Origin of the sequence: Herbaspirillum sp. WGmk3 (assembly GCF_023952535.1) — a bacterium.
Classification (GTDB): Bacteria; Pseudomonadota; Gammaproteobacteria; order Burkholderiales; family Burkholderiaceae_D; genus Herbaspirillum; species Herbaspirillum huttiense.
Genome location: NZ_JAKYWT010000001.1, coordinates 229,758 through 287,428, shown reverse-complemented (window position 1 = coordinate 287,428; position 57,671 = coordinate 229,758). Strand labels below are relative to the sequence as shown.

Below are 57,671 nucleotides of genomic sequence, written 5' to 3'. Positions count from 1 at the left end.
GTTTTCGATCTTGGCTTCCTTCAGGACGTTGCCCGAAGTGTTGCCCTTGACCGCCGGTTCCGAGTAGGCAACCTTGCGCACGATGGTGGTCGGCATTTCGACCGAGATGGCCTTGCCGTCGTAGAAGACAGCTTCGCACTGCATGCCGTCCTTCAGGTAGCCGATGGCGTCGCCCATGTTTTCGCCTTCGATTTCGTACTGGTTGTACTCTTCGTCCATGAAGACGAACAGCGGGTCAGCGAAGTACGAATAGGTCACCGGCTTCTTGTCCAGCACCACGACGTCGAACTTGTCGTCGCCACGGAAGACGCTTTCTTGCGGGCTGTTGGTCAGCAGGTTCTTCATCTTCCACTTGTAGGTGAAGCCGGTACGGGAAGAACCGTTGACGTCCGAGCGCAGGACGATCATGGGCTTGCTGTCGACCATAATGATGTTGCCGACGCGGATTTCTTTTGCAAATTTCATAGCGATGTGTCGTGAAAAGTAGGTTTTTTCAAACTGTCAGTAGCCCACTGGTAAAACTTCTAAAACTTCACCGCAAGCCCACGTACGATTGAATTCCAAACTGCGTTAAAACGGTAGCCCGCTATTTTAACCCATTTTCCGTGCTCTTCCACTCTTCCAAGGCGAGCCGGCGGGCGAAGCCGAGCAAATTGTCCATCCAGTCGCCATTTGCCAACAGCTTCTGGACCCATTGTTCAGCCTGGCCCGACAATGCCGGCAGCTCTGCCTGCAGCGTCTGCCAGCTTGCCTGCCAGTCAAGCTCGCCCGGATAAGCGCCGTTCCAGGCCCGGTTGAGGTCGATGACGGCGGGCGTGGCCGGGTCGTAAATCTTCAGGAAAGCGTTGAGCTTGGTGTGGTGCAGGTTCTTGTCCTGGTGATAGATGTTCCAGACGAAGGGGCGGCCGGCCCATTGGGCGCGTGCGAAGGAATCTTCACCTCGCACGAAATTGAGGTCGCAGCTCCACAGCAAGCGGTCGTAATCGGTCTGTGCCACGAAGGGCAGCACACGTACCGTCAGTGCGCCCTGCGTGGCCACCGTACCGGCGCGCATCGGTGCGTTCAGGAAAGCCTCGACCGCCGCGCGGCCTACGCCTTCCGGCACGAGGCAGGTGACCGCGAGGGGCGAGGCTTGCCAGGCTGCAAACAATTCGGCAATCGGGGCGTAGTCGTAGCAGAACAGAGAGACCTTGCAGGCTTGCGCTTCGGCCGCAGTCACGCCCAATCCGCCTAGGAAAGCCGGGCCTTCATTGTTGGCCAGGAAGGCCTGTCGCCTGGCTTGCAGGTCGGCTTCGAAGCTGAGCCCGCCGGTTCGTTCATTGAAGCCGGGGAAGAAGAAATACTTGGTCAGTTTCAGCGAGCGATGCGGCGAGGGCAGGGTGTGGCAGCCCTCGACCCAGGCTTCGGCGGACAAGCCTTCCAGGTTGAACCAGACGGGCTTGGGCGAGCGCTGCGCCATGGCTTCCACGTAGCCGGGCGGGATCTCGCAGCCGAAGAATTCAATGACGATATCGGCCACATCGTCCGGCGTGAACAGGCCGTCCTGGCCGCGCCAGTGCTGCACCGTCACGCCGCTGACCTCTTGCGTCCCGGCCAGCGTGTCCACCGTCGGCCAGATGCGCCGGAAGCTCACCAGGTCATCCACCCACAGCCGCACCGCGAGCCCTTGCTCATGCGCCAGCTGCCGCGCCAGCCGCCAGCAGATGCCGATATCGCCATAGTTGTCGACGACCTTGCAGAACAGGTCCAGGGAGCGCAGGGGATTGGGGTGGGAATTCATCGATATGCAGGAAAATGCGGATGCAGGCCGCATGATACCGGCTTGGCGCAGGGACCGACGAAGCGAAATGAACAACAACGACAAATTTTTTCAAATTAAATAGCTTGCAATTCAATTTTGAGCAGTTTAATATGCAGCACATGGACAAGACGCACACCACGAATCTCCCGGACGCACTGATCGACGAAGCCCTGCTTCTCGACAACCAGCTGTGTTTTGCGATGTATTCGGCGTCGCTGGCCATGACCAAGGCTTACAAGAAGATCCTGGCCCCGCTGGAGATCACCTATCCGCAATACCTGGTGATGCTGGTGCTGTGGGAAAAGGATGGCGTCACGGTCTCGGAACTGGGCACGCGCCTGTTCCTGGATTCTGGTACGCTGACCCCGCTGCTCAAGCGCATGGAAAGCATGGGTTTGCTTCACCGCAACCGCGATGCCGGCGATGAGCGCCGGGTGGTCGTAAGCCTGAGCGATGGCGGCCGCGCATTGCGTGAGAAGGCCAAGGCCGTACCGCAGCAGATGAGTTGCATGCTGCCGGCGCTGGACCAGATCAAGGCCCTGGTGGTGGAGCTGAAGCAGGTCCGCAAGGGCCTGATCGATGCCGAAGATGAATGAAAATGTAACAAGCTTTGTGTTTTATGTTGTGCGCAATAATATAGTTAATTATTTATATCGTTGATGCAGCCGAACTGAATAGCGCAACCTCAGCAACACCAGAAACATCAGCAAGACCGCAAGTGAAGCAGCAAGAGATTGGCAAGCCAGTGATGACCAAAAGTGAATCTTTAGGCATCACACCCCTCGAACGAAACCCGTCAAGGGTGACGACAACCTGAACTTTGAAAGGAAATACCATGCCTTCGAACAAGATTGAAAAAGCCCTGTACACCGCCACCGCTACCGCCACTGGCGGCCGTGAAGGTTCGGCCAAGTCCTCCGACGGCGTGCTGGACGTCAAGCTGTCGACCCCCAAGGAACTGGGCGGCGCCGGTGGTAACGGCACCAACCCGGAACAGCTGTTCGCGGCCGGTTACTCGGCTTGCTTCCTGGGCGCGCTGAAGTTCGTCGCCGGCCAGGCCAAGGTGGCCCTGCCCGCGGATGCCAGCATCACCGGCAAGGTCGGCATCGGCCAGATCCCGGGCGGTTTCGGCATCGAAGCTGAACTGAACATTTCGCTGCCGGGCATCGACCAGGCCGTGGCGCAAGATCTGGTGAACAAGGCCCACCAGGTGTGCCCGTACTCCAACGCCACCCGTGACAACATCAACGTCACCCTGAACCTGGTGTAATGCCAGCAGGCCGGGCGGGAGCCGATGTGCTTCCTGCCTGCGCCGGTCAGCATGAAGGAAAACGCCGCTGCGTCCATCCGGTCGCAGCGGCGTTTTCTTTCATGGAACGCGGATCAGAGCGCCGAACGCTCCTCCCGCAGTACCCCCAGCAGCAAACTGCGCGCGATGCAGCGATGGAAGGGCATGATCGCCGCCAGATAGGCCTTGCCCAGCAGGCGTTTGGTTCGGACCACGGTGGTCACGGTGAGCCACTGGTCTTCATCTGCCGCCTGGCCGGTCGCGGCCGGCGACTTTTCGACGCACAGCCGGAAATCCAGGTGGCGGTCGTCCATTCCCATCACGACCCTGGCCGGTTCGGCCAGCAGCAGGGGAAACCCGGCCGGCCCGCCGCCGTGGTCGCCGGCCTGCTTGAGTCCCAGCGGCGCCATCAGGCGATCACGCAAGCGTATCAATGCGCTGACCCAGGCAGGCTGGGTCGCCATCATGCGGGCTGCGATCTCGGTCGAATTCAATTTCGCCAGTTGCGGCGTAAGGCGGATGCGGTAACTGTCGGCGAAACCGGCACCTGGCAGCAAGGCCCAGTGGCGCGGCGCGGGCGCGACTTCTTCGGTGTGCGAGGCAGGGGAGGCAGGCATGATGGTCTCCAGGCAAGTTGAAAAAAAGGCCGGCAGCGACGCTGCCGGCCTTGCTCCTGCGATCACTCGATCATGTGATCACGTGAGGATCCGATCCCCGAGCCTACCTGCCGTTGCGCCGCTGCCTTTCCGCCGCACGGGCGCTGGCGAAGCGCTCGTGGGTTTCCTCGGCCTTGCGGCGGCCGAAGGCATAGTTGGCTTCCAGCCACATGACGTTGATGATGCCGAAGGCCAGGGCCAGGCCGATACCGAGTATCCAGGCGAAATACCACATGATGTTCTCCTCGTTGCAGTTTGCGATTGCGCGTAATCAATACGCCGTGTGTTCGTTCTCGTGGATGTCGCGGGCGGTGACCTTGCCCTTGACCACGCGATAGACCCAGCCGGTATAGACGATGATGAGTGGCAGGAAGATCAGCACCATCCAGAACATCAGGCCCAGGGTCTTGTGGCTGGAGACCGAATCCCACAGGGTCAGGCTGCTCTTGGCGTCCAGCGAAGAGGGCATGACGAAGGGGAACAGCGACATGCCGGCGGTGAGGATGATGCCCGTCACCGACAGCCCGCTGGCGATGAAGGCCAGGCGCGCACTGCGCACCAGCGCCAGCAATGCCGCCAGCACCGCACCGGCCACGCCCAGCGCCGGGAACAGCTTGGTCACGGGCCACTTGGCATAGTTGTCGAACCAGGCACCGGCGACCACTTCCACGGTCTTGGCCAGGGGTGTGAAGGCACTGTTGGCATCCGGCATGGAGGTGATGCGATAACCAGGCATCTGGGCCACCCAGAAGCCACCAGCCACGAACAGCAGCACCGTCACCAGCGCCGCACCGATGACGGTCTTGCGCGAACGCTCGCCCACGGCGGCCTCGGTCTTGACGAAGGCGAAGGCCGCACCGTGCATCAGCAGCATGGTTACCGACAGCAGGCCCGCCAGCAGGCCGAAGGGATTCAACAGTGCGAAGAAGCTGCCGGTGTATTCCACGCGCATGGTGTCGTCATAGTGGAAGGGCACACCCAGCAGCAGGTTGCCGAAAGCCACGCCGCAGATCAGAGGCGGCACGAAGCCACCGATGAACAGTCCCCAGTCCCAGGCATTGCGCCAGCGCGGATCGGCCACCTTGCTGCGATAGTCGAAGCCCACCGGACGGAAGAACAGCGAAAACAGCAAGATCATCAGGGCGATGTAGAAGCCCGAGAACGCCGTCGCATACACCAGCGGCCAGGCCGCGAAGGTGGCACCGCCGGCGGTGATGAACCAGGTCTGGTTGCCTTCCCAGGTGGGGCCGATGGAATTGATCAGGATGCGGCGCTCGGTGTCGTTCTTGCCGGCGAAGGGTAGCATCATGCCCACGCCGAAGTCGAAGCCGTCGGTCAGGGCGAAGCCGATGATGAGTACGCCCACGAAGGCCCACCAGATCAGCTTGAGTGTTTCGTAATCGAAGATCATTCTGCTTTCCTCATTTCTTCTGATGGCTTAGTGGCTGCCGGCATTGGCCGACGGATTCAGGGGCGGCGGCAGGACATCGCCGGGGCTCTTTTCATGACCCTTGGTTTCCCAGTGGTATTGGCCGGTATGCAGGCTGCTCGGACCCAGGCGTGCGTACTTCACCATCAGGATCATCTCCACCACCAGCAGGAAGGTATAGAACAGGATGAAGCCGGCCAGGCTGAAGTAGAGGCTGCCCGGCTGCAGCGAGGAGGCCGACAGGTGGGTCGGCAGGATGCCGGCAATGGTCCAGGGCTGGCGGCCATATTCGGCCACGATCCAGCCGAGCTCGGCGGCGATCCACGGCAGCGGGATCGAGATCACGGCAAGGCGCAGCAGCCAGCGTTGCGGGGCCAGTTGCTTCTTGGCCAGGAACCAGAACGACGCCGAGAAGATGAACAGGAACAGGAAGCCCAGCGCCACCATGCCGCGGAAGGACCAGAACAGCGGTGCGACCTTGGGGATGGTGTCGTTCACCGCCAGGCTGATCTGTTCAGGCGTGGCATCGACGACGTTGTTGGTGTACTTCTTCAGCAGCAGGCCGTAGCCCAGGTCCTTCTTGAGCTTGTCGAATTCGGCGCGGGCTTCGGGGGACTTGTCGCCCGCCTTCAGCTTGGCCAGCGCCGCATAGGCCAGCATGCCGTTGCGGATGCGTGCTTCGTGTTCCTTCTTCAGGTCCTTGATGCCCAGCACCTGGGTATCGGCCGAACGGGTGGCGATCAGGCCCAGCGCATAGGGGATCTTGACGGCGTAATCGGTGCGCTCTTCCTTGTCATTGGGCAGGCCGAACAAGGTCAGGCCGGCCGGGGCAGGGTGGGTGTCCCACTCGGCTTCGATGGCGGCCAGCTTGACCTTGTTGACTTCACCGGCGGTATAGCCCGACTCGTCGCCCAGCACGATCACCGACAAGGTCGAGGCCAGGCCGAAACCGGCCGCCACCGCGAAGGAGCGCAGCGCGAAGGCGGTATCGCGGGCCTTCAGCAGATACCAGGCCGACACGCCCAGCACGAACATGGAAGCCGTCACGTAGCCGGCGGCCACGGTGTGCACGAACTTCACCTGCGCCACCGGATTGAAGATCACGTCTGTCATGCTGACCAGTTCCATGCGCATGGTCTCGAAGTTGAACTCGGCGCCCACCGGATTGTTCATCCAGCCATTGGCGATCAGGATCCACAGCGCCGACAGGTTCGAGCCCAGCGCCACCAGCACGGTGACGATCAGGTGCTGCTTGCGCGAGAGCTTGTCCCAGCCGAAGAAGAACAGGCCGACGAAGGTCGATTCCATGAAGAAGGCCATCAGGCCTTCGATGGCCAGCGGGGTCCCGAAGATGTCGCCCACGTAGTGCGAGTAATAGGACCAGTTGGTGCCGAACTGGAATTCCAGGGTGATGCCGGTGGCCACGCCCATGGCGAAGTTGATGCCGAAGAGCTTGCCCCAGAAGCGGGTCATGTCCTTGTAGATCTGGTTGCCGGTCATGACATAGACCGACTCCATGATGACCAGGATCCAGGACAAGCCCAGGGTGAGGGGGACGAACAGGAAGTGATAGAGCGCCGTAACGGCAAACTGCAGCCGTGACAGCGAGACGACTTCATCGATGGGAACCATGTTGTGTTACTCCGTTTGTTGTTTGGCGGACAGGTCTTGGGACGGGTACTGCTGTGCGGTGGCTGGCTGCGGCGTGGTGAAAGACAGCATGCGCTGCTCCACGCGCTGTACCGGCATCTGCATGTGCTTGGCTTCGGGATGGGCGAAGAAAGTCTTGGCCAGCACCGTAATGAGGGCAATCTTGACCACCAGCAGCAGGGTGATCTCCACCCCCAGCGGCAGCTGGGTCAGGCGTGGCCAGCGCCACGGGCGCTTGCGCAAGGATGAGGCGAGTTGCATGCGGATTACTCCTTTTCGTTGCTGCTGCCGCCGACGCGGAACTTGTCGCGCACGTCCAGCAGCTTCTTGACCTTGGAACCCATCTTCATCAAGGACACCAGCGTCTCCGGCGAGAGGCGCTGCACATCGTCGAACCAGGAACTGGAAAGTTCGATCAGTTCATACATCTCGCGCATGCGCTTTTGCACTTCCTTGTCGTCCTTGCTGCCGGGCGCTTCCAGCAGGGCGTCGCGCAGCATGGAGAGGGTCGGCTCGATTTCGCGGCGGCGGCGTTCTTCCAGCAGCACCTTGAAGATGTCCCAGATGTCGCCGGGCGGTTCGAAATATTCACGGCGGTCACCGGGTTTGTGCAGCAGCTTCACCAGCCGCCAGGACTGCAATTCCTTCAATCCCATGCTCACGTTGGAGCGCGAAAAACTGAGGTACTCGGCGATCTCGTCGGCATTGAGCGCACGCCCGCAGATATAGAGCAGGGCATAGATCTGGCCTACGGTGCGATTGATACCCCAGCGGCTGCCCATCTCGCCGAAATGGCCGATGAAACGCTGCATGAGCGGGCTGAGTACGTTGTTTTCCATGTCGAAGTCTTTCGAAATTTCAGTAATGTCTGAAATTTAAAGCAATTGCTTGACCCATCGCAATGTCATGCACCTGTGTATTTGCTGATAACAGTTATCACGGATGAGAATGACGGGCGCCCGGCGCGGAGGCGCGGGCGAGGGCCGTCGGCAGGCTCAGGGGCTGGCAGGGGCGAAGGCGCTTATTAACGTCTCTTCATGACGACATCGCGTCTTGTGAACTTCCCGGTTTCACAAGGACGCAGCCCTGTTCAGCATCATGTTGCGCTGCATGAACGTATTTTCACGCTTTCCTACAAAGCCAGAAGGATTTGGCTGATAGGAAACCTGATGCGGATCAAATAAGGTGCATTTGCAGCTCAGCCGTAGCGTGGCACGCGGTCGGGAAACGACATCTCGGCCACGCCACAGGTGAAGTACTGAGTGCAACTGAGTACAACTGAGTGCAAGCGTCCACCGGGTTTCTTCACCTCGGTGGAGAGGGGCTGGCGGGCTGGGGTTGCCCGTGGCGCACGCATGCTGCGTCCTCTTTTTCCAAGGATGAATATTTATGCTGGGTTTTGATTTCCGCGTGGCCAGGATCGTCTGGACCGTCTTCCTGGTGGCATTGCTGCTCTATGTCACCTATACCATTTCAGCCACTGTGCTGGTGCTGGTGTTTGCCGTCTTCTTCAGTTATCTGGTCTATCCGCTGGTGGAGCAGGTCGAGCGCGTGCGCCCGGCCAAGGTGCCGCGGGCCGTCTCCATTGCGGTGGTGTTCGTGCTGGCCATCGGCATCGTGGCAGCGGTGGCGACCATCTTCGGCGCGCGCATCCAGGAGGAAGCCGTGCGCCTGTCCGAGCAACTGCCGGCGCTGCTGCGCTCCAATGATGCGGTGTCCAAGATTCCGCTGCCGGGCTTCGCCGAACCGCTGCGCGCACGCATCCTCGGCTTCATCCGCGACCAGCTCGCCAACGGCACCGACCAGGCCATGCCGCTGGCCAAGCAGTTCGGGGTAGGCGTGATGCATGCGGCCAGCAACCTGATCTACCTGGTGCTGGTGCCGGTGATCAGCTTCCTGCTCATCAAGGAAGCGCCGGCCATGCGCGATGAAATCCTGTCCTGGATGAACCGTTCCAACCGCAAGCTGTGGGATGGCATCATCAAGGATCTCGACGTGCTGCTCTCGCGCTATGTGCGCGCGCTGCTTTTTCTCTCCATTGCCACCTTCGTGGCCTACAGCATCGCCTTCTCGCTCATGGGCGTGCCCTACGCCATGCTGCTGGCGGGCCTGGCGGCGGTGCTGGAATTCATTCCCTTCGCCGGTCCGCTGGCGGCCAGTGCGGCCGCCCTGGTGGTGGCCGGCTTCAGCGGCTATGACCACCTGCTGTGGCTGGTGGGTTTCATCGTGGCGTATCGGGTGTTCCAGGATTACGTACTGAATCCTTACCTGATGAGCGAGGGCGTGGAAGTGAGCCCGCTCATGGTGATCCTGGGCCTGCTGGCCGGTGACCAACTGGGCGGGGTGGCGGGCATCTTCCTGTCGGTGCCGGTGATGGCAGCCTTGAAGATCATCTTCACGCGCGCCTCGGCGGCCCAGAAGGCAAGACGTGCGGCCGAAGCGCGCGAGGCTGAACTGGCGGCCCAGGCCGCGCAGGAAGCGCTCAGGTCGGCAGAGGCGGCGGAGCCTGCAAGTGTGCCGCCTGCGTTGCCGCCGACGGGAAGAACAAGCTGAAGCGGATCCAGCCCGGCTGCGGGCATTCAACCGCCGCCGTGCCCCGGTGCAAGGCCATGATGGCCTTGACGATGGCCAATCCCAGGCCATTGGATTCGGTGAAGGCGCTGCGGGAACGGTCGCCGCGATAGAAGCGGTCGAACATGCGCGCCATCGCATGGGGCGTGACGCCTTCGCAGCGGTTGTCCACCAGGATGCGGCTGCCGCTGGCGTCGTTCTCGGTCTGGATGCGGATGACGCTGTCGGCCTCGCCATAGCGCACCGCATTGATGACCAGGTTGTTCACTGCCCGCCGCCACATGTCGCGGTTGGCGTGGCAGGTGCCCTGGGCCTCCAGTTCGAAGCGCAGGCCGCGTTCGTCGGCGATGCCTTCGAAGTACTCGGTCACCTTGCCCAATTCTTCATGCAGGTCCAGCGCGCTGCATTCCACGGCCAGCGTCGCATGGTCGGCTTGCGCCAGGAACAGGATGTTCTCGACGATGCGCGAGAGCCGCTGCAATTCCTCCACATTCGATTCGAGCAATTGTTCATATTCTTCCAGGCTGCGCCGTTGGCCCAGTGCAACCTGGCTCTGGCCCATGAGCACGTTGATGGGCGTGCGGATCTCGTGGGCCAGGTCGCCGGAGAATTGCGCCAGGTGGTCGTAGCCAGCCTCCAGCCGGTCCAGCATGGCATTGAAGGAGAGCGCCACGCGCCGCAGTTCGGACGGCATGCCGTCCTGCTCCAGGCGGGTGGAAAGGCGGTCGGGCGTGATCTGGGCGGCGCGCTGGCTCATCGCTTCCAGCGGCTGCAGCCCGCGTCGCAGCAGCAGGAATCCCAGCAGCGACGTCAGCAAGATGGCAGCGCCCGCTGCACCGGCAATGCGCCAGCGGTAGCTGTGCATCATGCGGCTTTCCTGCACCATCACATAGGCGGCCACGATCTCCACGCGGTCGCCGCCGGCGCCACCCTTGCCCACATCGGCCAGTGCCGAGACCCAGCGTACCTTCACGCCATCGGGGCGGAAGCTGGTCTGCAGGCTGGCCGAACTGACCGGACGGCCCACCGGAAGCGGGGTCATCTCAGGCGGCTGCAGGTGATCGGGATTGCTTTGGATGAAGGGCGCTTCACCCTGACGGCGGAAGATGCGCACATCCTGCTCATTGCCCATCATGCTTTCGAAGAGGGCAGGGCGCTGCTCCATCTGCTCGACGTTGTAGAGGTCGTGCATCAGGTTGCGGAAGTGTTCCACGCGCCCGATCAGGGCCTGGTCGGCGCGCTGCGAGAGGGCGACCCCGGCCGCCCGATCCAGGTAGAAGCCCAGGCCGGTGACCACCAGCGCAGTCATCAGCGCGAACAGGGCGGTGACGCGGGAAGTGAGGGTCCAGCTGCGCACGGGTGTGGCAACGGTGTTCATGGGTTCTCAGAGAACATGTAGCCGACACTGCGCACGGTGTGGATCAGTTTCTTCTCGAAGGGCGCGTCGATCTTGGCGCGCAGGCGCTTGATGGCGACGTCGACCACATTGGTGTCGCTGTCAAAGTTCATATCCCAGATCTGCGAGGCGATCACGGACCGTGACAGTGCCTCGTCCCGGCGCTTGATGAGCAGGTGCAGCAGCATGAATTCCTTGTTGGTCAGGGCGATATGAATACCCTGGCGCGTGACCTTGTGGCGCACGTGGTCCAGCTGCAGGTCGGCGATCTCATAGACCTCGGCCTCGCGCGTGACGCCCCGGCGCAGCAGGGTGCGGATGCGCAATACCAGTTCAGTGAAGGAAAAGGGTTTTACCAGGTAGTCGTCGGCCCCCAGCTGCAGGCCACGGATGCGGTCTTCCACCTGGTCCTTGGCGGTCAGGAACAGCACCGGCAGGTCGCGCTTGCTGCGCAGTGCGCTCATGACCTGCCAGCCATCCAGGCCGGGCAGCATCACGTCCAGCACCACCAGGTCGTAGTCCTGTTCCAGTGCCATGTGCAGGCCGTCACTGCCGGTGCGGGCGAGGTCGACGGCATAGCCGGATTCGCGCAAGCCTTTGCGCAGGTAGTCACCGGTCTTGGGGTCGTCTTCGATTACCAGGATGGCCATGCTGTGGGAAACCGTGTGAGGTGGAATGGACGGAAAGTGCCGCTGCAAAGGCGGCCCGGATCGGAGAGAATGAACCGGAAAATGCACTTGATTCTAGCAATGGAGGGATTTTTCTTCATGACAAAATTGTCATCAAAATGCCACCCGGGCGTCACCGCGCCGCTTTTACCATGGCATCTCATCGGCGAGGTCTTGACCTTGCCTCCGCTTTGCATTCACTTCCTTTTTTGCCGGAGCGCACCATGCTGATCAAGATTCGTCCCGACCAGATTGACATCCCGACCGCCTCCGAGATCACCCCGCGTGATCTCTACCTGTCGCGCCGCAGCTTCATGGCGCGCGTGGCGGCCGGTGCCGCGCTGGCCGGCGGCATGGGCGCGCTGCCGCAAGCCTTCGCCCAGCAGGGCAAGAAGCTGCCGGCCCAGCTCAATAACGCCTTCGCGGTCATGGACAAGCAGACCGCCTACAAAGACGCCACCAGCTACAACAATTACTACGAGTTCGGTACCGACAAGGCCGATCCGGCCAAGAATGCCGGCAGCCTGAAAACCAGCCCGTGGACCATCGACATCGAAGGCGAGGTCAAGAAGCCCATGACCCTGGACCTCGATGCCCTGACCAAGCTGGCCCCGCTGGAAGAGCGCATCTACCGCATGCGCTGTGTGGAAGGCTGGTCGATGGTGATCCCGTGGATCGGCTATTCGCTCTCGGCCCTCATAAAGAAGGCCGAACCCACGGGCAATGCCAAGTATGTCGAATTCGTCACCCTGGCCGACAAGAAGCAGATGCCGGGCTTGTCCACCCCCATCCTGAACTGGCCCTATCGTGAAGGTTTGCGCCTGGACGAAGCCAATCACCCGCTCACCCTGCTGACCCTGGGCATGTACGGCGAAGTGCTGCCCAACCAGAACGGCGCACCGGTGCGCATCATCGTGCCTTGGAAGTATGGCTTCAAGTCGGCCAAGTCCATCGTCAAGATCCGCTTCGTCAAGGACGAACCCAAGACCGCCTGGAATCTCTACGCCCCGCAGGAATACGGCTTCTACTCCAACGTCAACCCCAACGTGGACCATCCGCGCTGGTCGCAGGCCACTGAGCGTCGCATCGGCGAGGACGGCTTCTTCGCGCCCAAGCGCAAGACGCTGATGTTCAACGGATACAACGACGTGGCCAGCCTGTACACCGGCATGGACCTGCGCAAGTTCTTCTGAGGATCGGATCAGGCATGCAGCTCGCTCCGGCCGCCTTGCGCAATCTCAAACCACGCGCCGTGACGGGGCTGTGGTGGCTGTTCCTGGCCCTGGCCTTCGTTCCGCTGGTGCGGCTGGTGGTGCTGGGCTTCACCGGCGGCCTCGGAGCCAATCCGCTGGAATTCATCACCCACAGCACCGGCGACTGGACCTTGTACCTGTTCTGCATCACCCTGGCGGTGACGCCCCTGCGCAAGATCACCGGGCTGAACTGGCTGGTGCGCATGCGCCGCATGCTGGGGCTGATGGCGTTTCTGTATCTGTGCCTGCACTTCACGACCTTCGTCTGGTTTGATCACTTCTTCGACCTCGGTGAGATCTGGAAGGACATCGTCAAGCGGCCCTTCATCACCGTGGGCGTGCTGGCGCTGCTGCTGTCGATCCCGCTGGCCATCACCAGTACCAACGGCATGGTGCGTCGCCTGGGCGGCAAGCGCTGGCAGGCCCTGCACCGGCTGGTCTATGTGATCGTGCCGCTGGGTGTGCTGCACTACTGGTGGGACAAGGCCGGCAAGAACCTGATCGCCCAGCCGCTGTTGTTTGCGGTACTGGTCGGGGTGATGCTCGCTTTGCGCCTGCTGTGGCGGCGCAGCGGCGCATCGGGCACGCCGGGAAAGCCCGTGCGGCGCTGAATGCTTCATATCTTGTGCGTTTGACCTGATCGTCCTAGCCGATTTTCTGATTTTTCCCTGCCCTGTCGGAGCCTGCCATGTCCCTGTTCAAACCTGCCTTCCTGGCCTCTGCGGCCAGCCTTTGCCTGGCGCTGGCCTGTGCTTCCACTTTTGCTGCCGAAGCGGCGGTGGCGGTGCCCGCTCCTAGCGGCAAGGCGGTGCTGGCCTCCACCGCCAACACCGCCACCGTGGTCCTCGCGGGTGGCTGCTTCTGGGGTGTGCAGGGGGTGTTCCAGCATACCCAGGGCGTGTTGCAGGCGGTGTCTGGTTATGCCGGCGGCAAGGCCGATTCGGCCACGTATTCCATGGTCAGTTCCGGTACCACCGGGCACGCCGAGGCGGTACAGGTGACCTACGATCCGCGCAAGATTTCCTATGGCCAGATCCTGCAGATCTATTTTTCGGTGGCGCATGACCCGACCCAGCTCAACCGCCAGGGCCCGGACCATGGCACGCAATATCGTTCGGCCATTTTCACCGCCAGCGACGAACAGGCCCGGGCCACCCAGGCCTACATCGCCCAGATCAATGCCGCCAAGGTCTTCAGCGCTCCCATCGTGACCCAGGTGACGCCGCTGCAAGGTTTCTACCGGGCCGAGGATTACCATCAGGATTACGCCACCCTGCATCCGAACCAGCCCTACATCGCCTACAACGACCTGCCCAAGATCAGCAACCTGCAGAAGATGTATCCGGCCATCTATCGCGCCGATCCGGTGCTGGTGTTCAAGCGCTGACGCAGTACCCCGGCAGGGATGAGACAATACGCGGGTTTGTCTCACCCCGCCTGCCATGAACGCCACTGATACCGTCCGCCTCGCCCTCGACCATTTCCACCAGGATGACTACGCCGCCGCCGAACAAGTGCTGTTCGGTTTGCTGGAGACCCATCCCCGGCACAAGGATGCGCTGCAGCTGCTGGGCAGCGTGGTGGCCGCGCAAGGACGTTTCGAAGAAGCAGCCCTGGCCTGGCAGCAGGCCTTGCCGCTGGTCGACCCCGACAGCGAGGAAGCGCTGGCCCTGCGCTATCGCCTGGGGCGCGCCTTCTACGAGCAGGGGCGATATGAAGACAGCTTCCTGCTCTATCGCGACCTGATCGAGGCGGGGCATGAACGTCCCGAGTTCTTCGTCGCCGCCTCGGCCGCCTTGCAGGGCATGTCGCCCTCCGGCAAGAACGATGGCCAGGCGCTGGCCTTACTGGAAGAGGCACTGCGGCGCAATCCCGATGTTCCCGATACCTGGCACCGCAAGGCGCGCCTGCATGAGCGCGCCGGCCAGTGGGAAGCCGCACGCGAATGCCTGCGCCAGGTGCTGCTGCGCTTCGATGAGCGCGCGCAATACTGGCTGGATGCGGGCCTGATCGAACATGCCTTGGGTGACTACGAGGAAGCGCTGCGTTATTACGACCGCGCCCTCATCCTCGACCCCGATCTGGTGGATGCCCACGTCAGCCGCGGCACCACGCTGGCGCGCCTGCGCGACCACGAGGAAGCCATCGACAGCTTCCGCCGCGCCCTGCGCATGGATGGCAAGGACGCCGATGCCCATGTCAACCTGGCCTTGTCGCTGCTGGTGCTTGGCCGGCTGGAAGAGGCTTTGCCGCTCTACGAATGGCGTTGGGAAGGACGCGGTGCCGATCCTTATCGCCACGCCGCCATCCCGCCCTGGAACGGCGGCAGCTCGCTGGCCGGCAAGCGCATCCTGCTGTGGGCCGAGCAGGGGCAGGGCGATACCATCCAGTTCAGCCGCTACGTGCAGCAGATCGTCGAGGCCGGGGCCGAGGTGGTGTTCGAGGTTCCGGAAAGTTTGTTCACCCTGATGCAGGGCTTGCCGGTGGCCTCGCGCATTCAGCTGGTGCCGACCGCAGGCGCCTTGCCCGCGATCGATTATCAGTTGCCGCTGATGAGCCTGCCGCTGGTGTGCAATACGGCGATGGACAACATCCCGGCACCGGTGCCTTACCTGAACGTTCATATCGACCTGAAACGGCAGTGGGAGCAGCAGCTCGACGCGCTGGCACCGCGTGCGCCGGGGCAGGTGCGCGTAGGCATCATCTGCTCCGGCAACCCCGGCAATGCCAACGATGCGCGCCGGTCCATCGCGCTGGAGCGCTTTGCGGCTCTGGCCAAGGCGCGTGACGGGGTGTCCTTCTTCATCATCCAGCCCGATCTGCGCACCGCCGATGCGCAATGGCTGCAGCAGGCCGGACCGCAGTGGCATGCGGTGGGGGAGGGCATTCGCGATTTCGCCGATACGGCCGCCGCGCTTGCCTGCATGGACCTGGTCATCAGCGTCGATACGGCAGCCGCCCACCTGGCCGGCGCGCTCGGCTTGCCGGTCTGGATCGCCTTGCCCTATGCGCCCGACTGGCGCTGGTTCCTGCAACGCCATGACTCGCCCTGGTATCCGACGGCACGGCTGTTCCGCCAGCAGCGTGCGGGCGATTGGGATGAGGTCATCACCACCTTGCGTGCCGCCCTGGCGGTGGCGTCGTTTTCTTCCTGAGCGTGCCGGAACCCGTGCACCTCATCCGGCTGCAGACGTTCTTGGCAGGGTCTGCAGCTGTTCTTCATTAATCTTTGTAGTGTTTCTCGAATTATTTCGAGGCCGTATGAAGATTTCTGCACCATCGGACAATTCGTTCCCCCCCGTCCTTTCCGCGATCATCCAAGCCAATTCTCGTCACCCGTCATCGCAGCCGGCCGGCTGCCCTGCCGCCTTTGCGGCTGCTGCCCGGCCAGTGTGCAGGTGCGTGAAGTACGGCGCCCGGCGCCGTCTTCCCGCCTGCCGCGAGACCTTCCTCCCTGGACGAGATCAACCTGAAATGAGCGCAGATGAACGACATCCTCCCCCTTGGCGGCGCGTGCGGCCCGCAGTCTTCCTCCACCTTGCCGCGCCCGCGCTGGCCCAACCGGCTGGCTGCCGTGATGGCGATGTCACTGGGCTTGTTGAGCCTGCCGGCGGGCGCTGTCAGCCTGGGCGATCTGGTCAAGCAAGCCGCTTTCAACAATCCCGCTGCGGTCGCTCGGCAACGTGCCGTCGACGCCGCTGCCGAAGGTATCTCGTCGGCCAAGTGGCAATTCTTTCCGACACCGTCCATGTCGGTCGAACGCGCCGGCGTGACCAGTTCGCGCGACATTTCCTACAACGGCGACGATACCGTGGTGACCCTGCGCCTGCAGCAGACCCTGTGGTCCGGCGGCCGCCTGACGGCCCAGCTGGAACAGGCCGGGCACAATCATGAATCTGCTGGCGAAGCCCTGCGTGAACAGCGCTTCCGCCTGGCCGAGCAGGTCATTTCGCAATACAGCCTGTGGGTGCGTTCGGATCTGGCCACCGAGGCCAATCAGAAGAATCTGAAAGCGCTGGAAGATTTCCTCGCACAAAGCCAGCGCCGCGAGAAGGAAGGAGCCGCTGCGCGCGTCGACGTGACGCTGGTGCGCGGCCGTCGCGACCAGGCGCTGACCGACCTGCTGGGAGCCAAGGCCAGCCGCCAGTCGGCGCGGCTGCAACTGGAACAACTGGTCGGCCTGCCGCTGAGCGATGAAGAACTGCGTGCCGATGTGGCGAAGATGTCCGTCAGCGAGGATCTGCCCGCACTGACCGAGAGCATGCTGGAGAGCAGCCCGCTGCTCAAGCGCCTGCGCGCTGATGCCAAGGTCCAGGAGTCGGCCATCCAGATCCGCAGTGCCTCCTACTGGCCTGAAGTCTATGCCCGCCTGGAGCACCAGCGCGGCAACTTCAGCGTGCCTCACACCCCCAATGCCAACCGTGCTTTCATCGGCATGCAGATGCAGCTGGGGGCCGGCCTGTCGCTGGGTTCGGAAGTGGCGGCCGCGCAGGGCCGCTATCAGTCAGCGCTGCTGGCCGTGGATGCGGCACGGCTGGAACTGATCTCGCAGATGGCCGCCACCTACACCGAGTATCAGCAAGCCGAGGCGCGTGCACGCAATCTGGAAGACGTCGCCGTATCGTCCGAGGAGGTGCTGGCTTCCTATACCCGCCAATATCTGTCGGGCCGGCGCTCCTGGCTGGACGTGATGAATGCCGCCCGCGAAGTGGTGCAGACCGATCTGCAGAAGGCCGACGTCACGGCCATGATCATCGCGGATGGCCGCAAGCTGCAATTGTGGGCGTATGGCCTGGACCAGGTACGCTGACCATCAATCCCGTGCGCATCCGCTGCGGTGCGCACGGGGACCGCAAGGGGAACTGCGGCCGGGGGGACCATGATCACCAAAGCGCAGTTCAAGCGCGCCATCGAGCGCGAGGAATTCAGAGTCGTCTATCAGCCCATCGTGGTACTGGCCGACGGCCGCTGTGCGGGCGCAGAAGTCCTGGTGCGCTGGCAGCGCGAAGACGGGGCACTGCTGCCGCCAGACCGTTTCCTGGCCGCGGCGCAGCGGCATGGCTACCTCAATGCCATCACCGACCGGGTACTGCAACAGACCGTCAGCGACCTGGCCCCCACGCTGCGCGCTCATCGCTGCTTGCATGCGGCCGTCAATATCCCGGCCCAGGATGTCAACAGCGGCCGCATCCTGGAGGTGCTGGATGCCGCGCTGGACGGCACCGGTATCGTGCCGGCCCAACTCTGGCTGGAAATCACCGAGAGCAGCAGCATGGAAACCCTGCCGAGCCGCGAGACGCTGTCGCGGGCGCGGGAGCGGGGGCATCTCATTGCGCTGGATGATTTCGGGACCGGCTATTCCTGCCTGCGCTATCTGCACGAACTTCCATGTGATGTGCTCAAACTGGATCGTTCCTTCGTCATCGGCATCGGCACGGATCACGAGCATCCGGTGCTGGCCTGCATCATCGACCTGGCCCGCAAGCTCAAGCTGAAGATCGTCGCGGAAGGCGTGGAAACGCCGGTGCAGGCGCGCTATCTGGAGCAGGCCTGCGTTGACTATGCCCAGGGCTGGCATTACGCACGGCCGATGCTGGCCGCTGAATTTGCGCGCTATTGCGATCGGGCAGCGGGCCCGGCGGGTTCGCCACTGTCGGCTCTGTCGTTGCACGCCCCGGAATCGCCGTTGTCTTCTCTCGCGGCTGGCGGCTCCGCAGAGGCCGTGGTGGCGCCGGATCTGCAGTCCTCGCACTGAGCTTGCGCGGGCTGTGCGCACAGGCGTCCTTTCCTGTCTGATCTTTCCTCTCCGTTGCTGTTGATGTCGTTCACTCGACGGTGCCATCGATAGTTCATTCCGTCTGCACCATCAGACAATTTGTTAAGCGAAAAATGTTAGATAAAGTTAGTACGGCGTCGATGTTAATGGTCTGGCGGAGACGCTGTCACCAGTGCTGACTGATTGTCGGTGATCAGGTGGCGAATGGCACCAAGCTCCCCTCGGGTTCAACATGATTCGAGGGGAGTTCGCTTTTGTGTATCCAGATATGAAGAGGCTTTCAAAGATCTTCCGTATTTCTTTGATCGTCGCGAAAGTGGTCCTGGATTTTCCCTTCACTCGTCGACAGGAAGGGCGTCCATCGTTCCAGAGTGAGGTTTGTTCTCTGATCGACTGAAATCGTCATTTACTTAGTTTTTTCGAGACTACAAATATGTCTGAAATGAACTAAAGGACAATTAAATCTTTATATATTTTCACAGATCATTAGCCCCATTGACGATCTGCCGCAGCGCCTGATTCCGGACGAGATCTCCCTCGGTTTTGCCCGCTGTTGCTGAGATGGCAAAGCAGCAACGATGACGCATCCCGCTCATTTCTGGCATCGCGCGACACATCGTCCGAGGGGTTCTCTCCCGTTTTTCGCTCTCACTGTCGATCAAGCCGAGTACGTCCGCATCGTCCGCATCGTCCGAATAGGCGCCGTCGACAGTCCTTCCCCTGAAGGAAGGCCGATCGTCGCGACTGATATCAAACCAAACGAATCGCCATGAGAAAGAATATTCATTCCTGTCCCAGTTCGCCCCCCGTTGCCGGTGCGGTGCGCCGCGCTGCGGCCAGCAAGATGTCCGGCGCAGGCTGCACGGGCCTGTATCCAGCTGCCTTGCTGGTTTCCCGGGAGGCCTGTCATGAGTGAACTGGCGTCTTCCTTGTCATGGGCCGTGATGACGGCAGCGCGACGCCACGGTGTGGTGATCGACAGCGTCCGGCTCAATGCCGCCATCACCCAATCGATGGTGAAAAGCGGCGCAGCGGCCATCGACATCAACAGCCTCTGCGCTGCCCTGAGCCTGCCCAAGTCGCAGCATCTGGCCAAGCCGGACCGCGCACAGCTTCCCATGCTGGGCGTAGTGCGCGAGCGCGGCTGGGGTGTCATCGCCGACCAGCGTCCCGATGGCCGCTGGATTTTCATCAGTGAAGAAGGCCATGCTTTGGTCAGCGACAGTGATCTGAGCGAAGGTGCCTACAAGCTCGATTTCGCGCCGCTCGGCAACAAGCCGGACCAGCACGGTTTTGAACGCGTCTTCAAGGAAGCGCTTGGCGAATACCGTCCCATCATCCTGGAAGTGGTCATTGCCTCGGTGGTGATGAGCGTCATTGCGCTGGGGGCCTCGGTCTTCTCGATGCAGGTCTATGACCGGGTCATTCCTACCCACGGCGTGGCTACGCTGATCGTGCTGGCCATCGGCGTCTCGCTGGCCATCGTCTTCGAGCTGGGCATGAAGTTCGCGCGTTCTCACATCATGGACAGCGTGGTCTCCGGCCTCGATGCCAAGCTCTCGCAGGCGCTCTTCGAACGCTTGCTGTCGGTCCGGGTGGACCAGTTGCCAGGTTCCGTCGGCAGCCTGGCCGGGCAACTGCGCGGATATGAACAAATTCGCTCCTTCTATACCTCGCAGACGCTGTTCACCCTGGTCGACCTGCCGCTGGGCCTGCTGTTCGTGCTGGTGATCGCCTTCATCGCCAGTCCCTGGATGGCGCTGGTGCCGACCGTGTTCGGGCTGGCGGCCATCGGCATCGGCTACCTCTCCAATCGCAAGGTGGTACGGCTGGCCGACAAGAGCGCGGCGGCCTCCAACCTCAAGACCGGCTTACTGGTGGAGACGGTGGAGGGGGTGGAGACCATCAAGTCCGGTTCCGGCGGCTGGAAATTCCTCTCGCGCTGGATCGACGTCAGCGCCGAGTCCATCCGCAGCGACATGGCCATGCGCGCCATCGGCGACCATGCCGGCTATATCGCTGCCATGCTGCAGCAACTGAGCTACTCGACCACCGTCATCGTCGGCTCCTTCCTGGTCATCAACGGCCAGATCACCATGGGTGCGTTGATCGCCTGCTCCATCCTGGGTGGCCGCATTCTGGCCCCGGTGGCCATGATTCCCGGCCTGATGGTGCAGCGTGCGCATACCAAGGCCACTCTGGCCGGACTGGAAAAAATCTATGCCCTGCAGACTGATCAGGGCAACGAGCGCCAGCTGACCCCGGACACCCTGCGCGGCGAGTTCCGTGTGGAAGAAGTGAAATTCACCTATGCCGGCAGCCTGCTCAATGCCATGAGCATTGACCAGCTGAGTATCCGTGCCGGGGAGCGCGTCGCCATCCTGGGACCGATCGGTGCCGGCAAGTCCACCATCGTGCGCCTGCTGTCCGGGCTGTACCGGCCCCAGCAGGGCCGCATCCTGATCGATGGCCTGGACATGGCCAACATCAACCGCCTGACGCTGAATCAGCACATCGGCTATCTCCAGCAAGACCACCGTCTCTTCGTCGGCACCCTGCGCGAGAACCTGCTGATCGGCCTGCCCGATCCCGGCGACGAAGTGCTGCGCCAGGTGATGGAGCGCACCGGCCTGCTGCGCCTGGTCTCAGCCCATCCCAAGGGACTGGACCTGCCGATCCAGGAGGGCGGGCGCGGCCTGTCCGGGGGCCAGCGCCAGCTGGTGGCCTTCACCCGGCTGCTGCTGTGCCGGCCTGACATCTTCCTGCTCGACGAACCCACGGCCTCCATGGATGAAGACCTGGAGCGTCACTGCCTGGGCGTGCTCAATGAAGAAATCAGCGGTGGCCGCACTCTGGTGGTGGTTACCCACAAGCCTGCCTTCCTGCCCATGGTCGAACGCGTGATCGTGGTGGTGGGCAACCGGATCGTGCTCGACGGCCCGCGCGATGCCGTCCTGGCCCGACTGCGCGGTGATACCGCCAGTGCGGGGAATGCCGTCGTCGCCTGAGGTTCGCCATGACCATGAGCTTGAAAATGAATAAACCCGATCCCCATCACTCCCTGGTCTCGGCGCGCTGGATGTTGCGCCTGTCCATGCTCAGTGTCGTGCTGCTGCTGGTCTGGGCCGGCCTGAGCCACATCGATCAGGTCACCCGCGCGCAAGGGCAGGTGATTGCGGTCTCCCGTACGCAGTCGGTGCAGGCCCCTGATGGCGGACCCGTCAAGCAGATCCTGGTGAAGGAGGGTGAGGCCGTCAAGCAGGGGCAATTGCTGATGGTGCTGGAGCAGGACCGTATCCAGACCTCCCTCAACGACAGCCGCGCCAAGGTCGCAGCGCTGCGCATCAGCCTGGCGCGCCTGCGTGCCGAGGTGTACGGCCAGCCGCTGGTGTTCGAACCGGACTTGCTGGAGTACAAGGAATACATCGCCAATCAGAAGGACCTCTACATTAAGCGCAAGGCCCTGATCGACCAGGATCTGCAGGCCCTGCATGACATGCTCGGCCTGGCCTCGCAGGAACTGCAGATGAACCGCAACCTGGAGCAGACCGGCGACGTCGGCCGCGCCGACGTCCTGCGGCTGCAGCGCAACGTGGCCGACATCCGCGCCCAGATCAACAACAAGCGCAACAAGTATTTCCAGGAGGCCCTGGTCGACATGACCAAGGTGCAGGAAGACCTCAACACCCAGCGTGAACAGCTGGAAGACCGCAGCCAGGTGCTGGAACACACCGAGTTGCGGGCACCGGCTGACGGCGTGGTCAAGAACATCAAGCTCACCACCATTGGCGGCGTGGTGCGCCCGGGTGACGTGGTGATGGAAATCCTGCCGGTGGACAACCTGATTGTCGAGGTGAAGGTATCGACCACCGACTCCGCCTACGTCAAAGCCGGCCAGGAGGCCAACGTCAAGCTTGATGCCTATGACTATTCCATCTACGGCACCCTCAAGGGCCAGGTCGTCTACGTCAGTCCCGATACCTTGCTGGACGAAACGCGCCAGGGAGCCGTGCCCTATTACCGCGTCCACATCGCCCTGGAGGAGGCCGTCTTCAAGGGCCAGAAGGCCAATGCCATCCATGTCAAGCCCGGCATGACCGCCACCGTCGAGATCAAGGCCAATACCCGTACCGTCCTGTCCTTCTTGGTCAAGCCTATCGCCAAGACTCTTCAGGAATCGATGGGGGAGCGGTAAGCCCCATCGATTGCCCACTACTACCACTACAAGGAAAATTCCATGAAACCTGTCTCACTACCCAAGCAATCTGCTCCCGATCCGGCTTATCTTCTGCCGATGATCGGTACGCTGGCCGTATTTGCCATGTACATGCTGGTCAACGGCCTGCTTTACGGACGCGTGAAAGAGCTGATGGAGCACGTGGCCAATCCCTACTTCGTCATCTTGCTGGTGGTCGTGACCATCATCGGCCAGCTGCTCACCCTGTGGCAAACCTGGCGTCTGCTGGGCGAAGGCAAGTACCTCGGTCTGCTGGCCGGCCGGTTCAAGTCCTCCGAGACCCAGGACCGCCGTGTCAAGCTGGCCAACCTGAACGATACGCTGGCCGGTGTGCCCGCCGGCCTGGAAGTGCGGACCTTGTTCCAGAACCTGCTAAGCAAGGATGGCACGGCCCCGATCCATGATCCGGCCCGCCTGCAGCACCAGGCTGACAGCTTCGCGCTGGAAATCCAGCGCCGTACCACGCTGACCCAGTACATCGCCAACACCCTGATCGGCCTGGGCCTGTTCGGCACCTTTCTCGGCCTGATCGTGACCCTGAAGGAGGTGGCAGCGCTGATCGGCCTGTTCGGCGTGGCCGGTTCGGGCGGCAGCGACATGATGGCGCAGTTCTTCCAGAAGATGAGCGCGCCGCTGGCCGGCATGGGTGACGCCTTCGTCGCCTCGCTGCTGGGCCTGGGCGGATCCATCGTCAACAACGTGCAGCTGCTGGCCACCCGCAAGTTGCAGCGCGTGCTGTGCAACCGGGCCGAAGCGGCGTACATGAGCGTGGCCGATGCCGTTTGCGTGCCCGCCAACGGTGAGCCGGACGAACAGCAGATGCGCAACGATTTCTCCGTGGCCCAAGCCCAGCTGCAGGAAATCCGCAGCATCCGCAACGAGATGCACCAGCAGACCGAAGCCGTCCTGCTGGCCTCGTCCCGCATGCGCCAGGCCAGCGAACCCCTGGTGAAGTGCCTGGAAGGACTGGAAAAGCGCACCGCCGCCCAGGCCCAGGATCGCCCGCAATTGGAGCAGATTGCCGCCACCATGGAGCAGCGTCTCGGTGCGCTGGTCCACAAGTTCGAAGACACCCAGCAAGCGCATCAGGGCCTGCTGACCAGCGTACGGGCCATGGAAGTGCACCTGGCCGGCATCGCCATGGGGCAGACCGAAGCCAGCGACGACCAGCGCAGCGTCTCGCGCAAGCTGAGCGACCTGATCGCCGCCGCCACCCAGGAGGCCGAACTGGCGCGCCAGGCCATGCGCGAGCATGCGGACACCCTGCGCTCCGCCGTGGGACAAGACCTGCGCCAGCTCAGCGAACTGATCGAATCGAATCTGCGAGAACAGCGCGAACAAGGGCAGGCCCTCAGCAGCATGCAGACCAGCTCGCGCAGTACGCAGGTGGCCGTCGAGACCGTCGGTGCGCAACTGCTGCAGCAAGGCCAGCAACTGCAGCCGCACCTGATCGAGATCATCGCCCGCATCGACAAGGTCGACATGAATGCCGCCGCGAGGGCGCAAGCCACACTCTCGGCGACCGGCAGTCCGGCCCTGCGGCTCTCGGAAGAACATCAAGAACAGCAAGACCAGCAAGACCAGCAAGACCAGCAGGACCGCTTGCCACCCTCAGGTGCCGATCCGGAAAGCCATTCCTGACCTGCTGTCCCGGCAAGGCCAACGTGATGTTGGCCTTTGCCTGTCTGGTGCAGCGGTTTCGTCACTTATTTCATTCATTACTCACTCCATAGACCAGAGAAAGAGCGCTTCGTATGTCCAATGATCAAAACAAGGCTGGAATCAACCCGATCAGCAACAAGCAATTGCGCACTGCCCCGCTCCCGTTGATCATGCCGTCGGCCCGGCGCACCACCGTGGCAGCAGCCAGCAAGTCCGGAAAATCCACCAAGGCGGCCCAGCTCGGCAAGGAGCATACGGATGCAGTACCAGACGAGCCGCAAGCCGACATGGACCTGCTGACGGAAGCCGAGGCCGCCGCGCGCGCGCAGGAAAGCGCCGACGCAGCCATGTCGGTACGCCGTGGCGAGACAGACGAAGAAGAGGAGGAGAGGACGGAGGAACTTTCCGGCAACGCCCGACAGGACGATGAGCGCCTGCTGCTGGCGCAGGCCAGCAGCGCTTCATCCGGCAGCAAGACCGGTGCCGGTCAGACCAGCGCCGATGCTCCCGTCAGTGTGGGCGAGGAACTGTTGCGCCAGGCCGCCCCCTTGCCCGGCGCGCGCGAAAAATCCGGTGCCGACTGGATGGAGAGCTGGTTCGGCAAGGACTGGAAGCTGCCGCTGGCCATCGGCGGTGGCGCGCTGGCACTGCTGGGCCTGGCCGCCGCTGGCGGTGGTGGCGGCGGTAGCAGCGGCAATACCAATGCCCAGCCGGATGCCGGCAGTACGCCGGCCGTCCCCAGCAACACCTGGACACTGACCGTGACCCCGGCCGCCGGCATCTTCATCGCCGGAGCCTCGGTGCGCGCCATTGCCCAGAAGTGGATGGGCGGGGAGTGGCAGGACATCGGAAGCGCGACCACCGTGGATCGCAATGGCCGCATGAGCATCAAGGTCGAGAAGAGCCAGGTCACGGCGCAGGACATTGTGCGGGTGGTGATCCGCGATACCGGCAGCAGTGCTGACCAGCGTGATGAGGTCGCCGGCCCGATGACTCTGGGCTCCACTGACATGGTGGCCATCATCGGCAATCTCACCTCAGACCAGCAGCTCACCGTGAACCCGCTGACCACGCTGGCCGCGGGACGCATCGGCCAGGATCTGTCGGCCGCCAACATCGACGCCATCCATGCTGCCGTGGCCAAGGCCTTCGGCATCAATGCGGGCGACCTGGCGCATCTGTTGCCGACCTTCCTGGGTGGCGGCGGCAATCCTATCCTCACGCCGGACAGCCAGAACTACGGTCTGGCCCTGGGCTTGCTGGCGGGTATGGCGCAGGCGCAGCGCGACGCCGGCGTGGCCAGCGAGGATGCGCTGGGGGCTGCGCTCAAGCTCTTGGCCAGTGCCTTTGAAGAGCAAGCGGGCAAGTGGGTATTGAATCTGGAAAAGATCCGTTCGGCCACGGTCCGTGGTGCGGACGGCCAGACCCTGATGCCGGTCGGCCTGGATGAAGCTGCCCTCCGGCTCTACAACGCCGCCAGTGCAGATGGTGCGGGTGCCAACGGCGCTCAGGTGCCCTACATCAATATCGATACGGGGATAGAAAAGCCGGTCGCGGGTAAAACTCCCGCGCCAGGGGTGGCGGCCAGCATCAGCGCCGTCAGTTTTTCTGACGGATTGACGCTGAGGGTCAATACCGCCGATTCGGTCAAGGCGGGAGATAGCCTGCGTATCGAATTCATCCGCCTGGGCGCAGATGGCAAGCCCGTCGAAAATGCAAAAATCTTCACTTATGACTATGTCCTGACCCAGAAGGATGTCGATGCCGTCCGCAACAGCATCAATGACGCCAGCAACAAGGGCGGCGGCTTCTTCAAACTGACCGTGCCCACGCATATCGACGATCCGGCCAGAGCAGGCAATAGAGGAATCCGGCCAGCCAAGCCTTCCTCGTCCGATGCGACCATCTTCCTGCTGCCGGTCACCCGCCGTGACGGCGAGCAGGACAGCTACTACGACCCGGTCCCGAATGTCGACGCCACCTTCCAGCTGCGTGCGACTGGCAGCGCACTGGGCTATGTCGCCGCCGGGGCCAAAATCAGCCTGAACATGGCGCAGATCGCACTGGAATCGGCGCCGCCCGGCGGCACCTTCAACGGCATGGCCGATTCGGGAGCCAGCACGCTGCGCATTGCACTGGCCTTGCCCTACAAGATCTCCTGGAGCGGTAATGCTCCCAAGCTGACAGTCACACTGGCGGGCAGCAATTTCGATGCTGATTGTGAGACTTCGGACAACACCAACGGTGGTGATGTACTGCACTTCATACTCAGGCTGGGGGCGGCAGGAGATGCGTCCACCAAAGGCCTTGATGGCGATATCAGAATTCCGGCGAATGCACTGAAGTTTCACGCTGACAGCTACGTCTATACCGACGGTGGCAATCTGCTGTTCACGCCGGACGGTGCCGGAAACTGGAGCGACCGGGACGGCCATGCGTTCCCCGGCAACGACATCGCCAAAGCCATTGGCGTGGACACACAATTGGCCACCACCTACAAGGTGGATACCAAACCGCCGGCCGATCCCAAGCTGGAGATGGTCGAGCATCCCGTGTTTGTCAACGGCTTCCGTCCGGCGCTGGACGCATCAGGTGGGGGCGTGCCGGTGCCGGAAAAGCTCAATGCCATTGTCAGCAGTAATCCTGACGACGGCTTTTCCGTCTGGACCAGCAAAATTACGCAGAAATTCTCGGTCGTCACGGGGCAGTCTTTTGACAAGGTCAATGACAAGGGCGCCATTGTGAGGTTGATGGTCTCGTTCACAGGTACGGGCGGTCCCGGCGAAAACTTTGCCGAAGCGATTCTTGCGGAAGAAAGGCTTGATGAAAAGGGGGAGGCAACGTTCACCGAGTCCAGCTATAAAGCCGAAGTCGTGGCGAGTCTCAACAGGTTTGCGCAAAAGGCCAACTTCGGGGACGGCGTACCGCTGAAACTGAGTGCCTATGTACTCGACAAGGCCGGCAATAAAAGCCAGCAGCAGGACCTGACGTTCTCCGGCAATAGCGACAAGGCCAAATTCGTGCTGGATGTGCAGGCACCTCGTGCACCGGACAACGTGCAACTGGACACAGGCAGCGATACGGGCCGCGATACGGGCAGCACTACTACCGATAACATCACCGCGCTCTCCCAGCCGGTCGTGATCGTGAAGGGAGGAACGATTGGTTCGGTCATTTCGCTCTGGTCAGATGCCGCGCACGAGAAACTGCTTGGCAGGGGCCAGGTCGAGGCGCTTTCTAACATTGCTGGGGAAAATGGTGCCCGGATCACGTTGAGCTCCCCCCTGGACCCTGGTGACAACACCCTCTATGCCGGCCTGATCGATCAGGCCGGCAACAAGAGCGTCGGCGACAAGAGCCTGCAGGTTACCTATCTGAAGCCGATTGACGGCAACACCCCGCTCAAGCTCAACATCAGCAGTACCGCGCCCGCAGTCTCCAAGGGTTTTTACAAGGTCGGTGACGTCATCGAGGTCTCGGTCGACTTTGGTCGCGACGTGTTCCTCAAGCAGGGGAAGGTTAGCTCGCAACTGGCCGTGCAGCTGGTTCCTGCAAAAGCAGACGGTGCGCCGCCGCCGACGCCCGATGAGATCGCCAAAGCGCTGTACGTTGGCGGCTTGGGTAGCTCCATCCTGAAATTCAAGTACACGGTGGCACAGGACATCGACAAAGGCGCGCTCAACAGCGTATTCACCGCTGCCGCACTGCTCAACGCCGATCAGGTGCTGGAAGATGTGGCCGGCAGCACGGTGATCGGCAAGTTCATTGCCGTGGATGGACAATCGCTCAAGATCGACACCATTGCGCCCCCGGCACCGACGGTGGTATTGCCGGCAGGTCTGCCGATGACGGATGGCCAGCCGACGTTCAGTCTGGACGCCGCTACCAACCGCGGCTTTACCGTGAAGGCTGAAGCCGGCAGCACGATCAGCATCAAGGTCAAGAACATCAACAATCTCACCGGCAGCGGTTATACCAAGACCGTGATCGCGACCGGCGCTGACCAGATCATTACGCCTACTGCCGCCGAATTGGCCAGCATCACGGGCAGCGTGTTCCAGGTCACTGCCACCGCCACGGATGCCGCCGGCAACATCAGCGCGCAGAGTGTCGCCCAGACGTTCGTGCTGGACGTCCGGGCACCGGTCGCTTCGGCGGTCAGCAGCAGCCTGACCAGCGTCACCAATCAGCCGTTCGATTTCAAGGTCAGCTTCGATGAGGCGCTCAGGGCCGCGCCGAACAAAGATGATTTCACGGTGACCAATGGATCGATCACTGACGTGGTTCCAATCCCCGGCACCAATAGCTTCACGGTCAAGGTTACTCCAGCGCCCGGTGTTGACGCCGGTGTGGTCAGCCTGAGCATCAAGCCGGGCGCAGCTATGCCCTTGGCTGATATCGCCGGCAACCCGGTCGCCGCAGGCAATACGCTGGCCACCCAGGCCATCGATACCCGGGCTCCGGTCATCTCGGCGCGTCCCGAGGCCAGCGGCCCGGTGAAGAACGGGCCGATCAACTTCATCGTCGAGTTCAATGAAGCTCTGGATGCCGCCAAGGGCGGGGTACTGCTTAAAGAAAACTTCACTGCCACGAACGGCAGAGTGACTTCTGTGACTGCGCTGGATGCGTCCACCAAGCGTTACAAGGTGACCGTCGATCCGCAACTGCCAGCCTCAAGCACCAGGTCGGACACGCCAGTCTCATTGAATTACGTTCAAGTCTTTTCGCCGGGCTTCGCTGTGGCCAGCGACGCGGTCGGCAACCGAACCCAGAACCAGAGCAGCATCGCGACGCAGATCGTCGACATCATTGCCCCGACCATCACCAGCAGCGCCCTCAGCGCCACGGTCAAGACAAACAATCCGGTCAAGGCGGGCTACTACCACGCGGGCGACACGCTGACCGTCACGGTCGCATTCAGCGAGGCCGTGGTGGTCACCGGCACGCCCACGCTGGACCTGGACCTGGGGGGAGCGACCCCGCGCCAGGCCAGCTTCAGCGGCCAGAGCGAAGACAAGCGCAGCGTCATCTTCACCTACGTCGTGGCTGCTGGCGACAACACGGCCACGGGCGTGGCCTTGCCGGCCGACGGCATCAAGCTGCCCGTTGGCAGCAGCATCACCGATGTGGCCGGTAACGCGGCCACCCTGACGCAGGCTGCCAAGCCTGGTGACGCGAATGTCAAGATCGACAACGTGGCACCGGGCATTGAAGCCGCGAGTATCGAACCTGCGGTGGCCACTGCGAATGGCCTCTACAAGACGGGGGCCGTGCTGACGGCGGCGGTACGCTTCAGCGAAGAGGTCGAGATCAGTATTGCCGGTGGAAAGCCGACCCTCTCGTTGAGCATCGGCGGTCAGGAGCGCACGGCGACCTTGAGGGATCGCACGGCGGCAGATGACAAGAAGCTGCTTTACTTTACCTATACGGTGACGGCCGGCGACAACGAACCGTCCGGCGTCGTCATTCCCGCCAATGCCCTCAAGCTGGCGGGCGCGGCCATTACGGACGTTTCCGGCAACAATGCCGTGCTGGCTTACAGCGGTAGCGCGCCCAATGCGAGCATCAAGGTGGATACCAACGCGCCGGTGGTGAGCAGCGTGGTGGTCAGCGCTGCCGCCGATGCCGGCGGTACCGGCGGCCTCTATCGGGCAGGTGACAAGCTCACGGCCACGGTGACGTTCAATGAGAGCATTCAGGTCGATACCAGCGCCGGCAGTCCCACCTTGAAACTGCAGGTTGGGGCCGCTACGTACGATGCGACCTACGACAGCCAGAGTGGCAATGCCGTCAAGTTCAGCTACACCCTGAGCCCTGCTGATGCCGCCCCGGCCGGCGTAGCCGTCGCAGCTGGCGGCCTCGAATTGCACAACGCCGTCATCACCGATCTGGCCGGCAATGCTGCCAACCTGGCTTACACCGCGGTCCCGCCCAATCCGGCCGTGAAGGTGGACAATGCTGCGCCGACCATCACCGGCTTCAGCGCAGCCACCGACAGCACGCTGATCATCGGTAGTTCGCTGATGCTCAAGGCCAAGGTCTCCGAAGCACTGCGTCCGGGGGCCACCATGAAAGTCAGCCTGAACAATGGCGGCGAGGCCACGCTGACGCTGGATCAAAGTGACCCGACGCAATTTGTGGGGCAGTACACCGTTCAGGAGGCGCAGAACACCTCCAACCTGAAAATCAGCAGCTTCACCAGCACTGCCAAGGACCTCGCCGGCAATGCCCTGAGCCTGGGCGTGCCTGCTGGAAGCGCCAACCTCGGTGCGGTCAACCCCATCGCCGTTGATGCCACTCGTCCTTCCAAGCTGACTCTGTTCCAGCTGGACGCGGCCAGCGATGCCGGGTTCTCCGACAAGGATGGCCTGACCAACGTGACGTTGCCCAGCTTCCGTCTGGAAGGGCTGCAAACAGGGGCCCTCGTCACGATCAGCGCGACCTGGAACGGCAGTGTGCGCACGCTGCTGACGTTCACTGCCACGGCCACCAGCCAGAAGGTGACGCTGAGCGGGACGGCATTGGCCGATGGCACCTACACGGCCGTGAGCGCGAGCCAGTTCAGTCCCACCGGCAACCCCAGCGAAGGGCTGTTGCTGGGCAATACCTCGAAGTCCGGCGAGATGACTATTTCCACGGTCGCACCCACTGGCGTGGCGGCCAGTCTGGTGTTCGATTACATCCAGGACACGCTGGCCGAAAATGAACTGGGCCGCTATCTCACCCAAGCCGACGGAGCCAAGACCCCAGGCAGTCAGACTGCGCGCGATTACAGCACCAGCATCCAGACGCCCCGTTTCAATTTCCTCAATGGGCAGGATCGTGAAATCGCCGTGCTTTTCCGCGATGTGAACGGTAACAACGCCTTCGATGCAGGCGACATCGTACTGGGCCGCAAGCAGATCGGCTCCGCCACTGCGGTCTCCAGCTATCGGGTGACGACGGTGGGGGATGTGAAGAATAACGGCCATTTCGTCGACGTCGCGCCAGAAAACGGACTGGCCAATGGCCTCTACACCGACATCAAGCTGGTCCTGCAAAGCGAGGCGGGTAGCTATGGCGCGGCCTCGGCCGCTGCCGTCGGCAACCTGAGAGTCATCAACAATGCACCGTTGAAGGCGCTGACGGACGTCAAGGCGACCCAGGCCATCCCATCCGATCCGACTTCGGCCAAGACCTTGCAGCTGAGCGTTGGCGACGGTCAGCAGGGTGCGCTGCTGACCATCACGGCCGACCTGATTGCTCTGAATGGAAGCACGACGTCTGGCGTGACGATCGGTAGCGGCATACTGACCGCCAGCAAGACAGTGGAGATCGATACCTCCGGCTTGAACGGCCGCTATGAAAACTTCAAGGCCCTCCAGCGCTATGCGGGCAAGACCAGCGCCCCGGTGGAGGTGAAGAGCCAGTCGGGCGGTGCGCTGGTGGCGACCTGGGATCACGTTGCACCGACGGTCGCGGTGGCACTCAAACCGGGAATTACAGCGGCCCATCCGGGGCAGCCGGTCGATGTTGAATTCAACTTCAGCGAGGCGGTCACGGACTTCACTGCGGATGACGTCATCGTCAAAGGCGGCGCGCTGAGCGGATTGACTGCGCCTGCCGGGTCCGGCCTCAAGTGGACGGCGACGTTCACGCCGTCTGCCGCAGGCAATGTGGCGCCCAGCATTCAAGTCAAGGGCGGCTCCTATACCGATCTTGCAGGCAATCAGGGCGCGGGTAGCGACGTGTTCCACGTCACGACCAACACGCCCGGCACCGTCGCCCTCTCCGGCGGCTCGGCTGGCGGCGGTGTGCCGCAGGTCGGCGATACGCTGACTGCCAGCGTGACTGATCCTGATACGGTAGTCGCTCCCAGCGTGTCCTATGTCTGGCGCGTGGATGGCACGGTAGTGGCCGGCGAGACTGCCTCAACGTATGTGGTCAAGCAGGCTGACCGCGGCAAGACGATCACGGCCGATGTTCACTACACCGATAGCGCTGGCGTGAGCGAGAACGTCAGTTCGGCTCCGACCAGCGCCGTGCTTGCGCAGAACAGTCCGGGAACGTTTGCAGTCAAGATCAATGGCCGGTGGCTTTCTGCAGCTGAGATGGCTGATCCCGCTGACCGGATCCTGCACTGGAACGATAAGGTCGAAGTCCTGGTGTCCGACGCTGACGGCATTGATACGACCAGGCCGCAAAACTACGCTTGGGGTGACAGGCAGACTCATGTGCCGGTTGGTTTCGATAACCTCCATGCCCTGAACTTTGAGGTCCTCCCGAGCATTGCGAAGGATAGCCGGGTTACCTTGCTCGCCACCTACACAGACCTTGCGGGCAAGACTGCCACCATCGAGACCCCGGTCTTCAAGATTCGACCCGACCAGCGGCCCGGTAGCGTGACGATCGCTGCCTATGATTCCACGAACCCGGATAACCCCCATCACCCCGTTGCTGAGGGGGCTGCACTGCAGGTGGGAAATTGGGTTCATGCAAGCGTCGAGGACCAGAATGGTGTCGACCTGAACAATGTCATATATACCTGGCGCGTGGACGGGGAACTGCGTCCTCAGGAAAACTACAATGAATATCAAATCACGCAGGCCGACTACGGCAAGCAGGTCACCGTGGATGTCAGCTACATGGACAACGATGGCCATCAGGAGGCCGTACACAGCAACGCACTCGTGATTGTTCCCAATCCCGGCAATCATCCGGCCACGGGCGATGTGACGCTGTCCGGCAGCGGCACGGTCGGCACGGTCGTGATGGCCGCGCCGAGCAATATCCAGGATCAGGATGTCGTTCCACAGGGGGTTACTTATACCTTCACCTGGACGGCCACCGACAAGACGACCAATGCCGTGACGGACATCAGCAGCGCCCACTTCCAGGGCGGCGATTCATCAAAGCTGGTCGTGACCTCGGACCTGGCCGGCAAGGACATCCGGGCGGTGGCGCACTTCACCGACGGGGTCGGCAATGCTGAGTCCGTCGCGGGCAGCACACCGGTCGCTGCCGCGCTGCCAGCCAGTTTTGCGGTGCAGGGCCCGATCACCTTCACCGGTTTCGCCGACCCGGCCCCGGCCGCAAAGCTGCTCCAGGTCGCCTCCGGCAGCAATCTCTACATGCTGGACGTGGACGGCAACGGCACGATCGATCGCGCGGATGCCACTACCTACATCAGCAACCTGAACGGGCAATCCAGTCTGACCTTGCTCACGGGCGGCGGGCAGGGCAGCGCCAGGCTGCTGGACAAGGACAGCGCCGCTTGGGCAACGAACCCCGTCCTTGGCACCGCCACCGGTGCCAAGGGGGCCAACGGCACTAGCAGCGCGACGGATGTGCTGGCCAATGACTTCTGGACCTCCACGCCTGGCGGCATCGATGGGATCAATTCCCACTTCGTCTGGACAACCGATCCGAGGGGCCCTTATGCCAAGGCCGACAACTCCCCCGCAGCCGATGCCAACCGGCTGCATTACAACGTGTTCCAGGTGACGGTCAATCCCGGCACCGTACTGCCGGGTTGACGACGCCATGCCATGACTCCGGACTGAAGACCATCCATACCAAATATCAAAATACATAAGAGAGGGAAATCACCATGACCACTACCGTCCTCAAGCTTTCCGAAGCCGCCGAGTTTCTGAAGAAAATCTCCATCCGTGCGATCAAGGATGTGCGCGCACTGGATGTGGATCTGCTGTTCGTCTTCGCCAATGGCGAACGCATCATCATCAGCGGCGGTGCCATGCAGGCCTTGAGCGCGCCCGATACCCAGCTGCAGTTCGCCGACGGGCAACTGCAGTTGGGACGGGTTTTCCAGCAGATCGACCAGATCAATGTCTCGCCCGAGGCCAACCTGACGGTCAGCTCCAAGGAAATCACGCGCTACAACCAGAACAACACCAAGACCGACAAGGTACGCAAGCAAGAGGACGAGTCCGACAAGCCGGTCATCGCCGAGGAAGGGGAAAAAGCTCCCCAGGCCACCCTGGCCAGCAGCGGCGATGCCGGCAATACGGCGGCTCCGGAGTTTTCACCGCTGAAGTCGCCCGACAACCAGCAGCAGCTCGCCGATGTCGAGATCAACTCGCAGCACGAAAAGAACTGGGGCGTGCAATGGCCGGTGGCCGCCGGCGTGCTGGCCTTGCTGGCAGCGGCGGGTGGTGGTGGGGGCGGCGGTGCTGCGGCAGCCAGCAATGCGGCCACCGGTGGCGGTGCCAGCAGCGGTGCCGGTGCCGCCGGCGGGGCAGCGTCAGGGACGGGCGCGTCCAGCCAGCCGGAGATCAAGCCGACCATCTCGGGCGCGGCCATGCTGGGCCCGCTCAACAATGCCACGGCCATCGCCTATGACGACCAGGGACATGCCATCAGCGCTGCAGCGCAGGTGATCGATGGCCATTACTCGCTGGTGCTCAACAAGCCAGGCTATCGCGGTACCGTGCTGGTGGTCATCAGCGACAACACCCCCGGCCTGCCCGACAACTATGCCGACGAAGCCACCCACAAGCTGACCGACCTCGGCAACACCGTACTGCGTGCACTGGTCACCGCCACCGGTGCCAGCCAGGACGTCAACGTCACCGCGCTGACCGAACTGGCCGTCATCAAGGCAGGGATGGACGTGGGCATGCTCAATCCCTCCGAAGTACCGGACCTCAGCGCCGAGCGCATTGCCGCGATCAACAATGCCGTGGGCGGTTTCTTCAAGGTCGATGCCATCGGCGGCGAAGTGGTGCCGACCGCCAGCCAGAATGTCAATGGCCAGGTGGTGGTCAATCCCGGCTTCAATCCGGGCATCAGCAGCGAAGCCTACAACTACGGGGCGGCGCTCAAGGCCATCTCCAACCTGTCTGCGCTGGACCCCAAGGCTTATCCGGCCCAGATCGACGCGATCAGGAAGCTGGCCAACGCCTTGCAGTTCGTCGACGACAGCAATAGCGCGCTGAAGTGGGCCACCAATGTGCGCGGCCAGTCACTGGCCTCGTCCAACCTGATGCAGTCCCACCTGTTCAGCGAACCGCTGCTCAAGATCATTCACGATCCGGATAGCACCGAGGAGGCGGTGGCCGCCGCACAGACGCGTTACGACACCCTGCAGAAGCTGGCCGGCGGCTCCACCGTGGCGGCCTACCTGCAGCAGAACCACGTCGCCATCGCGGAGCCGACGCTCTTGATCAAGCAGGCCGTCATGAGCAATCCCGAGCTGTGGCAGAGCGCGCCGCTCAGCTCCACCCTGCAGCTGGACCAGGGAGATTTCCTGGAAGGGGGCTTGAGCGTGAACACGCCCCCCTTTGCGGGCGTGAGCGTGGTCCTGGATGGCAAGGACACCCTGGGCCATGACCTGCGCATCAGCCTGCCGACCGCGCGGGCCGATGCGGCCGGTCAGGCGGTGCTGTTCTCCGACGACGAGACCACCCAGCAGCTGTTGCAGCTCGATCACTCCCAGCCCATCGTGGCCGAGGTGACCGTCTCGGACGGCTACAACAACCGCACCAACTACACGGTGTGGAAGAACAATGATGTACGCGTGGATCTCACCCCACCGGCCGGCATGACCAATTTTGCCGAGCCGGCACCCGCGCTGGTCACCGACAGCAGCTACAGCGGGCGGGGCGGCGATGACCCGCTGCGCGTGCCCGCCACGCAAGGCGACCGCGACAAGGTCACCCAGGACGGCAGCTTGCGTGTGCGGCTCACCAAGGCCCTCTCCGGCGACGAACGGCTGCAGTTTGCCGTGGCCACGGCGGCCGACGTCAACGGCCAACCCCTGTTCGGCAGCTGGAAGGAAGCCGGCAAGCTGACCCAAGGCGGCAGCAATGCACGCGGCGAGGTCGACTACATCGCCAGCGACGTGGCCAGTACCACCGGCAGCAACTGGGTCAAGGCACGCGTGGTGCAGGTCGGTGCGTCCTACACCGGCGGCTACGGCAATGCCAATACCGGTGCCGAGACGCTGCAGTTCACGCTGGATACCGTAGCACCTGCGCGTCCTGCCCTGCAGTTCGTGGCCGGCAAGGACGATGGCCTCAGCAGCGGTGATGGTGTGAGTCGCCAGCCGGGCGCGCAACTCTCCGTGCCGGGGATGATGGAAGGCGGCACCGAGCTGCACTTCCGCCTGGCATCAGGCAACGGAACCGATGCGCGCACGCTGCAACTGCTGCCGGTCAGCGGTGCCGCCCAGGACATCAAGCCGGATACCTGGTATCGCCTCAAGGCCGGTGAGCGCCTGCAGCTCAATGGCGACACCATCACCGGTAACGGCAAGGCGCAGATCGACTTGCGCCAGATCGATGTGGCCGGCAATTTCAGCGAGAGCACGCAGCGCTTCGTGGTCGATAGCAGCGGCCTGATCGAGCACACGGTGCTGCTGGCCAGCAGTGAAAAGGCCGTCAACGATGCCCGCTCGGCGGTCGCCGTGGCGCAAGCCGTATTCGATGCTGCCGATGCCCTGAGCCGGTCGGCCAAGCAGGCCGCGCTGGCCACCGCCCAGGCCGCGCTGACGCGCGCGCAGACGGCGGAAGACAACGCCATGGCGCAGGCCCGCGCCGCATTGGTCAACGCCGACGGCAGCACGCGCCTGGACAGCGTCATGGCCACGCCCGTCGACAAGAACTATGTGCCCGCCATCATCAATGCCGTGGCCGCCACCGCCGACCCTGACCAGGTCAGCGATGCGCTGTCGCTGAAGGCCGTGGTGAGTGCCGCGATCAAGGCCGCCGATGCGGCCGTGGCCAAGGCCTCGGTGTATGGCGACGATCCCGCCAACCCGGCACCGACACTGGCCGACTTCAAGGCCATGGGGGTGGTCGGCGTGAGCAATGCGCAGCAGCTGCAGAGCATCAACGATGCCCTGAAGGCCTTGCCGCAGGCGGCGTCTGATTCCATTGCGCAGATCCAGAATACGGTCAACGTTTACTACAAGGTACAAGCCCTGGCCGATGGCAAACCGGGCAACAGCGATCTGTCGTCCTATCCAGTCGCAGCTGACTATGCAGCGTTGGGCGTGGTGCCACCCCTGTCGGTGGCGGGGGCCCGCATCCTCAGCGGTGCCATCGATGGCAAGACGGCGGCCGACGTTGCCTCGGTGGCCGCCATCAGTGACCTGGCCCAGGCCGCCCAGCGCCTGGCGGCGCAGGCAGCGCTGCCGGCCGGACAGACGCTGCCCGATCCGCTGAAGACGGACGATTTTGCCCGTCTGGGCGTGACCGGTACCAGCGACGACAACGTGGCCGAAGTGGCCGCCAGCCTCAACAGCGTGCCGCAGGAGCTGCGCGCCAACGGCAGCATCGTGGGCGAGATTGATACCCTGGCCGAGGTCCAGGCGCTGGTCACGGGCAAGATCGGTTCCTTGCAGACCATCCTCAACTATGCCAAGGGCGTCAATCCCATCAATCCGCTGCGTCCTACGCAGACCGAGCCGGACCTGAGCGACTACCAGAGCGTACTGCTGACCGGCAACAGCGCCACGCAGGTCACGGCAGCCAACCTGGCCAGGATCAACAGTGCCGTCAAGGCGGTCGGCGTGGAGCCGATCTCGTCCTGGAAGAAGCTGGGTGCCCTGGTGCAGTCCTACAACCTGGTCCTGGCCGCCGCCGATGGCGTGCCCGGCAATGCACAGCAGCTTCCCGCAGCCGACGACTATGCACGCATCGGAGTACAGGCGCTGCAGACCTTGCTCCCGGCTGCCGGTGCGGCGCGCGGCAATGCCTTGAACCTGCTCAACCAGGTACTGGATGCGACGGCCCGCCCGGGGGTGGATAGCGTCGACAAGCTGCAAGCGCTGGCCAGTGTGGCCGCCCGGGTGCTGGCCTTGGGGGCAGGGCAGACGGTCGCGCTGAGCGCGGACGAACTGAATCAGTTGCGCCTGGCGACACCGGTGACGGCAGCACAGCTGCCGGTGGTGCTGTCGGGCATCGCCGGGACCGCCGATGACGGTGCCGGGCTGCGTTCTCCCGCCATGGTGAGTGAGGTGGCCGCCCGGGCGCTGGCGGCCTCGGCCAAGATCGTGGCGTATGCCGATGACGGCGAACAAGCTGCGCCGCTGTTGGCGGACTATCGCGCGCTGGGTATCCACGGTGTGGACGATGAATTGCACCAGAACGCCCTCAATTCCGCGTTGGCCACTCCCGCCGTGGATGGCCGGCAGGTGAGCGACCCTGCCCGTTTGCAGGACATTGCCGACGCCTTCGGCCGCATTCTGGGCCAGACAGCGGGAACGGGCGTGCAGCATGCCGAGCCGCTCCTGAAGGACTTCGCCAGCATCGGCGCAGCTGCGCCTCATGACGAGAACATCAAGGGACTCATCAATTCGGCACTGATCGGCAAGAACCCGCGCGACCTGCTCAACGTCGCCACGGTCAGCCAGCTGGTCATCGCCGGCAATGCCATCGGTGCGCTGGCGGCCGGCGACGACAGCGGCCTGAGTGGCAGCACCGCGGCCGACAAGGCCGCCGACCTCAAGGCCAAGCTGGGCATGCTGGGCGTGGTCAATCTCAACGATGCCCTGCAAGCCTCGGTCGCACAAGCCATCGTTGCTTCTGCCGATGATGGCAGCGGCATCAATACCCTGGCCAAGTTGCAGGCACTGGTGGACGCCGCACTGCAGGCGCAAGTGAAGATCAATGCCTATGCCGACGATGCCACTCACGCAGCGCCTGTGGTGGCCGACTATGCCGCCATCGGCGTGAGTGGTGTCAGTGGCGACAAGCTGGAGGCGATCAATTCGGCCCTGGCCAGCACGCCGGTGACATCGGCGCAGACCGCCACGCCGGCCCTGGTGCAGGGCATCGTGGATGCCTACTCCCGTATCCTGGCGGCGGCGGATGGCCGTGCCGGCAATGCCACTGCGCTGCCGCAACCGCAGGATTACCAGCGGGTCGGCCTGCCCGCCGATCTGGTGGCCGCGCTGCAACCGGATGCGCAGGGCAAGGCCTCACCCTTGCTGGACATGCTCAATACCTTGATCGACGTCGCCAGGCCGGCCAGCGTCAATACGCTGCCGGCGCTATCCCAGGTGGCGGCCACGGCACAGCACCTGATCGCTCAGGCCAAGGGTGGCATCGGCGATGCACTGGTGACCCAGGCCGAACTGTCCGGTGCCGGTATCACCGGGCTGGATGCGCATACCTTCCCGGCGGTGCTCTCCGCCATCGCCGCCAGCCCGGATGACGGTAGCGCCCTGACGGGTCTGCTGCCGGCCGGTGGTCTCAAGTTGCAAGCCCTGGCCGACAATGCGGCCAAAGCGCAGTTGAAGATCGAGGCCTATGCCGACGGCGTGGCCAAGGCCGCGGCACCGACGCCGGCCGACTTGCGCAGCATCGGCCTGGACTTGTCGGTCCACATGCCGCATGCGAGCCCGGAACTGGCCTTGAAGGCCCTCAATTCCGTGCTGCAAACCGTCACCATTGGTGCCGCGCAAGTGAATCCTCCGGCAAAATTGGCCGCCATCGCGGATGCCTATGACCTCGTCATGGCCGCTGCTGACGGCGCAGCGTCTGCCGATGGGACGACCAGCCCCGCCGCGCAGGCCATCACGGCCGATGTGCTGGTCAAACTCGGTGTGACCGGCCTGCCCTCCGCTGATCCGGCGGTACAGGCGCTGCTGGTGTCGAACATGCAGAGCGTGATCGATGCTTTCACGCCTGCGGCGGCAGCCGATGTCAGCAACCTGCAGGCCAGCGTTGATGTGCTGGTCAAGATCAGCCACCTGGCTGACGGCGTGGCCGGTAGCGCCACAGCTGCGGATCAGTTCAGCGATGCGCTGGCAGCCTTGCAGGCGGCCGGCGTCAACCTCGCCGATGCCACCGTCGCCAAGGCGGTGGCCAATGCCCTGGATGGGGCCGACTATGCCAAGCTGGCCAGCCCGGCCAAGCTGCAGGCCATGGTCGATGCCTATGCCCGCATCCTGGCCGAAGCCAACGAAGCCGAACCGGCTGCCGGTGGCTTGGCGGGCGATCTGGACAAGGTGCCCGATGCCACCCCCGGCAGCGATCCGTCGCTTGCCGAGTTCAGCGCCATCGGCGCGCATCTGCCGGGCCTGACGGTGAGCCCGGGCAGTGCCGCCGAACAGGACGCCCGGCTCAAGCTCACCGATGACGTTCTCAAGCGCAAGGCGCGTTCCCAGATCGATACCGTGGCCGAGATCGAACAGATCGGCCAGGCTGTCGACCAGCTCCTGCAGCTGGCCGCACAGCCAGCGGCCAGTGTTGTGCCGGTGCCAACCGACGATGACCGCGCCCGCTGGCAGGCCAACTTCCGCGCCCTGGGTGTGAGCGGCGTCGATACCGGCAGCGATGGCAACCTGGAACTGGTCCTGGCACGCGTGCATGCCGCCGGCATTGCCAGCTTCTCGACCGTGGCGCCGCTGCAGAACCTGATCAACGGCGTCAATGAAGCGCTGCTGGTGATCATGAACTATGCCGAGGACAGCGACCGCAACCCGGCGCCGACCGTGGCCAATTATCACGACGTGGGCGTGGACCGCGGCGTGGGGGCCGCCACGGTCGACAGCAGCAACCTGGCCAGCATCAATGCTGCCGTCGCCAAGCTGGAGCGGGGCGACGTCGATAGCCGCGCCAAGCTCAAGGTGATCGTCTCGGCCTACAACGCCATCCTGGCAGCTGCCGATGGCAAGAGCGGCGATGCCTCCGGTGCGGCCCTGCAGCCCGAGCAATACCTGGCCATCGGCGTACCGCTGAGCAATACGCTCATCGGCATGGGCAAGCTGGCCGGCCCCCTCGGCGGCACCAGGTCGCTGGAGAAGGTCGATGCCGACAAACTGGCCTTGTTCAACAGTGCGGTAGCGGCGCAGCGCCGCGAGGGCGTGGACACTCCCGACAAACTGGCTGCACTGGCAGCCACGGCGTCCGACCTCATTCGCACTGCCAGAGAGAGCAAGGATGATCCCGTGGTCGGCAATTCCAGCACCAGCCTGAGCCTGAAAAGTTTGCAGGCGCTCGGCCTGGGTGCCATTACCAGTGAAGCCGTGCAGGTAGCCTTCCTCGACGCAGTCCGGGTCAAGGGCAACAACATCGACCCGGCCACCAATCTGCCCAGCTCGGCAGACAATGCCGCCACCCACGATGTGAGCGGTGTGCGCAGCATCGAGCAACTCACGGCCATCGCCAACAGCTATGCCAAGGTGCTGGCTTACGTCAATGGTGCCGGTGGGGCAGCAGATGCACCGCAGCTGAGCGACTACCAAACCATCGGCGTGGCCATGCCGCACGCCATCGTGTCCACTGCAGTAAGCGGGCTGGCCCTCCTCAACAGCGCCGTACATGCACAAAGCGGCAGCAGCAAGATCGATAGCGTGGCCGAGCTCAATCGGCTGGCGCAGACCGTGGACCAGCTCATGCAGGTCGCCGCGGTCGCGCCGCTGCCAGATCGCTACCCGGTGCAATATCCCCCGGTCAGCAGCGCGCTCAAGCCGGCCGATCTCAGTGCGCTGGGCTTGACCGGGGTCGACGGCAACAGCCTGGCGGCCCTGCTCAACAAGCTGCAGACCACTGCTGATGACGGCAGTGGCGCGCTCACCGTCGCCGCGCTGCAGGGCATGATGGATGCAGCCACCGTCGCCGGGCGCAAGATCGTCCAGTTCGCCCGCGATGACGGCGGCGATGCGCCTGTGGTCGCCGATTTCGATGCGCTGGGCCTGCAACTGCCGGTCGATGGCAGCCGCAGCAGCACGCCGTACCTCAATGCCATCAACGACGCCCTGAAGTCGGCCAGCATCTCGGCCGCCCAGGTGCAGACGCCGGATCAGTTGCAAGGCCTGATCATCGCCGCCCAGCACGTGGTGGATGCCGCCAATGGCATCGCCGGCGATGCCTCGCCCAAGCCCGGCGCCGCCGATTTCATGGCCCTGGGTCTGGCCAAAAGCAAGCTCGACGCCGCCGGAGCGACCGGCGTGGCGATGCTGGCCGACACGGTGGACGCCAATACGCTGAGCGCGCTCAGCACCGATGAGTCCGGCCGTCCGATTGCCTTGCCGGACAAACTGGCGCAACTGCTGGATTTGATTCAGTCACTGATGGTCACTGCGGCCGGCGGCGTAGCCAATCCGCCGCTGGACCCGGTTCAGCTGGGCAAGCTGGGCGTGAGCCTGGCCAGCGTGGCGCACAATCCCGATGGCAGCCCGCAGAACTGGCCGGCGATCCTGGCGGCCATCGCGGGCAGCAGGAAGGATGGCTCCGAGGTCAACACCCTGGCCAAGCTGCAAGCGCTGGTCAATCGCGCCGACGCGGCACAGACCAAGATCCGGCTCTACGCCGACGACGCAGTCTCGGCCACTGATGTGGCCACGACGCCCTCGGCGGACGATTACCGCAGCATCGGCCTGGTCAACCCGGTGGCCGATGCCAGCGGCGTGCGCGCGCCGCTGGTCACGGCCGATAACGTGGCGGCCGTCAATGCTGCCCTGCGCACCGGCACGATCAACGCCGCCCAGGCCGACACGCCGCCCCACGTGAAGCAGGTGGTCGACGCCTATCTGGCCATTCTCGCGCGCGCCAATGGTATGGCGCCCGATACCGGCCCGGCCATCACCTCGGCGCAATTCAAGGCCATCGGCGCGGCCGTGGAGGGCGTGACTGCCCCCACCGGCAAGGCCACCGACGCCGCCGCACAGGGCTTGCTGGATGGCGTCATCGGCGGCAAGCTGCCGGAGGCCGTCAACACCCCGGCCAAGATCAATGCGCTGGGTGTGCTGGTCAACAAGATACTGGTGCAGGCCCAGGCTAGCGATGACACGCCGCGCCTGACCGTGGCCGAACTGGGCCAGTTGGGCTTGACCAGCGCCGATGGCGGCACGCTGGCAGCCCAAAAGCCGGCGGCCATCGCGGCGGCGCTCTATGCCATCCGCGCCGGTGCCGACAATGGCAGCGACGTCAATACCTTCGCCAAGCTGCAGACCGTGGTCTCCACCGCGCTCACGGCCTACCAGAAGATCCAGACCTATGCGGAACTGCAGGCGGTACCAGGCGGATTCCCGGAAGACAGCGGCCGTCCCACCGCCGACGACTTCAAGGCCATGGGCCTGAACGTGCCGGCCAGTGTCGAGGCTGACAAGGCCATCGGTGCTTCCGCTACCTTGCTCACGGCTGCCTTTGGCGCCGCCCAGATCGATACGCCCGCCAAGCTGCAAGCCATCCTCGACAACTGGGACAAGCTCTTTGCCCTGGTCAACGGCCGGGCCGATACACCGGCTCTGTCCGATACCACGCGAGCTGCGTTCAGTACCTTGCTCAGCGGGGTAGGGGTGACGGTCGATGCCGCCACTCGTCCGGCAGCGTTGGACCTGTTGCAGACCGCGCTGGACCAGCAGGCCAGCAAGTCCGTGATGAATACTCCGACCAGGCTGGAGGGCCTGCTGGCCACGGCACAAGGTCTGCTGACGCTGGCCGGCAAGGCACAGGTGTTCGCCGGCGATCGTCTGCCCACCAGCATGGCCGCTACCGATCTGGCCGCGCTGGGCGTGATGCCTGCCACGGCCTCCAATGCGGCCGCTGCTGCCGTGCTGAGCGCAGTCTCGGCGCAGGCCGCCAGTGCCGTCGACAGCCTGGCCGAAGTGCAGGCGCTGGCGAGCCAGGCCATCAAGGCCCAGGCCAAGATCAGTGCCTATGCCGATGACGCCAGCAAGCCCGTCCCCGGCGCTGCAGATTACCTGGCCATCGGCCTGGTCAAGGCCGATGGATCGGCGCTGGTCGGCAGCGACAATCTGGGCGCAGTCAACACCACGCTGGCCAGCAAAGCCATCACCGCCGCACTGGCTGGTGACCCCGCCAAGCTCAAGGCCATCGTGGATGCCTACGCTCATATCGTCGCCGGCAGCGTGGCCGGTGGCGCAGCGCCCTCGCTGGATGACTATGCGGCCATCGGGCTTTCTGGTCTGAATGTTCAGAACAAGGGATTGCTGGATGGCGCACTATCGCGGCTGGGCGCCGACAAGGTGAAGGATCAGTCACAACTGCAAAAAGCCGCCGATGCCGTTGCCAAGATCACTGCCGTGGCCGATGCCAGTGCCAATACCGAGGCCAGCCAGTTGCCGGTTGCCGCCGACTATGCGGCCCTCGGCCTGGACCTGGGGCATTCCGCTGCTGCGGCCGACCCGGATGGCTCGGGTGCAGCACTGCTGGGCAGTGCCATCGATGGCATGGCGCTGTCCCGCGTCGATACGCTGGACAAGCTGCAGGCATTGCTGGACGTGGTCAACAAGCTCATGGACAGCGCCGCGCGCCTGCCCGGCACAGCCGCGCCTGGCGTGGCCGATCTGCAGTTGCTTGGGGTGGACATCAGCAGCCGGACCCCGGGGCAGCAAGGGGCCATCCTGGCGGCCATCGGCACCAGCGGGACCGACGGCAGCCAGATCAAGTCGCTGGCCGCAATCTCGGCGCTGGCGCAAAAGGCGGTCGATGCCCTGGCCAAGATCAGTGCCTACGCCCAGGACAACACTGGCGCCACGCTGGGTGTACCCACCGCCGACGATTACACGGCCATGGGCGTCTACGGTGTCACAGGCAGCAGTGTGTCGGCCATCAATGCGGCTCTGGCGACGACGGTCGTGGACGGCGTTCGCGCCAGCACCCAGCCGCTGGTGCAGGCCATTGCCAGCACCTACATGAAGATCCTGGCCGCCGCTGACGGTACGCGTGCCACGCCCGATCCGATCGGCACGGGGGCAGTACCCACCGAGACCGAACTGGAAAGCATCGGCGTAGGCGTGAGTGCGGCCACCAACAGCCACACCATCAGTTTGCTGGCCACCGCCCTGGACGCGCTGAGCCGCGACCAGGTCGCCACGCCCGCACGCATCGATGTGGTCAGTGCATCGGCCGGCAAGATGATCGCTGCCGCCGGCAACGCGACTGCTGCGGCCCGATTGAGCCTCGATGATTTCAGCAACCTGGGCGTGCAGGGGCTCGATGCGGCCTTCCTGCCCAGCGTGCAGGCGCTGGTGGCCGGCAGCGACGTCAACCGGATCGACAGCAGCACCCGCCTGCAGGGCCTGGTGGATGGCTTGCTGAAGGACTTGAAGATCATCCGCAACTATGCCGACGGCGTGAACAATACCGACGCGGCGCTGGGCGCGGTGGACCGCGTGCTGTCTCCCACGGTGGACAACTATGCACGTGCCGGCGTGAGTGGCGTCAGTGCCGATACACTTGCCTGCATCAATGCCTCCGTCAAGGCCCTGGCCAACTCCAGCCTGGTGGACAGCAAGAGCAAGCTGCAAGCCATCGTCGACGCTTACCAGCATGTGCTGCAGGCCGCCGATGGCGTGGCCGGCAATCTGGCTACGCCCATCACCCGCGAAGAACTGCTGCGCATCGGCGTGCCGGCCAACCGTCTGCCGGACTCGGCAGCACCTGGTTTGTCGCCCTCCGATGCCGCGCGGGCGCAGGCTACCCTCAATGTGCTCACCAGCGCGCTCGATGCGCAGCCGGCTGACAAGAGCACCGTCTCTACGCCTGCCAAGATTGGTGACCTGGCAGCGCTTGCCGGCCGGGTGGTGGCGTATGCCGCCGGTAGTGCAGGGGCGGCCGCACCCACCTCGGGCGATTTGCAGACGCTGGGCGTGAAGAACCTGATGGCCCAGATCGACGGCGCTACGCCCTCCACCCTGGGACTGGTCAACTCCGGCCTCAAGGCCGTCACGCCCGATGCGCTGCCCGGTCTCAACCTGGCGCAGATCCAGACCATGGCTACGGCGGCTGCCAAGTTGCGCAATCTGGCCTCGGCCAGCAGCATCATGTCCGACGCCAGTCGTCCGGCAGCCGATGCGGTCAATGCGGATGGCACCCCGAAGCCTGGAGCACCGCTGACCGTGGACGAATTCCATGCGCTGGGCATGGGCGTCGATAATGGACCGGCCCACGTCAAACTGCTCAATGAGGTGTTCAATGCGCGGCCCAATTTCGCCTCGGTGTCCGACCTGGGCAAGATCAATGCACTGAACCTGGTGGACATCGTCAATCGCGTGATGCGGCAGGCCGATGCCGATGTGAAGCCGGAGAACGCACCCGCCGCTATCACGGTGGCCGAACTGACCACTCTCGGATTGAGCAGTACCGGTGCCAACGCCGACGTCAATGCCGCCTCGCTGTCGGCCTTCATGGCCGCCCTGAAGGCCCATGCGCCGGCCGATGTCGATACGCTGGCTGAATTGAAATCCATCGGTTCCGCTGCCCGTGCGGCCCAGGCCAAGATCATGGCCTATGCCGAGCGCCAGAGTTCGGGTGCCGTGGCCCAGGCCGGTTCGGACAGCATCACCCCGGTGGCGCAAGACTTTGCTGACATGGGCGTGGTGGGCGTGGGCAAGTACGCCAGCGCCACGCCGGACCGCCCGGACGCCATGCCCGAGGGCCTGTTTGCCGTCCTCTCGGCGCTGGCCACCAGCGCCGTCAATGGCACGCGCGCGGCGACGGCCGAACTGGTGCAGGGCATCGTGGACAGCGCCGGCAAGCTGCTGGGCCTGGCCGATGGCGTGGCCAATGCGCCGGCAGCAGCGCCCATCCTGGAGGATTACCGCCTGCTGGGTGCCGACCTGTCCGGCGTGGGCCGGGCCAGCGCCAAGAGCGATTATTTGTCGCTGCTCAACTCGGTGGTCGATGGGCGCAAGGCCGAGGAGGTCGATACCCCCGCCGAAGTACTGGCCTTGGCCGATACCGTCGCATTGGTGCTGGATAGCCCTGCCGCCGTGGGAGGCAGCGCTCCGGCCCGCACCGACCTTGAACGGCTGGGCGTGACCGGACTCAGCGACAAGGACATGCCTGCCGTACTGGCCAAGCTGCAGCAGCTGCCGGCCGACAAGCTGGCGAGCATCAATACCTTGCCGGGACTGCAAAGCCTGGTCGACAAGGCCGTGACGGCACAGGACAAGATCCGTGACTATGCCAGCGACAACACCCGCCCCATGCCCATGGCGCAGGACTACGCCGACATGGGCGTGCTGCTGCCAACCGCGCCCAAGGCCGTGGCTGACAGCATCCTGACCGCGACCAACAAGGCGCTGGCTTCCGGCCCGGTCGGAGCCGACCAGGCTGGCACGCCCGATCTGGTGCAGGGTATCGTCAACAGCTACGCCAAGCTGCTGGCCCTGGCCGATGGCAGCCTCGGCACCGCCGCGGCCGATCTGCCGGTCGCCCAGGACTATGTCCGCGTGGGTCTGGACAAGACCCTCACCGACAAGCTGGCGAACCCGTCCAACCTGCTGTTGCTGAACCAGCTGGTCGATGGTGCGGCCAATCCGTCTGCTGTGGACAGCCCCGCCAGCCTCAGCGCCTTGGCAAGCGTGGCCAACAAGGTGCTGGCGATCGCCGCGCAGCAGACCGGTGACGTGGTCTCCCCGGCTGATGCCCTCAGTGCGGCCGACTTCAAGGTGCTCGGCATCAATGGACTGACGCCCGTGGAAAGCGATGCGTTGGTGGCGGCCTTGCAGTCGCGCACGCAGCCGGATGTCGATACGGTGGCCGAGCTGCAGAGCGTGGCCAATGCTGCCCGCGCGGCCATCAACCGCATCGTGGCCTATGCCGACAGCAACGCCGGCGATGCCCCCACCGTGGCGGATTTCCAGACCCTGGGCGTGACCGGCGTCATCGAGGTCGGTGCCAATGCCAACAAGGAAGACATCGTCGCCGCCCTGGCGACGTCCGCTGTGGATGGGCCGCGCGTCAGTTCGGTGGCGGGCATTCAGGCGCTGGTCGACAGTTACGCGCGCCTGCTGGCACAGGCCGATGGCGTGCCCAGCAATACGGGGGACGGCAAGCTGGCGCAGCAGGGCGATTTTGAGCGTATCGGGGTGGATCTCTCGGGCATCCTCGCGCTCGACAGCGGCGCGGTTGGCGCAAGTGCCAATATCGTCCAGCTGCTCAGCTCCATCGTCGACAGCCGTACCGCTACCGAAGTCAGTACGCCCGCCAAGATCAGCGCACTGGCCGATCTGGCCATCAAGGCGGGCCTTGCCGTGCAGGGTGACAATAGCCGGCCGATGACGGCGGAGGACTTCGCGGCACTCAAGATTTCCGGTGTCAATGCCGGCAATCTGGACAAGGTACGGGCACAGCTGGCACGGCAGGCCGACGATGGCAGCAGCGTCAACACCTGGGCCAAGCTGGCCGACGCCATCTTTACTGTCACCAACGTGCCGGCCATCAATACGGTCGCCGGTGACGACATCATCAACCTGGCCGAGCGTACTGCTGGCGTCACCCTGACCGGTACCGCCGGCAAGGACGACACGGTGACCCTGTTCTATCCGGATGGCAGTGTCATCAAGAGCGGCATCCCCACCCGCGATTCGGGCAGCGGCACCAGCGTGTGGAACTGGAGCTATACGCTCACCGCAGCCGACTGGCAGGCGCTGGGGGCGGATGGTGCCAATGGTGTGGAAAAGATCATCGGCATCCAGTCGCACAACACGCTCAAGGGACTGGACTCCATCCGGGTGACGCATAGCATCACGATCGATACCACGCCGCCCGTGTTCACGGCGCCGTTGGCGCTGGCCAGCGATACCGGTATCCCGGGTGACGGCATCACCAGCGTCGGCAAGGTACTGGTCTCCGGATTGGAAGCCGCTGCCCGCTGGGCCTACAAGATCGATGGCGGCGACTATCAGCCGGGTACCGGGGGCAGCTTCACCATCGCCGGCGATGGCGCACACAGCGTCAAGGTGCGCCAGACCGACCGCGCCGGCAATGACAGCGCGGAGCAGGTCCTGGTGATGACCCTGGATACGGCAGCGCCCGCCAAGCTGAGCGCGACCCTGGCACGCGATACCGGCAGCAGCGGCAGCGACCGTCTGACCAGCGACGGCACGCTCAACGTCAGCGGTGTCGAGAGCGGTGCCAGCTGGCAATACAGCCTGGACAGCGGTAGCACCTGGAGCAATGGCAGTGGCGGCAGCATCAGGATCAAGGGTGCAGTGGACGGCGCTGGCAACGCCGACGGTGCCAAGAAGGTGGTCGTGCGCCAGACGGACGTGGCCGGCAATGTCGGTGCCACCAGCGATGCGGTCAGCTTTACGCTCGATACCACGCTGCCGGCCAAGCCTGCCTTGGCGCTGGCCAAGGACAGCGGCAACGCGAGTGACCGCATCACCAATGAGGGTACGGTCAACGTCAGCAAGCTGGAGGCTGGTGCCAGTTGGCAGTACAGCCTGGACAACGGGACCACCTGGCTGGACGGCACTGCCGCCAGCTTCCGCTTTGCCGGCACCGCCGATGGCAGTGGCGGCAGTGATGGTGCCAAGAACATGCTGGTACGCCAGACCGATGCCGCCGGCAACGTCAGTCCCAACAGCGACAAGTTCAGCTTCACCTTGGACACGACCCCGCCCGCAGCGCCTTCGCTGGCCCTGTCGGTCGACAGCGGCAATCCGACCGACAAGATCACCAACAACGCCACGTTCAATGTCAGCGGAATTGAAACCGGGGCGAGCTGGCAATACAGCCTGGACAGCGGCACGACCTGGAGCAATGGTTCAGGCACCAGCGTCAAGCTGTCCGGACTCCCGGACGGCAACAAGACCATGACCGTGCGCCAGATCGACGTGGCCGGCAACGTGGGCAGCAGCAGCGATGCCGTCAGCATCACGCTCGATACGGCGGCCCCGGCCAAGCCCGTGCTCACTTTGGCACGCGACAGTGGCAGTTCAGCCACCGATCGCATGACCAATGACGGTACCGTCAACGTCGCTGGACTGGAGGCCGGGGCCACTTGGCAATACAGCCTCGACGCCGGGAGCAGCTGGAGTAATGGCAGCGGCACCAGTGTGCGAGTGACTGGCGCGGCCGATGGCAATGGCAACGTCGATGGTCTCAAATCGGTGCTGGTACGCCAGACCGATATCGCAGGCAATACCGGCCCGGTGAGCGACAGCTTAGGCTTCACGCTGGACAGCACCGTCCCCGTCAAGCTGGCGCTGTCGCTGGCCCGGGATACCGGCGTCATCAACGACATGATCACCAGCGATGGTACGGTCAACATCACCGGACTGGAGACGGGGGCGACCTGGCAGTACAGCGTGGACAACGGCATCAACTGGTCGCGCGGCAGCGGTACCAGCTTCCTGCTGGGCGGCGATGGCAACAAGAACGTGGTGGCCCGGCAGATCGACGTGGCCGGCAATGTGGGGCCGGTCAGCGATGTCTTCAGCTTCACGCTCGATGGCGGCGCGCCGCAGCAGCCCGCCATTGCCCTGGCCACTGACAGTGGCAGCTCTGCCACCGACAAGCTGACCAATGACGGCACGGTCAAGGTCAGCAAGCTGGTGGCCGGTGCCAACTGGCAATACAGCCTCGATGGCGGCAGTACCTGGAGCAATGGCACTGGTAGCAGTTTCAAACTCAAGGGGGCGATCGATGGTGGCACCAATACCGATGGTTTGCGCAACGTCGTGGTTCGCCAGACCAATGCCGCTGGCAATACCAGTCCCAACAGCGACACCCTGAGCTTCACCCTGGATACTACCGCGCCGGTCAAGCCGGGCCTGTCCCTGCTGGCCGACAACGGCAGTTCTTCCAGCGACGGGATTACCAATGACGGCACCGTCAAGGTGGAAGGCCTGGAAGCCGGTGCAGCTTGGGAATACAGTACCGACAGCGGCTCCACTTGGGTCGCCGGCAGCGGCAGCAGCATCAAGCTGACCGGCGACGGCAACAAGGCCGTCCAGGTGCGCCAGACCGATGCAGCGGGCAACAAGGGCGCTGCCAGCGACAGCTTCAGCTTCACGCTCGATGCAACCGCGCCTGCCAAGCCGGTGGTCGCCCTGGCCAATGATAGTGGCAGCTCGCCTACCGATCGCATTACCCAGAATGGCACCGTCAACGTCACAGCGCTGGAAGGTGCTGCTCGCTGGCAGTACAGCACCGACAACGGCACCACCTGGACCGATGGCAGTGGTGACAGCATCAAGTTCAAGGGGGCAGCCGACGGCACCGGCAACACGGATGGTGCGAAGAAGGTGCAGGTGCGCCAAATCGATGTGGCCGGCAATACCGGCGCTTCCAGTACCGTGCTCAGCTTCACCCTCGATACCACGCTGCCAGCCAAGGTCAATGCGACCCTGGCCAAGGACAACGGGGCGTCGGCCAGCGACAAGATCACCAATGACGGTACGGTCAATGTGAGCGGGCTGGAAGCCGGGGCGGTCTGGGAATACAGCACCGACAACGGTACGACCTGGACCACTGGCAGCGGCAACAGTATCAAGCTGAAGGGCGCCATCGATGGCACCGGCAACAGCGACGGCCTCAAGTCCATCCTGCTGCGCCAGCTGGATGTTGCAGGCAATGCCGGTCCTGCCAGCGATGCCCTGTCGTTTACGCTCGACACCACGCTGCCTGCCAAGCCGGTACTGGTACTGGCCACCGACAGCGGTGTGGCCGGTGACAAGATCACCCGCGACGGCACCCTCGATATCAGTGGCCTGGAGAGCGGCGCGACCTGGCAATACAGCACCGACGATGGCGCCAACTGGACCCGTGGCACCGGCAGCAGCGTCAAGTTGACCGGTGATGGCGTCAAGAAGGTCGTGGTACGCCAGACCGACGTGGCCGGCAACAACAGCGTCAAGAGTGACACCGTGGAGTTCACGCTCGATACCAAGGCAGATGCGCCGACCATCCTGCTGGACGCCGCGGCCGGCAAGACCGCAGGCGGTGCCAGCATGACCACCTCCGGCAGCTTCTCACTGAGTGGCGTGGCAGAGAAGGGTGCGCAGGTCGTCGTCAAGCGCGACGACGGGGCGACGATGGGCACGGTGACAGCATCCGCCATCGACGGTGCGTGGTCGCTGAACTTGTCGGGCAGCCTGACCATCAGCGGACTGAAGAAATCCGACGGCAGCAACAGCAGCGCGAACGGGACCTACAGTCTGCTCTCGGCAGCTGAGCAGTCGGCGCTGCTCAACGCCTTCAGCGGCGAGTTCGTGGGCAGCGGCAGTGGCTTGCTGGATCTGTCCAAGCCGGTCTATCGCATGGGCAGCGATGCCGCAGCCTGGTATGTGTGGGCTGCGCAGGAGGGCGGCTACGTCATCTCGCACCGCTCCGGCAGTGATGAATGGTACCGTGAAAGCACGGCGGCCGGCCTGCCTGCCGGCCAGCCGGAAAAGGTCGCGGCGTGGACCGGACTCGATACCACCGCGTCCCTGCTGCTGGCCGAAATGCTGCAAAACGGTGACGACAGCGACAACGAGGTCCCGCTGTCCGGCGTGAGCGTGGTCAGTGCCAACGGCACTCGCGACATCGCGTGGGGCTACACGGCGGAACAGACCGACTTAGCGGGCAATGTCAGCCCCAAGGGCAGCCTGAGTGTCATGGTCGACACGGCCACGCCGCCGGTGCTGGACATGGATGCCATCACCACGGGCATCCAGGCCAGTGCCCAGCGCCTGAGTTCAGCCAGCGAGCTGCGTGCGGGAACACCCTTCGTGGTCAATGTGGTGCCCCCGGCCAAGGCCACCGCCTCGGCCATCGACGTGGTCTTCAGCGGCCCCGGCCTGGATCTGGCCAATGATCGCCTGTTGCTGGATGCCTTGGTCGCGCTGGACGCCAACCTGGCACCGGTCAGCGGCAAGACCGTGGGCGGCGTGGCCGATGTCAGCTACGTCTACACCACGGCAACGCGCACCCTCAATATCACGAAGTCCAAGGGCGGTACCTTCGGCGTTGCCGAGATCGAAGCCATCGTGGAGAGCATCAAGCTGCAGAACCTGACGCCCACGGCCGGCAGCCGCGTCATCACCCTCAACCTGCGTGACGATGCCGGACTGGTCGGCCCCAGCATGCAAGCCATTCTCTCAGTAGGCAGCGATGCCCTGATGCTGGATCTGGATCCGGGTACAGCCGGATTGCAGATCAGTTCCAGCCTCAACCTCACCGATGCTGCACAACTGGCAGCTGGAGTGGCCTTTGACGCCAGCGTGGCCGCGCCATCCTTGACCCAGGTGGCGGCGATCAAGGTCGTGCTGGGCGGCGCGGGACTGGATCCGGACAACGACCGCTTGCTGCTCGATGCGTCACTGGCCCTCAACGCCGACCTGGCTACAGCGGGCGGCAAGACCGTCGGCGGTGTCGCCGGCCTGAGCTACGGTTACGACAGTACCAGCCGCACGCTGACGCTGCGCAAGGGCGACAACGGCAACTGGAGCGGTAGCGAGCTGCAGTCGGTGGTGCAAGCCATCAAGCTGGCCGGCTCGAGTACGCATGACGGACTGCGTACCGCACAGGTCAGCCTGGTTTCCGCCAGCGGCGAGACGGGCAACCCGTCGACTGCCAGCATTCGGTTCGATACCCACGCCCCGGTGCTGGATGCCGATACCAGCCGGGTCGATGTACAGACCAGTTCCTTCAAGACGCTCAACGGGGCCAAGGCCGTGGCCGGAGAAGGCTTGTTTGCGCACGACATCGTGGTCTGGCCGACCAGCGACATCAGTAGCATCGTCATCAGGATGGACGGTCCACAGCTGAACCTGCAACATGACAAGCTGCTGCTGGATGTGCCGCTGGCACTCGATGCCAGTCTGCCCTCGGTGACCGGAAAGACGGTGGGTGGTGTAGCCGGGCTGACTTACGGCTATGAAGGCAGCGGCCATCGCCTGAGCATCAGCAAGAGCTCGGGGGCCGCCCTGAGCGGGCTGGAGGCACGCGCCATTCTCAAGGCCATCCAGTTCCAGAATGCGACCCCCAGCGCAGGGGACCGCAGCGCCTCGATCACCCTGACGGACCAGGCTGGCAACAGCAATACCGTCGTGGCGAACCTGTCGGTGGACCTCACGCTGCCCGCCAGCATCAGCGCGGCGCTGGTATCCGGCAAGCAGGTCAGCTACAAGACCTTGACCGTGCCGGACATCATGGGTAGCACCAATCCCCATAACCTTCATTCGGGTGAAAGTGCCGATCTCACCAGCCTGCTGCCCGCGGACATGACGGCAGCGAGCTTCATTTCCTCGCTCAAGGGGATGTATGCGGAATGGGGCGGAATGGCCATCACGACGAATGACAACACGACCGAGAAGCACTTCAACAGCGTGTATTCCTTCCCGAATGGCTTCGGGTTGGGAACCACCTTCGCCGTGGTGCATCAGGGTGGGCCCTATGCCAAGGGGGAGAATTTCAAGTTTGTTTCCCCGGATGGCCATCAACTTCTGCTCAGTGCGCTGGATGGCTTCTATGCCGCCAATACCGATGTCTTCTCCTACAAGTCGCCCACTGCCACTCAGAACTACGATATCGGCAATGTGCGCCTGCTGTATCAGGTGACGACCGACAATCCGAGTTCGCAGCCGACCATCAAGGTCAGCTATGACGGCACCAAGGCCAGTGCCGGTGATGTGATCGGTTTGTATGAAGGCGACAAGTTGCTGGGCAGCCGCACCTTGACGGCTGCTGATGTGGGGACAGCCGGCATGACGCTGGATGTGACCACTACCGGCAGCCTGAGCGCCGGCGAGCATGTCATCCAGACCAGATTCAGCGACACGGCAGGCAACTTGGTGGTGGGCAACGATGTGCATGTCACGCTGGCAGCTGGCGCGGTGGCACCGTTGCTGGGCAACCTGCGGGTCAACGGCGAAACGCCGGATACCCAGCCCATCAACGCGTCGAGCACCAAGTACGCGATGATCGCCGAGACCCCGACCAGCGCCGCCACCTTGACCGGCCTGGATCAGAACCTGACCTTCTCCGGCACGGTCGGCGGGGCGGGCACCAACGATACTTACCTGATTTCGGTGAGCATGGGCGGCAAGGTGATCGTGTTCGGCGAGGTCAAGGCCGGCGACTTCTCGCTCACCACGCCGGCCAACGTGCTGGCTCCCGGCATGTACCACGACCTGACCATCACCGCCACCAACACCAGCGCCGGTGTCAACAACGGCCAGACCACCGTTGTCCAGAATCAGACCCTGGGCTGGTACTGGGTACCGCAGAAGCTGGAATCCCTCAAGGGCGGAGCCGGGGACGACCAGATCCAGCTGTCGGTGACGGCCGGCGGTGCCAATACCGTGGTGCAGACTGGCATCGGCAAGGATACGTTGGTGTTGGGCGGTTTCGGCACCAGCGATTCGAGCAGGCTGGTGGCAACGGTCTCGGACTTCACCCTGGGGCAGGACAAGGTGGCGGTCTTCGCTCAGAACGTCACCAAGGACAATCTCAGTACCTATGTCCAGGCTTCCTCCTACAACACCAGTTCCACCAAGCTGGTGGTCGATCTGGATGGCGCAGGAGCGGGCAATACGGTCTACACCCTGTATCTGCAGAACCTTGCCTACAACCCCGGCAATACCCACACGATCTTCGGCGTGTGAGATGAAGCAAGGCACCCGGGATCCCAAAGCAGCAAAACGTATCGGTCCGCCAGCGTTCGGACCGATGCCGGAGAACCATGCAGGCGGAGCGGTCGGCAGGACCGCATCCGATGTTTTTCAACCCAGTTTTCAAACCAGTCGAAGGAGATAAAAAATGGCAGCCCCATCCGCAGATTCCGATGAACAAAATTTCTGGCCCGGTTACGTCGATTCCATGGTCAACATGGTGATGTACCTGCTGCTGCTGATCGCCATCCTGGCCATGGCCGTGATGTACTTTTCCATGCGCGCCCGTGACGAAGCCAAGGAAAGCAAGGCGACCGAACTGGAAATGCCGGGCAAGCCCTTCCCCAAGGCGCTGCCCGGCCCCAACGCAGTCACGCCGGTCAGTCCCAGTGCTGAGGAGCTGCATGCCCAGATTGAGCAGATGCGCCAGACGCTCAACAACAACGAGGTCCGTTACAAGGCCGATGTGGCCGAACTGAAGGAAAAGCTGCGTGAGAGCGACCAGCGCTACAAGGCCAGCGGCCTGGCCAAGGTCGAGAAGCCCAACCAGAAGGAATCCGGCAACAACATGAAGTCCACCCCCGACGCCAACCTGGCCAAGGACGGTGCATCCGACCGCGTGGTCGATGCCAGCGGTACGGCCGGATCGCTGCCCAAGGGGGTGGAACAGTTTGCCTTGCGGCCGAGCGTGCTGATCGTGCGCTTCCGTCCGGGTACCGTGGATTTGAGCCCGGACGAAGCCAAGCGCATGAACGAAACCTTCATCAAGCACTTCGAATGGAACGCCAGCCTCGAACAGAGCTTCACCATTTCCTCCGCGGCCGTGGAAGGCTTGTCGGAGTCCAACCGCATGGCGTTCTATCGCGTGGTGGCAGTGCGCAATCATCTGCTGTCCATCGGCGTCCCCGCCGCGCGCATTCGCCAGCGCATCGAACCGGTTCCGGCAGCACGCCAGTCCGGCACGGAAGGTCTGGAAATCCGTATCCAGAAGACCGAGTGAGGAGGCCCGATGTCAGATGCCGCAAGTTCCATCGAGGACGCCCTGATGGGCAAGACCACCTATACGCTCGACGTGATGCAGGCCGCTACCGCCTTGCGCAAGATTCCCATCGAGACCATCCAGGACGTGCGCAGTCTCGGCATCGACCTGTTGCTGGTGCTGCGCAGCGGCGGCCAGATCCTGTTGCGGGAAGGTGCGCTGGATGCCCTTGTCAATCCGGACCGGCGGCTGCAGTTCAGTGACGGCGTGCTGACCCTGCAGCAGATCTTCATGCAGAGTGAACAGTTCGACTTCCTGCATCAATCCGGATCCGCTACTGGCGCGGAAGTGCCGGCGGCCGATGTGCATGTGCCGCTACAGCCGCAGCCTATCGTGGTACCTGGACCGGCGTTTCCGTTCGGAGGCTGAGCATGGACGCGCCCATCGACAACGCGCCGGGCCAGGCTGCACTCGCGGCCAAGCAAGCCATCGGCGAACGCCTCAAGGCCACGCGTCAGATGAGCGGCCTGAACCAGCGCGACTTTGCCAGCCGGCTGGGCACCTCGGGTGCCTACATCAGTTGCGTCGAGCTGGGGCACAGCATGCCCGGCGGACGCTTCCTGCGTTCGCTGCACCGCGAGTTCGACGTCAACATCAATTGGCTCCTGACCGGCCTGGAACAAGAACTGCCGCCGCGCCATGGTTTTCACATCAAGGTGCTCATTGGTGACTACGTCCGCGCATCGGAGCGCGGCAAGTCGCTGGTCATGGCGGTCGCGAGCTTTCTGGTAAGCCGGCGCGGCTGAGAACGGTCGCCGGTTACGCCCCCGCTGCTGCCGTCCGGCGGGGGTGTCACTGGTTCGGCACGGGGCTGCGGGCCCCGGCGCAGTCGCGGGGGGACTGGGACACGGGCGGCTCACGCGGGTGCGTCCGTTCAGAGGAGAAGACATGTTCAGTGAAGAAATCGGGGGGAGGATCAAGGAGATCCGCCTCGCCCACGGC

General features: G+C 63.6%; 28 protein-coding genes (2 of these 28 cut by a window edge). 18 read left to right on the top strand and 10 right to left on the bottom strand.

From position 1 onward, the window contains the following. Together MKD49_RS01070 and earP are read right to left on the bottom strand one after the other, a co-directional pair. Window positions 1-465, bottom strand: partial view of an elongation factor P gene (locus MKD49_RS01070; protein ID WP_017451702.1) — the 5' portion only. It extends 111 nt beyond the left edge of the window; the window shows 465 of its 576 coding nt (coding positions 1-465); it begins with the start codon at window positions 463-465; its stop codon lies beyond the left edge, outside the window. Between the two features lie 121 nt (window positions 466-586). After that, window positions 587-1,780, bottom strand: a complete 1,194-nt coding sequence (gene earP, locus MKD49_RS01065) for an elongation factor P maturation arginine rhamnosyltransferase EarP (RefSeq protein WP_252695201.1) — start codon at window positions 1,778-1,780, stop codon at window positions 587-589. 131 nt (window positions 1,781-1,911) lie between these two features. On the opposite strand from earP, the gene MKD49_RS01060 reads away from it, so the two are divergent. Continuing rightward, window positions 1,912-2,397 carry a MarR family winged helix-turn-helix transcriptional regulator gene (locus MKD49_RS01060; protein ID WP_034331832.1) on the top strand — a complete coding sequence of 162 codons (486 nt, stop codon included), beginning with the start codon at window positions 1,912-1,914 and terminating at the stop codon, window positions 2,395-2,397. A gap of 239 nt (window positions 2,398-2,636) precedes the next feature. After that, window positions 2,637-3,071, top strand: a complete 435-nt coding sequence (locus MKD49_RS01055) for an organic hydroperoxide resistance protein (protein WP_039785041.1) — start codon at window positions 2,637-2,639, stop codon at window positions 3,069-3,071. A 113-nt stretch (window positions 3,072-3,184) separates the two neighbouring features. Here MKD49_RS01055 and MKD49_RS01050 read toward each other — a convergent pair whose 3' ends face one another. The 6 genes from MKD49_RS01050 to MKD49_RS01025 all read right to left on the bottom strand — a co-directional run bounded on the left by MKD49_RS01050 (window position 3,185) and on the right by MKD49_RS01025 (window position 7,663). After that, on the bottom strand, window positions 3,185-3,706 hold the full coding sequence (locus MKD49_RS01050; protein ID WP_252695200.1) for a DUF2867 domain-containing protein: 522 nt from the start codon (window positions 3,704-3,706) through the stop codon (window positions 3,185-3,187). Window positions 3,707-3,809: 103 nt separating this feature from the next. After that, window positions 3,810-3,980 carry a cytochrome bd-I oxidase subunit CydX gene (gene cydX, locus MKD49_RS01045; protein WP_252695199.1) on the bottom strand — a complete coding sequence of 57 codons (171 nt, stop codon included), beginning with the start codon at window positions 3,978-3,980 and terminating at the stop codon, window positions 3,810-3,812. A 36-nt stretch (window positions 3,981-4,016) separates the two neighbouring features. Then, window positions 4,017-5,156: a cytochrome d ubiquinol oxidase subunit II gene (gene cydB, locus MKD49_RS01040; protein WP_252695198.1), complete on the bottom strand. Its 1,140-nt coding sequence runs from the start codon at window positions 5,154-5,156 to the stop codon at window positions 4,017-4,019. Between the two features lie 27 nt (window positions 5,157-5,183). Further along, a complete protein-coding gene (locus tag MKD49_RS01035; RefSeq protein ID WP_252695197.1) occupies window positions 5,184-6,806 on the bottom strand; it encodes a cytochrome ubiquinol oxidase subunit I in 1,623 nt (540 codons plus the stop codon). A gap of 6 nt (window positions 6,807-6,812) precedes the next feature. Further along, the gene (gene cydP / locus MKD49_RS01030) at window positions 6,813-7,085 is read right to left on the bottom strand and encodes a cytochrome oxidase putative small subunit CydP (RefSeq protein WP_252695196.1); all 273 of its coding nucleotides are present in this window, start codon (window positions 7,083-7,085) and stop codon (window positions 6,813-6,815) included. Window positions 7,086-7,090: 5 nt separating this feature from the next. Continuing rightward, window positions 7,091-7,663 (bottom strand): GbsR/MarR family transcriptional regulator, encoded by a 573-nt coding sequence (locus MKD49_RS01025; RefSeq protein ID WP_121042024.1) that lies wholly within the window; start codon window positions 7,661-7,663, stop codon window positions 7,091-7,093. 550 nt (window positions 7,664-8,213) lie between these two features. Here MKD49_RS01025 and MKD49_RS01020 point away from each other — a divergent pair. Next, on the top strand, window positions 8,214-9,377 hold the full coding sequence (locus MKD49_RS01020; protein WP_252695195.1) for an AI-2E family transporter: 1,164 nt from the start codon (window positions 8,214-8,216) through the stop codon (window positions 9,375-9,377). Here the strand turns inward: MKD49_RS01020 and MKD49_RS01015 are convergent. Further along, window positions 9,307-10,773 carry a heavy metal sensor histidine kinase gene (locus MKD49_RS01015; RefSeq protein WP_252695194.1) on the bottom strand — a complete coding sequence of 489 codons (1,467 nt, stop codon included), beginning with the start codon at window positions 10,771-10,773 and terminating at the stop codon, window positions 9,307-9,309. The genes MKD49_RS01020 and MKD49_RS01015 overlap by 71 nt on opposite strands. Continuing rightward, a complete protein-coding gene (locus MKD49_RS01010; protein WP_121042020.1) occupies window positions 10,770-11,441 on the bottom strand; it encodes a heavy metal response regulator transcription factor in 672 nt (223 codons plus the stop codon). The genes MKD49_RS01015 and MKD49_RS01010 overlap by 4 nt, the downstream gene beginning before the upstream one ends. A 242-nt stretch (window positions 11,442-11,683) precedes the next feature. On the opposite strand from MKD49_RS01010, the gene msrP reads away from it, so the two are divergent. From msrP to MKD49_RS00935, 15 genes are all read left to right on the top strand, one after another. Next, window positions 11,684-12,652: a protein-methionine-sulfoxide reductase catalytic subunit MsrP gene (gene msrP, locus MKD49_RS01005; protein WP_121042018.1), complete on the top strand. Its 969-nt coding sequence runs from the start codon at window positions 11,684-11,686 to the stop codon at window positions 12,650-12,652. Window positions 12,653-12,666: 14 nt separating this feature from the next. Beyond that, the gene (locus tag MKD49_RS01000) at window positions 12,667-13,323 is read left to right on the top strand and encodes a sulfite oxidase heme-binding subunit YedZ (RefSeq protein ID WP_209535345.1); all 657 of its coding nucleotides are present in this window, start codon (window positions 12,667-12,669) and stop codon (window positions 13,321-13,323) included. A gap of 77 nt (window positions 13,324-13,400) precedes the next feature. Then, window positions 13,401-14,099: a peptide-methionine (S)-S-oxide reductase MsrA gene (msrA, locus tag MKD49_RS00995; protein WP_252695193.1), complete on the top strand. Its 699-nt coding sequence runs from the start codon at window positions 13,401-13,403 to the stop codon at window positions 14,097-14,099. 55 nt (window positions 14,100-14,154) lie between these two features. Next, window positions 14,155-15,867, top strand: a complete 1,713-nt coding sequence (locus MKD49_RS00990; RefSeq protein ID WP_252695192.1) for a tetratricopeptide repeat protein — start codon at window positions 14,155-14,157, stop codon at window positions 15,865-15,867. Between the two features lie 329 nt (window positions 15,868-16,196). Beyond that, complete coding sequence (locus tag MKD49_RS00985; protein ID WP_199725073.1) at window positions 16,197-17,522, top strand: TolC family protein; 1,326 nt, start codon at window positions 16,197-16,199, stop codon at window positions 17,520-17,522. 69 nt (window positions 17,523-17,591) lie between these two features. Beyond that, window positions 17,592-18,467 (top strand): EAL domain-containing protein, encoded by an 876-nt coding sequence (locus tag MKD49_RS00980; RefSeq protein ID WP_252695191.1) that lies wholly within the window; start codon window positions 17,592-17,594, stop codon window positions 18,465-18,467. A gap of 929 nt (window positions 18,468-19,396) precedes the next feature. Then, window positions 19,397-21,496 (top strand): ATP-binding cassette domain-containing protein, encoded by a 2,100-nt coding sequence (locus MKD49_RS00975; RefSeq protein ID WP_252695190.1) that lies wholly within the window; start codon window positions 19,397-19,399, stop codon window positions 21,494-21,496. Between the two features lie 26 nt (window positions 21,497-21,522). Next, complete coding sequence (locus MKD49_RS00970) at window positions 21,523-22,683, top strand: HlyD family efflux transporter periplasmic adaptor subunit (protein ID WP_209583806.1); 1,161 nt, start codon at window positions 21,523-21,525, stop codon at window positions 22,681-22,683. 42 nt (window positions 22,684-22,725) lie between these two features. Beyond that, window positions 22,726-24,366 (top strand): centriolin protein, encoded by a 1,641-nt coding sequence (locus MKD49_RS00965; RefSeq protein WP_252695189.1) that lies wholly within the window; start codon window positions 22,726-22,728, stop codon window positions 24,364-24,366. A 215-nt stretch (window positions 24,367-24,581) separates the two neighbouring features. Then, window positions 24,582-33,902, top strand: a complete 9,321-nt coding sequence (locus MKD49_RS00960; RefSeq protein WP_252695188.1) for an Ig-like domain-containing protein — start codon at window positions 24,582-24,584, stop codon at window positions 33,900-33,902. A 74-nt stretch (window positions 33,903-33,976) separates the two neighbouring features. Further along, a complete protein-coding gene (locus MKD49_RS00955; RefSeq protein WP_252695187.1) occupies window positions 33,977-55,684 on the top strand; it encodes an Ig-like domain-containing protein in 21,708 nt (7,235 codons plus the stop codon). Window positions 55,685-55,838: 154 nt separating this feature from the next. Then, complete coding sequence (locus tag MKD49_RS00950; protein WP_252695186.1) at window positions 55,839-56,690, top strand: vesicle formation protein; 852 nt, start codon at window positions 55,839-55,841, stop codon at window positions 56,688-56,690. 9 nt (window positions 56,691-56,699) lie between these two features. Beyond that, complete coding sequence (locus tag MKD49_RS00945) at window positions 56,700-57,098, top strand: hypothetical protein (protein WP_252695185.1); 399 nt, start codon at window positions 56,700-56,702, stop codon at window positions 57,096-57,098. Window positions 57,099-57,100: 2 nt separating this feature from the next. Continuing rightward, the gene (locus MKD49_RS00940; RefSeq protein WP_209566911.1) at window positions 57,101-57,475 is read left to right on the top strand and encodes a helix-turn-helix domain-containing protein; all 375 of its coding nucleotides are present in this window, start codon (window positions 57,101-57,103) and stop codon (window positions 57,473-57,475) included. Between the two features lie 142 nt (window positions 57,476-57,617). Next, window positions 57,618-57,671, top strand: partial view of a helix-turn-helix domain-containing protein gene (locus MKD49_RS00935; protein WP_039785071.1) — the start only. 282 nt of this gene lie beyond the right edge of the window; only the first 54 of its 336 coding nucleotides appear in the window; the start codon lies at window positions 57,618-57,620; the stop codon falls past the right edge of the window.

What these genes read in the sequence shown, in the direction of transcription:
- MKD49_RS00940 (WP_209566911.1), top strand. Translation starts at nt 57,101, where the DNA reads ATGGACGCGCCCATCGACAACGCGCCGGGCCAGGCTGCACTCGCGGCC.
- MKD49_RS00990 (WP_252695192.1), top strand. Translation starts at nt 14,155, where the DNA reads ATGAACGCCACTGATACCGTCCGCCTCGCCCTCGACCATTTCCACCAG.
- MKD49_RS01015 (WP_252695194.1), bottom strand. Translation starts at nt 10,773, where the DNA reads ATGAACACCGTTGCCACACCCGTGCGCAGCTGGACCCTCACTTCCCGC.
- MKD49_RS01025 (WP_121042024.1), bottom strand. Translation starts at nt 7,663, where the DNA reads ATGGAAAACAACGTACTCAGCCCGCTCATGCAGCGTTTCATCGGCCAT.
- MKD49_RS01035 (WP_252695197.1), bottom strand. Translation starts at nt 6,806, where the DNA reads ATGGTTCCCATCGATGAAGTCGTCTCGCTGTCACGGCTGCAGTTTGCC.
- MKD49_RS01000 (WP_209535345.1), top strand. Translation starts at nt 12,667, where the DNA reads ATGCAGCTCGCTCCGGCCGCCTTGCGCAATCTCAAACCACGCGCCGTG.
- cydX (WP_252695199.1), bottom strand. Translation starts at nt 3,980, where the DNA reads ATGTGGTATTTCGCCTGGATACTCGGTATCGGCCTGGCCCTGGCCTTC.
- earP (WP_252695201.1), bottom strand. Translation starts at nt 1,780, where the DNA reads ATGAATTCCCACCCCAATCCCCTGCGCTCCCTGGACCTGTTCTGCAAG.
- MKD49_RS01060 (WP_034331832.1), top strand. Translation starts at nt 1,912, where the DNA reads ATGCAGCACATGGACAAGACGCACACCACGAATCTCCCGGACGCACTG.
- MKD49_RS00975 (WP_252695190.1), top strand. Translation starts at nt 19,397, where the DNA reads ATGAGTGAACTGGCGTCTTCCTTGTCATGGGCCGTGATGACGGCAGCG.
- MKD49_RS01020 (WP_252695195.1), top strand. Translation starts at nt 8,214, where the DNA reads ATGCTGGGTTTTGATTTCCGCGTGGCCAGGATCGTCTGGACCGTCTTC.
- MKD49_RS00980 (WP_252695191.1), top strand. Translation starts at nt 17,592, where the DNA reads ATGATCACCAAAGCGCAGTTCAAGCGCGCCATCGAGCGCGAGGAATTC.
- MKD49_RS01055 (WP_039785041.1), top strand. Translation starts at nt 2,637, where the DNA reads ATGCCTTCGAACAAGATTGAAAAAGCCCTGTACACCGCCACCGCTACC.
- msrP (WP_121042018.1), top strand. Translation starts at nt 11,684, where the DNA reads ATGCTGATCAAGATTCGTCCCGACCAGATTGACATCCCGACCGCCTCC.
- MKD49_RS00985 (WP_199725073.1), top strand. Translation starts at nt 16,197, where the DNA reads ATGAACGACATCCTCCCCCTTGGCGGCGCGTGCGGCCCGCAGTCTTCC.
- cydP (WP_252695196.1), bottom strand. Translation starts at nt 7,085, where the DNA reads ATGCAACTCGCCTCATCCTTGCGCAAGCGCCCGTGGCGCTGGCCACGC.
- MKD49_RS00965 (WP_252695189.1), top strand. Translation starts at nt 22,726, where the DNA reads ATGAAACCTGTCTCACTACCCAAGCAATCTGCTCCCGATCCGGCTTAT.
- MKD49_RS00955 (WP_252695187.1), top strand. Translation starts at nt 33,977, where the DNA reads ATGACCACTACCGTCCTCAAGCTTTCCGAAGCCGCCGAGTTTCTGAAG.
- cydB (WP_252695198.1), bottom strand. Translation starts at nt 5,156, where the DNA reads ATGATCTTCGATTACGAAACACTCAAGCTGATCTGGTGGGCCTTCGTG.
- MKD49_RS00945 (WP_252695185.1), top strand. Translation starts at nt 56,700, where the DNA reads ATGTCAGATGCCGCAAGTTCCATCGAGGACGCCCTGATGGGCAAGACC.
- msrA (WP_252695193.1), top strand. Translation starts at nt 13,401, where the DNA reads ATGTCCCTGTTCAAACCTGCCTTCCTGGCCTCTGCGGCCAGCCTTTGC.
- MKD49_RS01050 (WP_252695200.1), bottom strand. Translation starts at nt 3,706, where the DNA reads ATGCCTGCCTCCCCTGCCTCGCACACCGAAGAAGTCGCGCCCGCGCCG.
- MKD49_RS00970 (WP_209583806.1), top strand. Translation starts at nt 21,523, where the DNA reads ATGAATAAACCCGATCCCCATCACTCCCTGGTCTCGGCGCGCTGGATG.
- MKD49_RS01010 (WP_121042020.1), bottom strand. Translation starts at nt 11,441, where the DNA reads ATGGCCATCCTGGTAATCGAAGACGACCCCAAGACCGGTGACTACCTG.
- MKD49_RS00950 (WP_252695186.1), top strand. Translation starts at nt 55,839, where the DNA reads ATGGCAGCCCCATCCGCAGATTCCGATGAACAAAATTTCTGGCCCGGT.